This window comes from Streptomyces cacaoi, from assembly GCF_006539165.1.
GTDB lineage: Bacteria > Actinomycetota > Actinomycetes > Streptomycetales > Streptomycetaceae > Streptomyces > Streptomyces cacaoi.
The window spans coordinates 1-43,628 of record NZ_BJMM01000049.1; the positions used below are offsets into that span (position 1 = coordinate 1).

Consider the following 43,628-nt stretch of genomic DNA (forward strand, 5'->3'; position numbering starts at 1 on the left):
ACTCCACCATCCACATCCGCGACTCCAAGGCGGTCGGAGGTCCTCTGCTGAACGTCTCCCATGCCGGCTGGTCTTCGTTCGTGGCTTCACTGGTGCGGTGACTTGTGCGGGGCTTGGCGTATTTCCGTGCCCGGATGGAGGGAATGCCCGAGTCTCCGAAAGTTGCTCAGAACGGCCTGCCGATCAGATAGACACGCAGGTCAACGAGCCTGCTCCCCGCGTGTGCGGGGATGGACCCGGCCCGACGAGCTGAGCCAGCAGCGTCGCAGCCTGCTCCCCGCGCACGCGGGGATGGACCCGAGCTGAGCCACCTCGGCGTCTGGGGCACGCCCTGTTCTCCGCGCGCGGGACGGGCCGTCGCGTCGGTGCAGTGCTGGATCGATGTGCGGGCGCGTGATCGGGGACAGGTGTCGGTTCCAGGGGTCGGCGCCGGGGTGAGGGGAGTTGCCGGGGGTGTCGGTGGCGGAGCTTAGTCTTTCGCCATCGTCACAGCGGGGCGGGGCAGTTGCGCTCCGTCCACCGTGCTGTGCCGGTTCCCCGGACGGCGAACGAGGCGAGGAACGCATGGGCTGGCTCACGGCAGGCGACGGCTACGAGATCGCTCTGGTGGCGGGCCGTGTGGTGGCCCGCACCGCTGCGGACCCTGCCGGGGCCGGAGCACCGGGGGAAGGGCCGGCTGGGGTGTCGGAGGAGTTGCCGGAGGCGCTTCGCGACCGTCCCGAGGTGATCGAACTCCAGCGTCTCGCCCAGTGGTTGGAGTGGCACGCGGACGAGTGCGCGGAGCGGGTCCGCACCTGGATGGTGTCCTCGCTTCCGGTGCCCACCGCCCTGCTGGGCCGGGTGTGGCCGGACGAGGCGTGGCAGGCGGCGTTGCGCAACCTGGTGGTCGTGAGCGAGGGCGAGGGGGAGCGCGGCATCCTCCGGGACGTCGAGGAGGAGGGCGTGCTGCGGGTGGTGGACGGGGGCGGCCGGAGCCTGCGTATCGAGGCCGCTGCGGTGACGATCCCGCATCCGGTCCTGCTGCCGGATCTGGCGGAGCTGCGGGACCGCGCCGCCGAACTGGGCGCGGTCCAGGGCGTCGAGCAGCTCCACCGCGCGGTGTGGCACAGGCCGGCGGACGCCGAGGAGGCCGCCCGTGCGGTCCACGCCTTCGCCGGCGCGGAGTACCGGTCCTGGTTCGCTCTCTCCGGCCGTGCCACCGCGCTCGGTTACAAGGTCGCGGGCAGGGCCGCCACCGACCGGATACGCGAGGCCGGGCGGGTCCTCACCGCCTCGGTCGGCATCGGCGACCCGTACACCGAGGAGCGTGCCTGGACGGGCGCGCTCGGCTGGAGCGAGGGCCGTGGCAGGGCGCTCGCGCCGGCGGAAGTCGGCCCGGTGGCCTGGTCCGAGGGCATGCGGATGGCCGCGGCGCTGTACGCGGGCGGCACCCCGCCGTCCGACGGCGACGCCGATGTCCGTTAGCGATGCCCGCCGGCGGTGTCCGTCAGCGGTGTCCGTGAGCGATGCCCGCGAGTGCGTCCGTCGGCGGTGTCCACCAGCGGCGTTCGTCGGCCGTGGTGAGTCCGGTGGGGGCGGCGCCGGCCTCTGCCGAGGGGTCGCCCACACCCGCTGAGGGCCCGCACGCAGGCGTCGGCCGTCCAGGGCAGCGCCACCACCGGACGACGGCGTCGGCAGCACCCGGCACGCACGACCACGAGCACGACCACGAGCACGAGTACGACCACGACCACGACCACGACCACGACCACGAGCACGAGTACGACCACCCACACACGGCACCACGCGCGCACGGCTCCCACCCGTCGCGGCGCCGCGAACAGCACGGCCGGAAAGGCACGGAGAGATGAACGACGCGGTCAGTACACAGGACGGGGCGGCGGCCGGCGGGCCGGCGGGCACGGAGGAACTGCTGCGCGCCGGTGCGGTCCTGCCGGCCGGGACGACCGGTGCCGGTGAGCGGGCCGTGCCGATGCTCGCCCAGCGCTACCGTCACCCCGCCCTGGACGGCCGGACGGTGGTACGCCTGCTGGCCGCACAGCCGGGCGAGGATCCCGCGTCCGGCTTCCTCGGGCTGGTGCCGGACGGCGCGGCGGCGCCGGTCGGGCTGGCGCGGCCCCGGGCGCTCGGCTTCCCTGAGCGGGTGCTGGTCCACCACCCCTCGGACGGTCATCTGGCGATGTCCGTCGCCGAGGAGATGGAGACGATCGCGCGGACGGCGCGGTCCAGGCCGAAGCGGGCCCGTGCCGCGTACGAGGCGATCGGCGAGCGGCTCGCCGGTGCCGTGCCGCACTTCCTGCCGACGTTCTACGAGGAGGCCGGCCGGGTGTTCCTGGCCGCAGACGAAATCTCGTACGCGTCCTTGATGTTCACCGCCGCCCGCCGGGCCGAGACCGCGTACGCGCTGCCGTTCGAGGAGGAGCGGATGGACGCGGTCTTCCTGGAGTTCGCGCAGGCCGGTGCCGTGCCCGTGAAGATTCTCTCCAGCTACGCCAAGGGGCTCGCCGGACGGGCCCCGGCCGCCACGGCGTTCCGGCATCTGCGCGGCCTCTTCCTCCGGCTGGCCGCGCACGGCCTGCCGCCCTCAGGGCCCGGCGCCGGTGAGCTGCGCCGGCTCGCCAAGGCCGTGGCCGGCAAGGACGCGCTCGCCGTGGAGACCGCGTATCTGCGCGAGATGCTGGTGCTGCCCGGCGCGGCCGCGGCCCCGCCCGGCTGGTGGAAGGCGCACCGCCGTGCCCTGGTGGAGCTGACCCGGCAGGAGCCCGCCTTCCGCGGCACCCTGCTGGGCCTGATGCCCACCGAGTGGGAGCGGGAGGAACTGGTCGAGTGGATCGCGCTGTTGGAGAGGACGGGCGCCACCGCCGGGCTGTACGACACCGCACTGCCCGCCGAGGTCCGCTCGCCGGACGGCACCGCGGGGTGGGTGCGCAGGCTGCTGGCCCTGGTCGGCGCGGCGACGCCGGCTCCGATGTATCCGCTGCTGGAGCGGCTGGCCGGGCCCGTACGCGCCGAACTCGCCGCCGACGGCGGCGCGTTGCCGCCGGTGCACGACGTGCACCTCCTCGACCAGCTGCTGGAGTGGGGCATACCGGTGGCCGAGCCCGGCCCCCGCTTCTCGCTCGGCCTGCGCGCCTGGACGCGGCGCGCGGACCGCCGTGAGCTGTGCGCCCTGGCGGCCGACCCCCGCTTCCGCCGCGCGTTCCGCCGGAGCATGCCGTACCTGCCGAGTGAGGACGGGCGCGCGGCCCTCGCCGCACTGGCCGCGGCGCCCGGCGGCCGCTCGCTGCTCGCCGAGTGGGTCGCCGAGGTCTGCGGCCGGTACCTCACCCGGGAACTGCCGGCGTTCTCCAGCCGCGGCGGCGCTCTGGAACCCCTGGTGCACCTGCCCGGCGAGATCCTGGCCCTCGCCGAGGACGCGGTGCGTGCGGCGCTGAAGCCGGGGATGGCCCCGGCGCTCGCCCGCAGTCTGCGCTGCGGCCTCATCGACGAACTGGGCTGGCCCGCCTGGGACGAGGCCGTCGCCGCTGCCGGTGCCGGCCACCCGGCGCACGACATCCAGGTCGTCGACGCCTGGCCGCACCTCGTCGTGCTGACCCGCGCCAGGGCCCGGGTGATCGGCCCGGAGGGCACCGTCCACACCCATGAACTGCGGCTGCCGGCCGCGCCGGTGGAGGGCGCGCCGCCCCGGGAGGTGGACGACGTCAACTGCCGCTGGGTCGACGGTGAACTGCTGGTCTGGTGGTCGGCGACGGGGCACAAGCACGGCTACTGGGAGCACAGCCCCGAAGAACTCTTCCCCTGCGACGGCGGCCTCGGCCGCTCCGGCTGGATGCTGGAGTACGGCAGGACCATGGCCCCGGCCACCCTGCCGGTCCCCGGAGGCGGGCGCACCACCGGCGCCGGGGTGCTGCGCCGCGGCGACACCGTCCTCCCGGAAGCCCGCCTGGTGATCAGCGACGGGACGTCCTACTGGGTGCAGGAGATGAAGAGCACCCGGCCCCTGGAGATCGGCTGGTTCGAGTACGACCCGGTCACCGACACCCTCGGCGCTTTCCGCCCGCCGCCGTGGTTCGACGAGGGCCTGCGCGCGGCCCCGGAGGGCACCACCGAGGTGACGGGCCGGCTGCTGCCCGCCGACGGCGTCGCCCCGGGGCCGCTGTGCGCCCCGGTGGACGGGGTACTCGGCTGGCGGGTGCTGCAACTGCCCGACGGCTCACTGCGGGGCGAGGATCTGGCCGGCCGTACCGTCGCCGTGCCTCCCGCGCGGGGCACGTCCCGGGCGCTGTGGCACGCGCTGCTCTTCCCCGGCGCCGAGCGGCCCCTGGCGGTGGTGCAGGACACCGACGTCGTCCGGCTGCTGGACGAACACGGCACCGTGCGGGCCGAGTTCCTCCAGGACCGTGGGAAGCAGCGCCACGAGGGGGCGTTCACCGGGGGCAACACGCTGCTGCCGCCGCTGCGGTACTGGCATCTGCTCCAGCCGCGCGATCCGCGGGGCTCGGCGGCGCTGCGCCGGGTCGACGAGGAGACGGCCGCGGCGCTGCTGGCCGCCGCGGTGCAGGAGGCCGAACCGGCAGGACCGACGGGGCCCGCCCGCCCGGCCGGGCCGGAGCAGGCCGCGGCGGACGGGGAACGGCTGCCGGAGCTGATCCGAACCCTGCTGCCGGAGGTCACCGACGACGCCCTCCGCGCAGGCATCGCCGGAGTGGTGCGCTTCGCCGCCGCTCAACAACGCGCCCTGGACGAGACGTCGGCCCGCCTCGACGCGGCCGTGGGAAGCGGTGCCGCCCGGGACAGCTCGGGTCAGGACGCCGCGTCCGGGAGCGCCTCGGCCGGGAGCGCCGCGTCCGGGAGCGCCTCGTCCGGCAACGCCTCGTCCGGGAGCGCCGCGTCCGGGAGCGCCTCGGCCGGGAACGCTTCGTCCGGAAGCGGCACGGCGCAGGACGGCCCTGGCCGGTACGGCTCGGGCCAGGACAGCCCGGGCCGGGACAGCCCGGGTCAGGACGGAACGGACCGGGAGGGGGCAGACCGGGAGGGGGCTGAACGGGACGGATCGGGACAGGGCGGTACGGCATCCGGTGGTACGGGATCCGGCGGTACGGCGCGGGAAGGTGCCGAGGTCGAGGACACAGGCCGGAAAGGCGCCCCCGGCCAGGGGAGCGCGGCACCGCACGGCCAGGCGGAGGCGGACGCGGCCCGGCAGGGCGGGGGTTCGGGCGGCGCGGTCCCGCAGGGCGCTGCGGTGGACGGTGCCGATGCGGCGTCCGGGCAACGACGGCGCAGTGCCATGGCGTCGGGGCAACGAGAGTGCAGTGCGACGGCGTGGGGACAGGGCGGCGAGCCCGGGCAGCGGGCGGTGGGGGACGGGCCGGCGCGTCCGCCCGAACCCGGTGACGCGACGCTGGCCGACGCGCTGGACGGCCTCGGCCTGCGCACCGGCCTCAGGGGCCGCAGCATCTACTTCGACCTCGATCACCGGCTCTTCGACCTGCTGCGCCTGCTCGGCCGCGCGCGACGCGGCGAGAGCGAGCCGTCCCCGGCGGGGCAGGCGCACCTCGCGGTGGAGCAGCCGAAGCCGCTGGACCACCTGGACTGGCGGGTGCTGCCCGAACTGCCCGCGATCGCCGCGCTCCGGGCCGCGTCGGCCGTCACCGTCGAGGAGCACCGGAGCGCACTGGACGCCTACCTCGCCGAGCTGGACGCCCAGGGCCTGGCGGTGCTCGACCCGGACCACTGGCGCCGGGCCCGACTGCGCCTGGACCGCGCCCCGTTCGAGGCCCCGGGCTCCCCGCCGCTGCTCCAGTCCCGTGCGACGATGCTCGACCTCGGCCACGGCGCGTTCCTCCTCTTCCCCGGCCTCTGGTTCGACTTCGACGCGGTAGGCGGCGGGGACACCGGCAACGGCGCGGACGGCGGCGGCGTCGGGCCCGCCCCGGACGGCTTCCGCGACTACAGCGCGCTGTACCACGACCCGACGGGCCGCTTCGAGGTCCCGGCGCCCTACGCCGACCTGGTGCACACCGAGCCGTTCGTGCCCCTGCCCACGCGGCCGCCCGGCTGGGTCGCGGCCTTCCGCGCCGAGCTGGCCCAGCGCGGCCCCGCGCCCTGGAACCCGGCGGCGGCCGAGGAGTTCGCCCGGCTCACCGGCGTCACCCCGAGCATGGCCCGGCTGGTGGTCGCCGGACTCCCGCGGATCGACGCCGAGCGCGACCCCGTGCCCCCGGAGACCGTGAAGGCCCTCGGCGTCGTCTCCGCCGATGCGCAGGCCGCCAAGGACATCCTGCGGTCCGTCGACCGCCTCACCCGGCGGGCTGTGGTGGCGGCGCTGCTGCCCGCCGAGCCGTCCCGGCTGTGGACGGACGGGCCGGACGCCGCGGCGGCGGCCGCGGTGTGGAACGCGCGGGTGGGGTACCGCGAGCCGCTCCCCGAAGACGTCCTGCACGAGGCGGCCCGCAGCATGGCGCCGATATGGTGGCCGCCGTACGAGGCGATGCACGCCTTCCGCGACGCCGGTGACGCGCCGCGGCTCCAGCGCGACCTGATGTGGCGGCCGGACGGGGCGCGCCACCCCTCGGACGGGGGCCGGCCCGGCTTCGACCGTGACACGCTGCTGGGCTCGGTGGCGCTGTCCGCCTGGCTCGCCCACCGCCTCCCGGCCGGCGACCCGCTCCGCCGTGCCCTGCCCGCCGTGCTGGACGCGGTACGCGCCCGGCTGGCCGCGCCGGGGATGGCGCTCCGCATGGTCCGGTGGAACGGCCTGGACGACTTCCGCCGCACCCTCGGCGAACCCACCGGCACCGAGGAGGAGTTCGAGTTCTACGGCGCCGTCGCGCTCCGTACCCGGAACATGATCGGCTCCGCCGTCAACCCGGCCATCCGCACGGCCCTGCTGGCGGCGGACGGCACCGACCCGTATCTGTCGGCGCTGTTCCCCGAGGAGGGCCCCACGGTGGAGGAGACCGTGCTCCGGGTCGCACACGACGCGCGGTTCGCCGCGCTGCTCGCCGATCCGGGGGAGCCGGCGGCGGGCCCGCCGGGTGAGGACGGGACGTGGTGGCCGCAGGATCCGGCCCGCTCGGTGCCCGACCTGGTCGCCGAGGTGGCCGGAGCGTACGGCCTGGGCGGGGACGCCGCAGCGCTGTATCTGATGCTGCTGGCCATGCCGGACCCCACCGACCGCAACACCGCACGCTGGACCGGCTGGGCGCGGCAGCGGGGCGGCACCGCCCGGCTGCGTGCCGCCCGCGCCGAACTCACCGCCACCGGACTGGTGAGGGAGGGCCGCCGCACCCGCGCCGGGCGCTCCCTGTTCCTGCCCGGCGGCTGGGTCCGGCTCGCCACGCCCCATGTGCCGCTGGAGCGCTGGAAGGTGCCGCTGTACAGCCTGCTGCTGCACGGCGAGAACGTCCCGCTGGGCGTCGTCGTCCCCGCCGAGCCCGTCGCCGATCTCTACCGCCGGGCCTGGCAGCGCGTCCAGGACGGCGACCCGCCGCGCCCCGAGGAACTCCAGGTCCCCCCGCCCCGCAGCACCCGCCGCCGCTCCTGACCCACCCGCGCCGGGCCCCGACCCTCCGTGCCGCATCCCGACCCGACCCCTCGGTGCCGCATCCCGACCCATCCGCGCCGGGTCCTGACCATCCGCGCCGGGGCCTGCCCCATCCGTTGCTGGGTCCTGCCCCATCCGCGCTGGCATCCTGATGCACCTGTGCCGGGGCCTGGCACAGCCGCCGGGGCCCTGCACACCCCGCCGCCCCCGCCGCCCCCCTCACGCGCCCGCTCAACCCCCGCCCCGCGCGCCGTACTTCGTTGCCCCGCGGGGCCGAACCGGCGGGAGTGGTTCGGGAACCGGCGTGCCGGGGCGTCCTCTGCCGAAGGAAATGCGGGCCGCGTCGACGGCTCCGCAACGGATGCCTACGGTCGGCGCGCATGACCGCATCACACACCAGCTCACATCCGTACGGCGGAACGCTGCCGGTCCTCGCTGCGGCCTGCCTGTGGGGGACGGTGGGCCCCGTCCAGGTATGGGCGGACTCCGGGGCCGACCCCGTGTCCCTGGGCGCGGCACGGCTGCTCATCGGCGGACTCGTGCTCGCCGGGGTGGCGCTGCTGCTCCCGGGGTCCCGGGCCGGGCTGCGGTCGCTGGCCCGGCGCGAGGTGGGGCCGTGGATCGTGGCGGCGGCCCTGGCCACCGCCGTCTACCAGGCCGGGTTCCTGTGCGCGGTGAGCCGTACCGGTGCCGCTCTCGCCACCGCCGTGGCGCTCGGGGTGGCGCCGGTGGCCACGGGCGTCTGCGCCCGGGTGGTGACCGGTGAACGCCTCACCGCCGCCTGGGCCGTGGGCACCGCCGCCGCCGTGGCCGGGTGTGTGCTGCTGCTGGGGCCGGGCGGCGGGCAGTCGGCGCTCGGCGGGGTGGTCCTGGGCGTCGTCTCCGGCGTCTGCTACGGCCTGTACACCGTCGCGGCGAAGCGCCTGTCCGACCGGGGTGCGAGCATGCCGGCCGCGGTCGCCGCGACCCTGCTGGCGGGCGGCGTCGTGCTGGCACCGGCCGTGCTGCGGAACCCGTCCGGCCTCGCGACCGGCTCCGGCCCGGCTCTCCTCGTCTGGCTGGGCGTGGTCGCCACCGCCGGTGCCTACATGGCGTTCGTGGCGGGGCTGCGCCGGGTGACCGCGGGGACCGCGGGGACGCTCAGCCTGGCCGAGCCGCTGGTGGCGGCCGTCCTCGGGCTTCTCGTGCTCGGCGAACGGCTGTCCGCCGTGGCCGCGGCCGGTATGGCTCTGCTGCTGGCCGGGCTGGTCGCGGTGAGCCTTCCCGCCGGTGTCCTTCCGGGGACACGGCAGCGGGGGACGCGTGCCGCAACGGTGCCGACGTTCGCCCCGGCCGCCCCGGTTGCGCCGGACACCCCGGCCGCCCCGGACGCTCCGGCCGCCCCGGTTGCGCCGGACGCTCTGGCTGCCCCGGCCGCCCCGGTTGCGTCGGATGCTCCGGTCGCATCGGACGGTGAGCCGCGGGCCACCGACCGGCCCGTCGAACACTCCTGAGCGGCGGCCGTACCGGACGGCGGCCGTACCCGACGGCGGCCGGGCCCGGTCAGGAACGGCTCCGCCTCCGCCGCACCAGCACGGCCGCCGCCCCCGCGAGGAGCACGCACCCGCCGAGCACACCGGCGACCGTCCCCGCACCGAAACCGCTCGCGGCGGGCAGCGGTCCGAACAGCTCGAAGGTGCGCGTGTTGTTGCCGGTGTCCGGATCGGCGTGGTCCGCCTCCATGTCGCTTGCTTTCAGCGCGGCCTTCGCCTTGCCGATTCCCGCGGCGGCTGTTTCCGTGCCGTCGCGCTCGCGGACCTCGAAGTCGACGGTGTCGGTCTCACCGGGCGCCGCGGTGCTCAACGGGCAGGTGTAGGTGAGCCCCTGGTGTCGGCAGATCGGCTCGAACGCGTTGTCGTCGATCTTCTCCATCGGCTCCTTGCGCACCTCGGTCCCCTCCGGCAGCGTCAGGACGAGTGCGACGCCGTCGTCCCCGTCCCCCGGATCGCCCGGGCCGTCGTTGCGCAGGCCCACCCGCAGCCGGCGGCTGTCGTCCCCGGCAGCCGAGACCTGGGAAACGGCCGCGTAGTCGGCGTGGTTGGCGATGCGTATCTTCGTCCAGACGTCCTTGTCCTCGCTGTACTCCTCGCGCCCGCCGTGTGCCGTACGCACCCGCGGGGCGAGCGCGGCGCCGGTGCCTCTGCGGGCCGTGCCGGACGGGGTGGGCTCCGCCGTGGAGCGGGAGGAGCCGTCCAGTCCCCCGTTGTCGGCACCGGTGCCCAGGAGCCGGACGGAGGTCTGGAAGGTGCTGTACATCAGACGGCGCGAGCCGCCGAGAACGAGCCAGTCCTCGATGTGCGCCTCCTTGCCGGGTTCCACGCGCGTCCCGGGAAAGCGGCACGTCAGGGTCACCGTGCCGCCGTGGGCCCGGTAGTCGCAGGACCGCGAACGGCGGACGGGGCCCAGCCGTTCGTCGACCGACGCGGTCACGGCGAAGCCGTCGGCCGGCAGTTCCCCGGTGTTGCGGACGTCGAGCGCCACAGCGTGCTTCTTGCCCGAGGCGACCCGGAGGGTCTGCCGGCGCAGGGCCAGCACGGGGCCGCCGACCACGACGCGGGTCGTCGCCCGGCTCACCTCTCCCTTCGCGTTGCGGAAGCGGATGTGCAGTTCGCCGCTGTCGCCGGGCTCGCTCGTGGGCGCCGCGCGCGGCAGGGCACCGGCCCAGTTGGTCCAGCTGTCGTACGCCTCGCTGACCCGGCACACGATCTTCCGGTCCGTTCCGGAGCAGCCCTTGCCGTACCGCTTGAGCCGCAGGACGTCGGCGGAGCCCGTGACATCCAGGGTCAGCTTCGACGTCTTCGCCATACCCGACGCGCCCTCGTGGCGGATCAGGAGGTGCCTCTCCCGGTCGGGGCGCGCCTTTCCCCCGTGCGGGGCGACGCGGAACGAAGCGGGCGCCGTGAGCTTCGGCCCGTCCGAGCCGCCGTCGGCGAGGGCCGTACCCGGCGGGAGGAGCCCCGACCCGAGCAGCAGCGCGAGAACACCGGCGCACAGGCCCCTCAGAAACGTGGCGCCCTTCGGGCGGGGCGCACGGGAGCGCGGACCGGTACCGACAGCGTCTGCGGATGCCATCGCTCCAGTCGAACAGCCCGTGCGTACGCGGCGGACACCGTCCTGTGACGGAACAGCAACGCTTCCACGCCGCCCGGCCCCGGCGGCACCGCTGCGCGGCACCCGAGCGGCCCGTCCCCGAGGCCCCCGGCCCAACAGGAGTGCGTGCCGGGGACGTTCACCGGTACCGGCACCGGACGGAACCGGTCCGGTCCGGGCCGGGCCGCACCGGAGCGAACGGCTCCGTACCGCCGTACCGACGTACCGCCGCCCCGCTCAGGGCGTGTGGCGGCCCGGTACCCCCGCGCTCGGTGCCGCGACGACCTCGACCTCCAGCAGGTACTCCGGTGCGAAGAGGGCGGGTACGGGCACCAGGGTGCTGGCGGGGGCCCGGGTGACGCCCGCACGCAGCGGCCCGAAGATGACGGGCAGCAGCGCGGGGGTGTAGTCCACGACGTAGACCGTCTCCTTGACGATGTCGTCCCTGGTGGCGCCGACCGCCGCGAGGGCCGCCCCGATGTTGCGGACGATCTGCGCGCTCTGGGCCCCGTGGTCGCCGGGCCCGACGGGCCGTCCCGCGGTGTCCCAGGCGACCTGGCCCGACAGGTGCACCAGCCGTTCCCCCTCGGTGACGACGACCTGGCTGATCATCCCGGTCGGGCTGTGCACCGCCGGGGGATTGCTGCGCTCTACGGACACGACCGTGCCTTTCCGGTGCTCAGGAGGGCGTTCCGGCCCAGGCGTCGAGCGCCTTGTGCCGTTCGTCGCGGCGGGCGGTGGCGTCGGTGGCGCGGGTGGCCCAGGCGATGTGGCCGTCGGGGCGCACGAGGATCTCGGTCACTCCCTCCAGCTCCGGGTGGCCGTCCCGCTCGGTGACGGCGACGGCGGTGACACGGGAGCCCCGGCCCGTGACGGGCGGCCCGGACCGCGGGTCGGCCGCGAGGTCGAGATGGACGAACCGTCCCTCGTGCAGCAGCTCGTAGACCCGTGCCGCCCCGGACGCGGCGGCGGTCAGCCCGATGTCGGGCATCCGCCGCCCCACCAGCGGGTCGTCCCCGGGATCCGTCGGCGGGTAGGCGGTGCCGAGCGCGGAGACCCGGGCGGCGAGCCTGCGGTTGACCTCCTCGATGCTCAGGAGTTCGTCGAGGAGGGTGCGCAGCGCCGCACCGGGCCGCTGGTACTGCGGGACCAGCGTCAGCTCCGCGAGCAGCGTCTGCACCTCGGTGTTCTCGGTGACCGCCCGGCCCACCGGGTGGCGCTCGTCGTGGTAGCTGTCCAGCAGCCCGGGCGGTGCCCAGCCGTGGACGGCGGCGGCCAGCTTCCAGCCGAGGTTCACGGCGTCCTGGAGGCCGGTGTTCAGCCCCTGGCCCGCGGCGGGGAAGTGGATATGGGCCGCGTCGCCCGCCAGCAGGACCCGGCCGGAGCGGTAACCGTCCGCGAGGCGGGTGGCGTTGCCGAAGCGGGAGAGCCAACGGGGGTCGGCGACACCGCAGTCGGAGCCGCAGATCCGGACCAGGGAGGCACGGAACTCCTCCAGGGTCACGGGCTCGCGCGCCGGCGTCCGCATGCGTTCCGGGTCCAGACAGACCAGCCTGGTCAGACCGTTCTCCAGCGGTGCGACGAGGACGCCGTGTGCCCGGGCCGCCGCCAGGCCCGCCGGGTCGTCGTCGAGTTCGGCGAAGTCGCCGAGCATCCCGGTGAGGGTCTCGTCGACGCCGGGGAAGCCGATCCCGGCGGCCTCCCGCACCCGGCTGCGCCCGCCGTCGCACCCCACCGCGAACCGGGCGCTGTGGACCTCGACGCCCCCGGGGCCCTGCGCCCGTACCTCGACCCCGTCGCCGTCCTGGCTCAGGGCGACGACCTCGTGCCCGTACCGGATCTCCACCCCCAACTCCCGTGCCCGCTCCGCGAGCAGCGCCTCGGTGCGGGCCTGGGCGAGGAAGAGCGTGTAGCCGTGCCGGGAGTCCAGCGCGGAGAAGTCCAGCCGGGTGGGGAGCTGGGCGAAGTGCCAGCCGGGCACGGTGCGGCCGAGCGGCAGGAAGCGGTCGAGCAGCCCGCGCTGGTCCATCAGCTCCAGGCTGCGCGGATGCAGCGTGAGCGCCCGCGAGTCCCGCTGCGGTGCGGTGCGGCGCTCCAGGATCCGGGTGCGGACACCGGCGAGCGCCAGCTCGCACGCGAGCATCAGCCCGGTCGGTCCCGCCCCTGCGACGATCACGTCGACGTTCATGGGAGTCGTCCTCCTCCAATTAGTGAACCATGTTCACGTGAACGATGTTCACTATACTGAGGTCCATGAGTTCTCCGTCAAACCCGGGCCGCGGCCGGCCCCCGCGACTCGACCGTGCGCGCACCCTGCGGACAGCCCTCGACCTGCTGGACCGGTCGGGGCTCGACGCACTGACCATGAGGCGGCTCGCCGACGCCATGGAGGTGCAGGCCGGCGCGCTGTACCGCTACTTCGCGACCAAGCAGGACCTGCTGACGGCGATGGCCGAGCGCATGATGGACGGCGTCGCGGACGCCGCCGGGACGTGCGACGGCGACTGGAGCGAGCAACTGGCCGCCCTCGCCCGCGCGATGCGCACGGCCCTGCTCGCCCACCGCGACGGCGCACGGGTGTTCGCCGGTACGCACTCGACAGGTGAGAACATCCTCGGCTTCGCCGACACGGCCATGGGCGTCATGCGTGCGGCGGGGTTCCCCGGCGACGACGCGGCACGGGCGCTCTACACCGTGGCCAACTTCACCGTCGGCCACACCCTGGAGGAACAGGCCGCCCTCCAGGCGGAAGACGGCGGCCCGGCCGACCCGGACGCCCTCGCCGACACGGTGACAGCCGGCGCCTACCCCCACCTGACCGCCGGCCTGCCCGCACTCACCAGCACGGACTTCACCCGGCTCTTCGAATTCGGCCTGGACCTGCTGCTGGAAGGACTCAGATCCCGACGCTGAACGGCCCCCGGCGTATCCACCGGGGGCGTGCCGGGCGTTTCATCGGCGCGAACGCGCCGGAAGAAACCGCGGTCTGGGCCCGAAGGCCGGGACCGCGGCCCGGGAGGCTCTCAGCACTCGATGACGTTGACCGCGAGGCCGCCGCGGGCCGTCTCCTTGTACTTGACCTTCATGTCGGCACCCGTGTCCCGCATCGTCTTGATGGCCTTGTCGAGGGACACATGGTGGCGGCCGTCGCCGCGGAGGGACATGCGGGCGGCGGTGACGGCCTTGACGGCGGCCATGCCGTTGCGTTCGATGCAGGGGATCTGGACGAGGCCGCCGACCGGGTCGCAGGTGAGGCCGAGATTGTGCTCGATGCCGATCTCGGCGGCGTTCTCCACCTGTTCGGGGCTGCCGCCGAGGATCTCGGCGAGCCCGCCGGCGGCCATCGAGCAGGCCGAGCCGACCTCGCCCTGGCAGCCGACCTCGGCGCCGGAGATCGAGGCGTTCTCCTTGAACAGCATGCCGATGGCGCCGGCGGCGAGGAGGAAGCGCACGACGGCGTCGTCGTCCGTGCCGGGGACGAAGTCCCGCGCGTGGTGCAGGACGGCGGGGATGATGCCGGCCGCGCCGTTGGTGGGCGCGGTGACGACCCGGCCGCCGGCCGCGTTCTCCTCGTTCACGGCCATGGCGTACAGCGTCGTCCACTCCATGGCGTGCGCCTGCTTCTGGCCCTCGGCACGCAGCTGACGGGCCGAAGTGGCGGCGCGGCGGCGGACCTTGAGGCCGCCGGGGAGGATGCCTTCCTGGGTGAGGCCGCGCTCGACGCAGTCGCGCATGACCTGCCAGATCTCCAGCAGCCCGGCGCGGATCTCCTCCTCGGTGCGCCACGCCTTCTCGTTCTCCAGCATCAGCCGGGAGACGGACAGCCCGGTCTCCCGGGTCAGGCGCAGCAGTTCGTCGCCGGTGCGGAAGGGGTGGCGCAGGACGGTGTCGTCGAGCTTGATGCGGTCCTCGCCGACGGCGTCCTCGTCGACGACGAAGCCGCCGCCGACGGAGTAGTACGTCTTCTCCAGCAGGGGAGCGCCCTCCGCGTCGTAGGCGAACAGCGTCATGCCGTTGGCGTGGTACGGCAGCGAGCGGCGGCGGTGCAGGATGAGTTGCCGTGGTTCGTCGAACGCGATCTCGTGCGCGTCCCCTATCTCGGCGCCGAGGAGCCGCAGCCGGCCGGTCTCGCGGATGCGGGCCACGCGTGCGTCGGCGTTCTCGACGTCGACCGTGCGGGGTGACTCGCCCTCCAGGCCCAGCAGGACGGCCTTCGGGGTGCCGTGGCCGTGGCCGGTGGCGCCGAGCGAGCCGAAGAGTTCGGCGCGCACGGAGGCGGTGTGGGCGAGGACACCCTCGTTCTTCAGGCGCCGCGCGAACAGGTTGGCGGCGCGCATCGGGCCGACCGTGTGCGAGCTGGAGGGGCCGATGCCGATCGAGAAGAGGTCGAAGACGGAAATAGCCATGGTGGCGGCTCCATGCCCTTGCGGGCGTGTGCGAGGTGGTGGTTCTGCCCTGCCCGGCCGGGCCGGGGACGGGCTGCGGCCGGTTCCGGCGGGGTCCGGCGGGAGGTACCCGGTGCCGTGGCTCCCGCGGGCCGGGACCGCGGCCCCGCCGTCCCCGGTGCCCGGCGCGGACGGACCGATGGCCGGTCGCGTCGCGCGCCGGGCGGGGAGCCGGGTGGGGCCGGCCGGGCAGGGCGGGCCCGAGCTACTTGCCGAGGCCCGGGTAGAGCGGGTGCTTGTCCGCGAGCGCGGTCACCCGGGCGGCCAGCGCCTTGCCCTTGGCCTCGTCGAACCCGGGCAGCAGCGCCTCGGCGATGATGTCCGCGACCTCGGCGAAGTCCGCCTCCTGGAAGCCGCGGGTGGCCAGCGCGGGCGTGCCGATCCGCAGCCCGGAGGTCACCATCGGCGGCCGCGGGTCGTTCGGCACGGCGTTGCGGTTGACGGTGATGCCGATGTCGTGCAGCCGGTCCTCGGCCTGCCGCCCGTCGAGCTCGCTGTTGCGCAGGTCGACGAGGACGAGGTGGACATCGGTGCCGCCGGAGAGGACGGAGACCCCGGCGTCCACGGTGTCCTGGCGCAGCAGCCGCTCGGCGAGGATGCGGGCGCCGGCCAGGGTGCGCTCCTGGCGCTCCTTGAAGTCGTCGCTCGCCGCGATCTTGAAGGCGACGGCCTTCGCGGCGATGACGTGCTCCAGGGGGCCGCCCTGCTGACCGGGGAAGACCGCCGAGTTGATCTTCTTGGCGTGCTCCTTCCTGGAGAGGATCACACCGCCGCGGGGACCGCCGAGCGTCTTGTGCGTGGTGGTGGTCACGACATCGGCGTGCGGCACCGGGCTGGGGTGCAGCCCGGCGGCGACGAGGCCGGCGAAGTGCGCCATGTCGACCATGAGCAGCGCGCCGACCTCGTCCGCGATCCGGCGGAACGCGGCGAAGTCGAGGCGGCGCGGGTAGGCGGACCAGCCGGCGATGATCAGGCGGGGCCGGTGCTCCTTGGCCATCCGCTCGACCTCGTCCATGTCGACCTGGCCGGTCTCGCCGTCGACCTGGTAGGCGACGACGTTGTAGAGCTTGCCGGAGAAGTTGATCTTCATGCCGTGGGTCAGATGCCCACCGTGCGCCAGATCCAGGCCCATGATCGTGTCGCCCGGGTCGAGCAGCGCGAACATGGCGGCGGCGTTCGCCTGGGCGCCGGAGTGCGGCTGGACGTTGGCGGACTCGGCGCCGAACAGCGCCTTCACCCGGTCCCGGGCCAGGTCCTCGACGACGTCGACGTACTCGCAGCCGCCGTAGTAGCGGCGGCCCGGGTAGCCCTCGGCGTACTTGTTGGTGAGGACGGAGCCCTGCGCCTCCATGGCGGCCACGGGGGCGAAGTTCTCCGACGCGATCATCTCAAGGGTGGACTGCTGGCGGTGGAGCTCGGCGTCGACGGCGGCGGCGACGTCCGGGTCCACCTCGTGGAGGGAACTGTTCAGAAGCGACATGGAAGGACCATCCGGTGTCTAGGGAGCGGGCGGGCGGCGGTGCTCAGTTGCCGTTGGCGAAGGCGGTGTACTCGTCGGCCGTCAGCAGATCCTCGGGTTCCTCGGACAGCTTCACCTTGAACAGCCAACCGCCCTCGAACGGGGCGGAGTTCACCAGCGCGGGGTCGTCCACCACGTCCTGGTTCACCTCGGTGATCTCTCCGGAGGCGGGGGAGTAGAGATCGCTGACGGACTTGGTCGACTCCAGCTCGCCGCAGGTCTCGCCCGCGGTGACGGTGTCGCCCACCTCGGGAAGCTGGACGAAGACGACATCACCGAGTGCGTCGGCGGCGTGCGCGGTGATACCGACGGTCGCGACGCCGGCCTCGCCGTCGGCACCGACCGACAGCCACTCGTGCTCCTTGCTGTACCGGAGCTGCTGGGGGTTGCTCATGGTCTGATTCTCCCGGATGAGATAGGTGCGAAGAAAACGGTCTTGGCAGGTGGGACGAGGGTCACGCCCTTGACGCGCGGGCGCACGGCGCACTCGCCGCGCACCGGGCGGCGCCCCGGCGCCGGCCCGGAACCCTGCCGGGCCGTGGGCGCGGCCCACCGCGCCCACGGGGTGCCGCGCGCCGGGCCGGTGGACGGCCGCGCCGGGGAGGCCACGCCGCGGGAAGCGGTCAGCCGCGCTTGTAGAAGGGGAGCGCCACCACGTCGAACGGCTCGTGGGAGCCGCGGATGTCCACGGCGACGCCCTCGGTGCCGGCCTCCGCGTACCCCGGGTCGAGGTACGCCATCGCGATCGGCTTGCCCAGCGTGGGGGAGGGGGCGCCCGAGGTGACCTCGCCGATCACCGTGCCGTCGGCGACCGCCACCACCGGGTAGCCGGCGCGCGCCACCCGGCGCCCGGTGGCCACCAGGCCGACGAGCTTGCGCGGCGGCGCCGAGCGCGCCCGCTCCTTCGCCGCCTCCAGCGCCTCCCGGCCCACGAAGCGGCCCTCGTTCGTCTCCTTCTCGAACTTGACGACCCTGCCGAGCCCGGCGTCGAACGGGGTCAGCCCGGTCGACAGCTCGTGCCCGTACAGCGGCATGCCCGCCTCCAGGCGCAGGGTGTCGCGGCAGCTGAGACCGCAGGGCACCAGGCCCGCGTCCGCGCCCGCCGCGCTGACCGCCTCCCACACGGCGAGAGCGTCGTCGGGGGAGACGAACAGCTCGAAACCGTCCTCGCCGGTGTATCCGGTCCGGGCGACCAGCGCGCTCCGGCCCGCCACCATGTCCCGCTGCCCCGCGTAGTACTTGAGCCCGTCCAGGTCCATGTCCGTGAGCTTGCGCAGGATGCCGACGGCCTCCGGGCCCTGGACGGCCAGCAGCGCGTAGGCGTCCCGGTCGTCCCGGACGTCCGCGCCGAAGCGCTCGCCGGTCGCCGGGTCGTCCTGCCGCTCGCGCAGCGCGTCCAGCACCGTCTGCGCGTTGGCCGCGTTGGCGACGACCATGTACTCCTCGTCCGCCAGCCGGTAGACGATCAGGTCGTCCAGGATGCCGCCGTCCGCATCGCAGATCATCGTGTACCGGGCGCGGCCCACCGCCAGCTTGGAGAGGTTGCCGACCAGCGCGTGGTCGAGCAGGGCGCCGGCCTGCGGACCGGTCAGCGTGATCTCGCCCATGTGGGAGAGGTCGAACAGCCCGGCGCGGGAGCGGACGGCGAGGTGCTCCTCGCGCTCGCTGCCGTAGCGCAGCGGCATGTCCCAGCCCGCGAAGTCGGTCATCGTGGCGCCCAGCGCGCGGTGCTTCGCGTCGAGGGCCGTCTTGCGCGGGGCAGCGCCCCCGCCGGCCGGCGACTCAGTCATTCAGGCTCCCGGAAGAAGGGTGTGACAACGGATGTCCTCCCCATCTGTCATCGGAACCTGAGAGGTTCGCCGACAGCTCCACGCACGGGGATCCCGGACCCTGCGGTCCCGGAGACCCGGCGGGCGGAGCCCGGCTTGCACCTTGGGTGGGGCGGCGGCACGAGGCGGCGGCCCGCTTTTCAGATCTGCCTCGCCTGCGCGGTAACGGGGCCTGAGAGATTCAAGGGAGGATCTTGCTCCTTCGGCGCCCCGGATGACCGGGGACTCTCCCGCGCGGGTTCGAACGGCCGGTATGCAGTTGGCCCGCACATCATTGCACGGGCACCCGGCGGCTGACTGCCCCCCGAGCGCCCCTCGTTCCCCGGGCGTTCCCCGGCGTTTCCCCGGCGTTTCCCCGGCGTTTCCCGGGCGCTTCCCCGGTGCCTCCCCGTCCGGACCGGCCCGTTCCCGCTGTTCTTGCCGTGGATTACCTTTTCTTGACACTCTGCCTTCAGCGGCGGTCCTGCCCGTCGCCCAGGGGAGGGGTGGTCTGTGGTCGGTTCACCGGGTGGCGACGCGGCCGTGCCGCCGGCGGCGTCCTGCGCTTCCCCCGTCACGTCCGCCGTGTCCACCTCCCTGACGCCACCCCTGACACCACCTCTGCCACCGCCTCTGGCGCCGCCCCCGTGCGCGTCCGCCGCACCCGCCGCGTCGGCCGTCTCCGCCTCGGCCGTTCCCGAGCTGTCCGCCTCGGGGGTGCCCGGGAAGGGGACGGTGGTGAGCGGCGCCGTCGTCGTGCCGCCCGCGTACGAGGACGTACCTGCGCGAACGTCCGCCGCACGCCGGGGAACCGCCGGCAGCCGCACCCGCACGGACACCGGAGCTGACGACACCGAGCCCGACACCGAGCCCGACACCGAGCCCGGCGCCGAGCGCGACGCAGAACCCGACGCCGAACCCACGGGTGAGAGGGCCGCAGGGGACGGCGCAGGGGGTGCAGAGGACCTCGTCGGCTCCGGGGACCCAGGGGAGGCCGGGCACCCCGGGGACATCGGGCACTCCGGGCGGTCCGGACGCTCCGCACACCCCGGACGCCCCGGGCAGCCCGGGTACTCCGAGGGCTCCGGCCGCTCCGGGAACGCCGGGCGGTCAGCGGGCTCCGGAACCGTCGCCGGGGAGGCCGCCGGGGAAGTCGCCGGGGAGGCCGCCGGGCAGGGAGCCGCGGCGCCGCTGCCGGGCGGGCTACCGGCGGTGCGCGATCTGCGCGGTGGGCCGCCGCCCCGCGTGATCGGCTACCCGGCCGGTGACGTCCTCGTCGTCTCCGGGCTGCCCGGCGGCGGCAAGTCCACCCTCATCCGGCAGACCGTGGCGGCGCCGGCGCTGCGGATCGACTCGCAGGACAGCCGGGAGCGGTGGGAGCGCCGGCTGCCCGCCTGGCTGCCGTACGCCGTCTACCGGCCGTGGGTCCGGCTCGCGCACTACGCCGGGCTGCGCCGCGCGCTCGCCTCGGGTCGCGCCGTCGTCGTGCACGACTGCGGAACCCAGTCCTGGGTGCGCGGCTGGCTGGCCCGGGACGCCCGGAGCCGGGGCCGCGGTCTGCATCTGCTGCTGCTCGACGTCCAGCCCGCCGAGGCGCTCGCGGGGCAGGCGGCCCGGGGCAGGGGCGTGTCCGGGTTCGCCTTCCGGCGGCATCTGCGCTCCGTCGGGCGGCTGCGCGCACGGGCGGAGGACGGCCGGCTCCCACGCGGCTTCACCTCGGCCGTCCTGCTGGACCGTGCGGCGGCCCGCTCCCTGCGTGCCCTCACCTTCGGTGGGCGGCCGGGGCCGCACGCCGCACGCGGGGCCGTGGTCCCGCCGCCGATGCGGGCCGAGGCGGTGCGGCCCGTCGCGGCCGACGGTGCGGCCGACGGTCCGGGCGAGGCGGCGGCCGGGTCCCGGCCGGGCTGAGCCGCCGGGCACGGCCGAGGGCGCCGGGCGGGCCGGGGCGGTACGGGAGCCCGTCGCCGCGCCCCGGTCACCGCCCTGTCGCCGAGGGCAGTTTCGGCAGGCCCTTGAGGTCGGGTGCCGGGAGCTTTCCGCTCATCAGGGCGGCGGCCATGAGGTTGCTGCCGCCGGTGACCGCGCGGCCCGCAGCAGCGTCCCGCCCGGCGACGTCGCCCCGCACGGCGGCCCGCAGCAGTGCGTCGACCCGGTCGCGCAGATCGCGGGCGGCCTGCGCGGCCATGGTCTGCGGCGGTGTGCCGGCGGAGCCGGGCCGGGTGGCGGTCAGCGGTGCCACGGCGCGGGCCATGGCGGTGCTGTGGTGTTCGGCCCGCTGCGGGGTGAGCTTCCGGCTCTGGAGCCCGCCGACCTCGGTCAGCAGGCGGGTGAGCTGATCGACGGGCTTGACCACGCCCTTGAGGACACGGTTGTGCCGGGCGACCCGCGCGCCCGCGGAGGCGGCGTCGGCCTGTGCCACGGGCAGCGCCCGGTGGCCCGGTCCGCGGTGGGTGGCATCGCCTCGGTCGGCGGGCGCGCTCGCGCCCGCGGCGCCCGCGGCGCCGAGCCCGAGGGAGGCCGCGAGGGAGCAGGTGACGGCGGTGGCGGTGATCCTGTTCACGCGCATGTGTGGTCTTCCTCCAGTGATGCGCCGGTACGGCCAGGAGTGCGCCGTTCGGCACGAAAGGGGACGTGCACCACTTTTCGGGCGGCCCGGGTGGGTCGCAACCGGAGCGTCGCCGTACGTGTTCCCCCGGGGAGTCGGCACTTCGTGCGACGTGGATAGGCTTGCCTGTATGACAGTTCCGCCGCAGCCACAGCACTTCGGGCCGGGTCACGGGGGCGGCTGGCCGGGCAACGAGCTGGAGGAGGCGCTGTCCGCCTCGGTGCACGCCCCCCACGCCGGCGCCCGGCTGCTGGAGGTCCTCGCACGCAGCAGCGTCTGGGTTCCGCTGCCCGAGGGCGGCAGCCCGCAGAGCCGCGAACTCGACCTGCCCACCGTGGAGTTGGACGGCGCCGCCTTCGTGCCCGTCTTCAGCTCCGAGGAGCAGTTCCTCCAGGTGGCCGGCGCGCACATGTCCTTCACCGTCGCGCCCGCCCGGGAGTTCGCCCGCGGGCTGCCGCCGCAGGTGGGGCTCGCCGTCAACCCCGAGGGGACGGTGGGCATGCCGCTGCCGCCCGAGGCGGTGGCCGAGCTGTGCCGCAACACCCCGGCGGAGGCCGGGATCGCGGGGGTGGCGCGCGGTGCGCGGGTCCGCCTCTTCGAACCGGACTGGCAGGACGACCCGGTCGACTTCCTGGCCGCGGCCTCCCGGGAGTTCGCGGCTCTCGGCCGGGTCCGTACGGCGCGGCGCGCCCTGGCGAGCACGGAGGGCGACGAGCCGGCGCTCTTCGTCGGCCTCGAACTCGACCTGCTCGACCCCGAGTCGCGGCAGGCGGCACACGAGGCCCTCGCCCGCGCCCTGGACGGCGCCGAGGTGCGCTGGCCCGTCCAGATGGTGCTGCTCGACGCGGCGCAGGACGCGGTGGTCGACTGGATGCGGCAGTGCGTCCGGCCGTTCTACACGCGCGAGGGATGAGCGTGCGGGAAGGCCGCGCGTGAGGTGAGCGTGCGGGGCTGTTCGGTGTGGGGTTCCGTACGGGGGCCTCGCGTGCGGGGCCTCGCGTGCGGGAGGTGGCGTGCGGTGAGCCCCCGGGCACGGCCGGGCAAGAGACGGTCAGCGGATGGCGGGTGAGTAGGCGTACCGATGTCCCGCTCGGCTCGTAAGCTGGTTGGATGACGTGCGGGGGCGTCCAGGCGTGCCCCGGGGCGGATGAGCGGCGGGTGGGCGGCCGGCGGGCGCGGGGAGCGGCGCGGCCGGCGCGGTGCCGCCGCGGTACTGGCGGCGATGGCAAGGGAAGGGCGGCCCAGGTGAGTGCGGGTGAGAGCGTCGAGCAGCTCCTGCGGCAGGTGACGCCGGACCGGCACGGCACCTTCGAGGCGTACGACGCGTACGAGGCCCTTCTGCACGCGCTGGCGTCGAGCCGGCTGTGGATGCTGCTGTGGAACGGCCGGGCGGGGGCGCCGGACGCCCAGTACGGCAACATGGAGGTGGCCGGGTACGGCTACGCGCCGTGTGTGACCTCGGCGCAGGAGCTGGCGGCCTCCGGCTGGAACCGGGCCCACGAGGTGGTCGCCGGGCGGGACATCGCCTCGGCACTCTTCCCGGACCGCTGGGGCATCTGGCTCAATCCGCATGCGCCGGGCGGCGGTCTGGGGGTGCCGTGGCTGGATCTGCGGCGGATCGCCATCGGCCTCGACCTGCTGCCCGCCGGCCCGCTGCGGATCGGTGAACCCACCCTGGACATCCCGCAGTTCTACGCGCTGCTCGTGCAGAACGCGCACCACACGCCGGCGGTCAGGTCGCTGCGGCGGGCCTGGGTGCAGCCGGCGACGGGGGTGCCGTATCTGGCCATCGGGCTGGAGCTGTACGACAACGGCCCGGGCTCGGTGGAGGCGGCCCGGCAGATGATGGCGCAGTCGGTGGCGGCCGTGCCCGAGGGGCTGCCGGTCTCCAGCGTCGCCATGGCGGACGATCACGACCCGGTGGCCATGTGGCTGCGCCGCCAGTCCCGCCCCTTCTTCGACCGGGACGCCCACGCCGGAGTGCCCCAGGGCGTACCGGCCCCCGGATACGGCTACGGCTACCCGCGCGCGTTCTGAACGGGCGGCGCGCACCGGCCGGTTGAGCGCCCGGACGGGCGGTCGCCCATCACCCTCGTGAACTCCGCCGTCCCCTGCGGAAGCCGTCGCCGCGACCGGGTACGGGAGCGCTCCCAGAGCTGTTCCCGTCCGCTTGCGACCGGCTTCGCGCGGACGCCGGCGGAACGCGCCGCAGACAAGTCCAGAACTGGACATACCCCCTGATCAGACACCGCTCAACGTCAACTCCCGTCCGCATAACGGAACATGACGCGTCACATCACAGTTGCGCATCCTTTCCCGGGGAAGTCTGGCGGGTGATCGTGAACACATTGAAGACTCCCGGGCCATGAGGCCGCTCGGCCGCATGTACGAACTGCCTGTGTGAGAGTCGACCGCTACCGCGGTGTGCGTGGACTGGTCAACTGCCGGTCGAGAAGGGGTTCCTACCACGATGACGGCACCACTGCACGAGGAGTCGACCGCGAAATCCGCGGTCGCCGAGCCAGCCCCCAGCGGTGCTGAGAAGAAGATCGAGGGGCGCTCCCTCGGGCGCATCGCGTGGGACCGGCTCAAGCGTGACAAGGTGGCGCTGATCGGTGGTGCCGTCGTGCTGCTGCTGGTCCTGGTCGCGATCTTCGCGCCCGCGATCACCGCACTGACCGGCCAGATGCCGAACCAGCGTCACGAGGACCTGATCGACCCGCTGTTCAGCACCCCGAAGGGCGCGCTCGGCGGCATCTCCGGCGAGCACCTGCTCGGTGTCGAACCCGTCAGCGGCCGCGACATCTTCGCCCGCATCCTGTACGGGGCCCGGGTCTCGATCCTGGTCGGCTTCCTGTCCGCCATCGTCGCCGTCATCATCGGCACCATCCTGGGCACCCTCGCCGGCTACTTCGGCGGCTGGCTGGACGCGCTGATCAGCCGTGTGATGGACATGCTGCTCGCCTTCCCCCAGCTGCTGTTCATCATCTCGCTCATCTCCGTGATGCCGAACAGCCTGCTCGGCCTGACCGGTACCGGCGTCCGGCTGCTCGTGATGATCCTCGTCATCGGCTTCTTCGGCTGGCCCTACATCGGCCGCATCGTGCGCGGCCAGGTGCTCTCGCTCCGCGAACGCGAGTACATCGAGGCCGCCCGCAGCCTCGGGGCGGGCCGCCGCTACATCCTCAGCAAGGAGCTGCTGCCGAACCTGGTCGCGCCGATCACCGTCTACATGACGCTGATGATCCCGACCAACATCCTCACGGAGGCCGCGCTCAGCTTCCTCGGCGTGGGGGTGAAGCCGCCCACCGCCTCCTGGGGCGCGATGCTGTCCGACGCCGTGCAGTACTACGAGTCCGACCCGATGTACATGATCATCCCCGGTGTCGCGATCTTCATCACCGTCCTGGCGTTCAACCTCTTCGGCGACGGCGTGCGTGACGCACTCGATCCCAAGGGGACGCGGTGACCCGCCGCACGGGTGTGCCGTCCGGCTCCCTCGTCCCCGAACCCGCCCCCACCCCTCGGTTTCCCCACCATTCCCAGCCCCCCGGCCGCGCGATCGTGCGGGCCGTGACCTACACGGAGGTTGCGAGACAGTGAGTCCCCTACGCGCATCGAGGCGCCGGCTGGCAGCGGTTTCGACCGTCGCCGTCGCCACGCTGTTCGCCACGTCGGCGTGCGGTGGTGGCGGCGAGAGCGACAGCAAGGGCGCCGGCCTGAACGCGGGCGTGAAGAAGGTCGCCAACGCCTCGGACAAGAAGGGCGGCACCCTGAAGTTCGTCGGGGTGCAGGACGCCCAGTCCTGGGACACCAGCCGGATGTACTACGGCTTCGAGTTCTCCTTCGCGCGCTTCTACAGCCGTCAGCTCGTCAGCTACACCCCGGCCCCCGGCCAGAAGAGCGTCGAGCTGAAGCCGGACCTGGCCAAGGACATGGCCAAGATCAGCGACGACGGCAAGACCTACGAGTACACGCTCAAGGACGGCCTGAAGTGGGAGGACGGCAAGCCGATCACCTCCCAGGACGTCAAGTACGGCATCGAGCGGCAGTGGGCGCAGAAGACGATCTCCGGCGGCCCCGTCTACGTCCGCGACGCCATCGACCCCAAGAAGAAGTACAAGGGCCCCTACGAGGAGCCCGAGGGGATCGACGCGATCGAGACGCCGGACGACAAGACCATCATCTTCCATCTGCCCAAGCGCAACGGTGACTTCGAGCAGATGCTCGCCATGGCCACCAACTCGCCGGTGCGCAAGGACAAGGACAAGAAGTCCAAGTACGGGCTCAAGCCGTTCTCCTCCGGCCCGTACAAGTTCCAGTCGTACACGCCGAACAAGTCGCTGACGCTGGTGCGCAACAAGCACTGGAGCCGCAAGACGGACCCGCTGCGCAAGGGGCTGCCGGACAAGGTGCAGGTCACCCTGCTCACCAACGCCGACGAGCGGGACAAGCGCCTCATCAACGGCGACGCCGACCTGGACCTCAACCAGCGCGGCATGGACTCCCAGGGCCGCACCACGGCGCTCAAGCAGCACAAGGACAACGTGGACAACCCGGAGACCGGGTTCATCTCCTACGTCGTCTTCCCGCAGAACGTGAAGCCGTTCGAGAACATCCACTGCCGCAAGGCCGTCATCTACGGCACCGACCACAAGTCGGTGCAGACCGCGCGCGGCGGCCCGATGGCCGGCGGCAAGCTGGCGACGAACATGCTGCCGCCGTCGATCCCGGGCTACGACGAGAAGGACGACCAGTACGGCATCGCCAAGAACGGCGGCAAGGCCGATGTGGCCAAGGCCAAGGAAGAGCTGAAGAAGTGCGGTAAGCCGAACGGCTTCAAGACCCGGCTGGCCGTGCGCAACACGGACAAGGCCGATGTGAAGTCCTCCGAGGCGGTCCAGGCGTCGCTGAAGAAGATCGGCATCGACGTCGAGATCGACCAGTTCGACGGCTCGCAGGGCACCTCCATCGTCGGCAACCCCGACGTCGTGAAGAAGAAGCAGTACGGGCTCATCCTCTACGGCTGGGGCCCCGACTTCCCCAGCGGCCAGGGCTACGGCCGTGCCCTGTGGCACAGCGACGCCATCTTGGACAACGGCAACAACAACATGGGCATGATCGACGACGAGAAGATCGACAAGGGGCTCGACGAGGCCGTCGCCGAACTGGACCCGAAGAAGGCCGCGGACAAGTACGCGCAGGTCAACCACGATGTCATGGAGGGTGCGTACTACCTTCCGCTGACCTACATGAAGGTCGTCCAGTGGCGCTCCAGCCGGCTGACGAACGTCTACGCCGCCGACGCCTACAGCGGCTGGTACGACTTCGTCAACATCGGTGTCAAGTAACGCCGGGACCCGGCATGACCCAGTCCGCCATCGACATCACCACCTGACGGCGTCACCCGCCGCTGGCACGAAGGGCAGGTGAAGGCCGCGACGGCGGCCCGGCCACACAGCTTCCGGCACAGGGAGCGGCCGGGCCGCCGGCGGGCGGCCGTAAGCAGTGCTCACATATCTCATCAGGCGGCTGCTGGCCGTCGCAGTGATGCTGGTCGTCATCGTTCTGGCGGTCTTCTGCATCTTCTTCCTGATCCCCAAGTGGACCGGAACCGACCCGGCCACCATGTACGTCGGCAAGCAGGCCGACAAGGAGGCCCTGGAGGGCGTCCGCGAGAAGCTCCAGCTGGACGAGCCGATCCTGCTCCAGCTCTTCGAGTTCTTCAAAGGCATCTTCGTCGGCCGTGACTACGTCGGCGGCGGTACCGTCACGCACTGCCCGGCCCCCTGCTTCGGCTACTCCTTCCGCAACGAGCAGGCCATCTGGCCCGTTCTGACCGACCGGCTGCCGGTGACCCTGTACCTGGCGCTCGGCGCCGCCCTGCTGTGGCTGGTCATCGGACTGGCCGTGGGCGTCGTCTCGGCGCTCAAGCGCGGCAGCATCTGGGACCGGCTCGGCATGACGGGTGCGCTGGCCGGTGTCTCCCTGCCGGTCTACTTCACCGGTCTGATCCTGCTGACCGTCTTCGCCTACCAACTGGGCCTGGTGAGCAACTCGTTCACGCCGTTCGGCGAGAACGTGGGCAAATGGTTCAGCGGCATGATCCTCCCGTGGATCAGCCTCGCCTTCCTCTTCGGCGCGATGTACGCCCGGATCACCCGGGCCACCATGCTGGAGGTGATGGGCGAGGACTACATCCGCACGGCCCGCGCCAAGGGGCTGAAGGAACAGACCGTCATCGGCAAGCACGCCATGCGCTCGACGATGACGCCCATCCTCACGCTCCTCGGCATCGACATCGGCGCCCTGATGGGCGGTGCGATCCTCACCGAGACCACCTTCAGCATCCCCGGACTCGGCCAGGCCGTGCTGAAGGCGATCAACGAGCGCGACCTGCCCCTGATCCTGGGCGTCACCCTGATCACCGCAACCGCCGTCGTCATCGCGAATCTCATCGTGGACCTGCTGTACGGCGTGATCGACCCACGAGTGAGGCTGGGATGACAGACGACCCCACCGACAAGAGCGGCCGTCGCGACACGGGCCGCAAGAACGCCGGAAAGGCCGACGCCGAGGGCGGGGCCGCACCCGGGAAGCCCGCGAAGGCCGACAAGACCGCGAAGGCCGCGAAGGCTGCGAAGGCCGGGGAAGCGGACAAGCCCGCGAAGGCCGAGACGCCCGCGAAGGCCGAGACGCCCGCGAAGGCGGAGACGCCTTCGAAGACCGCGAAGGGCGACAAGACCGCGAAGGCCGGGCTCACCAAGGGCGGGGACGCGCGGGGCGGGCCCGCCGAGCCCGCGAAGGGCGAGGACGGCGGGGAGCGTTCGGCGCCCCGGGCGTTCCTCGAAGTCCGCGATCTGCATGTGCACTTCCCCACCCAGGACGGGCTGGTCAAGTCCGTCGACGGGCTCTCCTTCAAGCTGGAGAAGGGCAAGACCCTCGGTATCGTCGGCGAGTCCGGCTCCGGCAAGTCGGTCACCTCGCTGGGGATCATGGGGCTGCACACCGTCGGCCAGTACGGCAGGCAGCGGCCCCAGCTCTCCGGCGAGATCTGGCTGGACGGCGAGGAGCTGCTCGGCGCCCCGGCGGACAAGGTGCGCAAGCTGCGCGGCCGGACGATCTCGATGATCTTCCAGGATCCGCTGTCGGCCCTGCACCCCTTCTTCACCGTCGGGCACCAGATCGTCGAGGCGTACCGCGTCCACCACGAGGTCGACAAGCGGACGGCGCGCAAGCGGGCCGTCGAACTGCTGGACCGCGTCGGCATCCCCGAGCCCGCGAAGCGCGTCGACAGCTTCCCGCACGAGTTCTCCGGCGGTATGCGCCAGCGCGCCATGATCGCCATGGCGCTGGTCAACAACCCGGAGCTGCTCATCGCGGACGAGCCGACGACCGCGCTGGACGTCACCGTCCAGGCACAGATCCTCGACCTGATCCGGGATCTCCAGAAGGAGTTCGGCTCCGCCGTCGTCATCATCACCCACGACCTGGGCGTCGTCGCCGAACTCTCGGACGACATCCTCGTGATGTACGGCGGCCGCTGTGTCGAGTACGGCGCGGCCGACAAGGTGTTCTACGAGCCGCAGCACCCCTACACCTGGGGCCTGCTCGGCTCCATGCCGCGGATCGACCGCGACCGCACGGACCGGCTCGTCCCGGTCAAGGGCTCCCCGCCCAGCCTCATCAACGTCCCGCAGGGCTGCGCGTTCAACCCCCGCTGCCCCTACGCGGACGTCCCCGAGGGCGGCATCACCCGCACCGAGCGCCCCGAACTGCGCGAGGTGGAGCCCGGGCACTTCTCCGCCTGCCACATGGCGCAGGAGGACCGGGAACGGATCTGGAACGACGAGATTGCGCCGCGGCTGTGACGGGACGAGCCCAGAAGCGATCGGAGAGTGCTGTGAGCGATAAGGACGAGGCGATGACCACCTCCGAGACCGCCGCCGGCGCCACGGACACGCTCGCCGCACGCCCCGAGGGCGAGACCCTGCTGCGGGTCAGCGGTCTGAAGAAGCATTTCCCCGTCACCAAGGGGCTGTTCAAGCGGCAGGTCGGCGCGGTACTGGCGGTGGACGGGCTCGACTTCGACGTACGCGCCGGCGAGACGCTCGGCGTGGTCGGCGAGTCGGGCTGCGGCAAGTCGACGATGGGCCGGCTGATCACGCGGCTGCTGGAGCCGACGGCCGGGACCATCGAGTTCCAGGGCAAGGACATCACGCACCTGGGCACGGGCGACATGCGTCCGCTGCGCCGCGATGTGCAGATGATCTTCCAGGACCCGTACTCCTCGCTGAACCCCCGGCACACGGTCGGCGCCATCGTCGGCGCACCGTTCCGGCTCCAGGGGGTGCGGCCGGAGGGCGGCGTCAAGCAGGAGGTGCAGCGGCTGCTGAGCGTGGTCGGGCTCAGCCCCGAGCACTACAACCGCTATCCGCACGAGTTCAGCGGGGGCCAGCGGCAGCGCATCGGGATCGCCCGGGCGCTGGCGCTCAACCCGAAGCTCGTCGTGGCCGACGAACCGGTCTCGGCCCTGGACGTCTCCATCCAGGCACAGGTCGTCAACCTGCTCGACGACCTCCAGGCCGAGCTGGGCCTCACCTACGTGATCATCGCGCACGACCTGTCGGTCATCCGGCACGTCTCCGACCGGATCGCGGTGATGTACCTCGGCAAGGTCGTCGAACTCACCGACAGGCAGTCCCTGTACAACAAGCCGATGCACCCGTACACCCGGGCGCTGCTGTCGGCCGTGCCGGTCCCGGACCCGCGCCGCAAGGCCGCACAGGGCCGCGACCGGATCCTGCTCCAGGGCGATGTGCCCTCGCCGATGAACCCGCCGTCGGGCTGCCGCTTCCACACCCGCTGCTGGAAGGCCACCGAGGTGTGCGCCAAGAAGGAGCCGCCGCTGGTGGCCCTGGAGACCGGCCACCAGGTCGCCTGCCACCACCCGGAGAACGCCGCCGATCAGGAACCCGGCGACACCAAGCTCCTCACGGACCTCCCACCCCAGGCCACAGCGGAGGAACCGACCCCCACCACGACCAAGAACTGACCCGCCCCCGGCCGGACTTCTCCGGCCGGGGCCTCCGCTTTCAGAGACATCCGCGGCACCCCGAGCCCGTCCGGCGCTTGAGAACGACCGCTGTGGCATCCCAAGCCCGTCCGGCGTTTGAGGACGAGCGCCTTGGCGCGATTCGCCGGTGCAGGCGACCGCGCTCCGGGCAGAACGGGCGATCAAAGCCTGTCCGGCGTTTGAGGACGAGCGCTCTGGCGCGAGCAGGAACACCGACCACGACGCACGGAAACCCGAAAACCCCGGGCCGCCGGGGCGCACCCCTCAGAACGGAAACACACTCCGCCCGAACTGCACGGAAACCCACCGCACGGTGGTGAACGCATCGAGCCCCCGCGGCCGAGCGACCGGCTCGTCCGGCACCCCGGACCCGTTGAGCTGCGCCGTCCCACCGGGCAGCCGCCGGGCCAGCGCGATCCCCCGCCGCTCGTTCCCGGTGTGCACGGCGGCCCCCCGCTCGGCGGGCGCGCCGTCGGCGAGCCGGACGGCCGCGTCCTCGTCCTTGAACGGCAGGACGACGGCGAGCGGTCCGTGCACCTCGTGGGTGAGCAGCGCGGACCCGGCGAGCCGCTCGGGACCGTCCGCGGGTGCGCCCAGCACGGTGGGCCGCAGCACGGGGCCCTCGGCGCCGCCGGGCAGCAGCGGCACGGCACCGTCGGCGGCGGCCTGTTCGGCGAGCGTGGCGGTGGCGGTGGCCTGTGCGGGGGTGATGAGCGGGCCGATCCGGGTGGCCGGGTCGCGGGGGTCGCCGACGGGCAGCGCGCGGGCGCGTGCGACGAGTTCGGCGGTGAACTCCCGTTCCACGGCCCGGTCGACGAGCACCCTGCTGGCGGGCGCCCCGCCGGCTTGCCCCTGGTGGACGAACCGGCTGAAGCAGACCGCCTCGGCGGCGCGCGCCAGATCGGCGTCGTCGAGGACGACGAAGGCGCCGCCGCCGCTGAGGTCGAGCACGGCACGCTTGAAGTGTGCGGCGGCGACGGCGGCGATCTCCCGCCCGGTGCGCCGTGAGCCGGAGTAGGCGATGACGCCGGGCACCGGGTGGGCGAGCAGCGCATTGTCGATCTCGGCGATGTCGGTGACGACGACGTTCAGCACACCGCCGGGCAGACCGGCCTCCTCCAGAAGGTGTGCCAGCAGTGTGCCGCCGGTGACGGGCGTGCTCTGGTGCGGCTTGAGCACGACGGTGTTGCCGAGCGCCAACGCCGGTGCCACGGTGGCCAGTCCGCGCAGGAACGGGTGGTGGAACGGGCTGATCGCGCCCACCGTGCCGACGGGTTCGCGCAGGACGTGGTTCTCCTTGGTGTCGGCCGCCGCGGGGCGCAGGCTCTCGCTGGGCCCGACGGCGAGGGTGCCGGCGTCCCGCAGGCACTCGCGGGCCAGGCGCAGTTCGTGCACGGCCCGTGCCCGTGGCGCGCCCGTCTCGGCGGTGAGCGCGGCGGCGAGCGCGTCCTGCCGCTCCTCGACGAGGCGCACGGCGCGCTCCAGCACTTCCCGCCGGGCGAAGCCGCCGGCGGCGATCCAGCCGGGCGCGGCGCGTTCGGCGGCGGCGTAGGCGGCGTCGATCTCGGCGACCGTGGCGACGGTGACGGAGGCGAGCTTCTCGCCGGTGTACGGATCGAAGTCGACGATGTCCCAGGACCCCGAACCGCGTCGCCACGCGCCGTCGACGTACTGGAGCGCGAATTCGGCGAAGTACGACATCCCGTTGGCTCCCTCTCACTGTGTGGGTCCCAAGTTAAATACGGGGGAGGGGACTTGGTGAAGGGGGTCCCGGTCACGACCGTCGCGGGATCGTCCGGGGGCGTCCCCGCCGCCTGTCGGCGAGGGGAGGGGCGGGGGTACGGTGCCGCCATGTCCGAGTCCCCGGCCGGCGCCCCCGGCACGCGCGCCGGCACCGAGCCCGCGGGCCCGGTACCCGCCCTTGGCCGCGAGGTCTTCGAGTTCGACCGCGACACCGCGGCCCGGCGCCGCGCGCCCGGCGTCCACGACATCGACCTCTCGCCCGGCTGGGGCATGGGCAGGACCCTCAACGGCGGCTATCTGCTGGCCGTCGTGGGCCGCGCCCTGGCCCGGGACCTGGCGCACCCGGATCCGTTCACCGTCACCGCCCACTATCTGACGGCCACCGTGCCGGGCCCCGCTGTCGTCCGTACCGACACCGCACGCGCGGGCCGCTCTCTCTCCTCGGCCTCGGCGGGGCTGTTCCAGCCGGTGCCCGGCGCGGCGGGGGAGCGGGGCGCCGAGACCGAACGCCTCCGTGTCCTGGGGACCTACGGCGACCTCGACGCGCTCGGCGACGACGTCCGTACCGCCGCCGAGCCGCCCGCCCTGCCGCCGCCCGAGGAGTGCTTCAGCGCCACCGACCATCCGGCGGGCCCGGACGCCGTCCCGGAGCTGAGCCGCCGGCTCGATCTGCGGCTGGACCCGGCGACCAGCGGCTGGGCGGTCGGTGCGCCGAGCCTGCGGGGCGAGATGCGGGCGTGGGTGTCGCTGGCCGACGGCCGTGCGCCGGACCCGTTCGCCCTGCTGCTGGCCGTGGACGCGCTGCCGCCCACCGGCTTCGATCTCGGCCTCACCGGCTGGCTGCCGACCGTCGAACTGACCGTCCACGTCCGGGCCCGCCCCGCGCCGGGCCCGCTGCGCGTCGGCGTCACCACCCGCAATCTGGCCGGCGGCTTCCTGGAGGAGGACGCCGAGGTGTGGGACACGGCCGACCGGCTGGTCGCCCAGTCCCGGCAGCTCGCCCGCGCCTGACCGGCGGCGGGAGGCTCCCCGCCGCCCTCGCCGTGCCCGTTTTCACCACATGTGTATACGTTGGTGAGTGGAAGGCCGCAGGAGCATCCGAGAGAAAGCGACGCCAAGGTGACGAGCTACGCAGTGAAGAGCACGCTTCCGGAAGCCGATCTCAAGACGGTCGCCGACGCCTTGCAGGGCACGCTGATGGATCTGATCGACCTCTCGCTGGTCGCCAAGCAGATCCACTGGAACGTGGTCGGGCCGCGGTTCCGGTCCATCCATCTCCAGCTCGACGAGGTGGTCACCACTGCCCGCGACTACTCCGACACCGTGGCGGAACGGGCCTCGGCGCTCGGCATCTCGCCCGACGGCCGCTCGGGCACCGTCGCGAACGGCAGCGCCATCCCCTCCGTCTCCGAGGGCTGGCAGCCCGACACCGACGCCGTCCGCACGATGGTCACCGCGCTGGAGGCCGTCGTCGGCAAGGCCCGGGAGCGGATGAAGGCCGTCGGCCCCGTCGACCCGGTGACCGAGGACGTCTTCATCCAGCTCGTCGGCGATCTGGAGAAGGAGCACTGGATGTTCCAGGCGGAGAACCAGGGCTGAGCCCGCCGCCCTCGGGCCGCCCGCTCAGGGGCCGTCCGCCAGCGCCCGGTCCGGGCGGCACACGTCGCAGACGCGGGCCGCCCGCGTGGCGGCCAGCAGCTCCCGTGCCTCGTCCGCGGTGATGCGGCGCCGGGACCAGCCGCCGCGGGCCTGCCAGCAGTCGCGCCGGTGCACGCACCACCAGGGCCCCTCCTCGCGCAGCCCGCGCACCCGTACGGCCAGCCACTGGCGGCCGGCCACGGCGCCCTCGGTCGGGACGGCCGTGTAGTCCTCACCGGGCAGCGGGGTGATGTGTTCCGCTGCGACGCTCACCCGGGTCGGCGCGGCCTTCGGCTCGGTGCGGCCGTCGGGGTGCTCGTGCCGTACGGGCATGACGGCCTCGCACTCGTACCACCAGCGCCCGTCGCGGGTGCGGGTACGCGCCGTCACCAGGACGTCCAGCTCCTGCCCGTCGGGCATGCGGGCCCGCGCCCAGGGCCCCGCACGGTCGCGCCACGCACTCACCGTTCGATGTTAATCGAACGCATGAGCGAGTACGGTGCCGCCCCGGACCGGCCGCCCTCCCGCCCGCTTCCACGCGCCGGTCGTGCGCCCCGGGCCGGGCCGTAGAATCGGGTAACCATGGCCGCCCACACCGCCCGTCCTGACCACACCGCCTATCTCGACCACGCCGCCACCACGCCCATGTGGCCGGAAGCGGTACGGACGATGACCGAGCAACTCCCCCTCGTCGGCAACGCCTCCTCCCTGCACGCCGCGGGCCGCCGCGCCCGGCGCACGGTCGAGGAGTCCCGGGAAGCGCTCGCCGCGGCGCTCGGCGCACGGCCCAGCGAGGTCGTCCTCACCGGCGGCGGAACGGAGGCGGACAATCTGGCGGTCAAGGGCCTGTACTGGGCGCGCCGGGACCAGGACCCCTCCCGCAGCCGGGTGTTGGTCTCGCCCGTCGAGCACCACGCGGTGCTGGACGCCGTCGAGTGGCTGGAGGAGCACGAGGGCGCCCGCGTCGAATGGCTGCCGGTGGACGCGCACGGGCGGGTGCACCCGGAGGCCCTGCGCGAGGCCCTCCGGCGCGATCCGTCCGAGGTCGCGCTGGCCACCGTGATGTGGGCCAACAACGAGATCGGCACGGTCAACGACGTGCCCGGACTGGCCGCCGTCGCCCGGGAGTTCGGGGTCCCGCTGCACTCCGACGCGGTGCAGGCTTTCGGCCAGCTCCCCCTCGACTTCGACGCCTCCGGGCTCACCGCGATGACCGTCACCGGCCACAAGAGCGGCGGCCCGTACGGCGTCGGAGCCCTCCTGCTGGGCCGCGACTGCGCCCCGGTGCCGCTGCTGCACGGCGGCGGCCAGGAGCGGCAGGTGCGCTCCGGCACCCTCGACACCCCGGCCGTCGCCGCCTTCGCCACCGCCGGCCGGCTGGCCGTCGAACGGCGCGAGGAGGTGGCACGCGAGACGGGCCGGCTGCGCGACGCACTGGTGGAGGCGGTACGCACCGCCGTGCCGGACGCGGTCCTCAACGGCGACCCCGACCCGGCGGGCCGGCTGCCCGGCAACGCGCACTTCTCCTTCCCCGGCTGCGAGGGCGATTCGCTCCTGCTGCTGCTGGACGCCCAGGGCATCGCCTGCTCGACGGGCTCGGCCTGCACCGCGGGCGTGGCCCAGCCCAGCCATGTGCTGCTGGCCACCGGCACGGACCCCGATCTGGCGCGCGGCACCCTGCGCTTCTCGCTCGGGCACACCTCGACCGAGGCGGACGTCAAGGCGCTCGCCGAGGCGATCGGACCGGTCGTCGAGCGGGCGCGCAGTGCGGGCCTGAGCTGACCGCGGCGCGGGCCGCGGTCCACCGGGCCGGGCCGCGCTCCCACCGGGCCGGGCCGGCTACCGGGAGCGCCCGTCGGTGTCCTGCTGCCGGGTGCCGGTGGCCATCCGCTTCAACTGGCCGCGCACCAGGCTCATGTAGTGGTCCCAGTCCCAGTTCGGGCCCGGATCGTGGTGGGTGGCCCGGGGCACCTCCACGTGCCCGATGATGTGCTCACGGTCGGCGGGGAAGCCGTAGCGGGCGCAGATGCCGGCGGTGAGCTTGGCCGAGGTGCGGTACATCGACTCCGTGAAGTCGGACGGCCGGTTTATCCAGCCCTCGTGCTCGATGCCGACGCTGCGCTCGTTGTACTCGCGGTTCCCCGCGTGGAAGGCGATGTCCAACTCCCGGATCATCTGCGTGAGCCGGCCGTCCTGCCGGACGATGTAGTGCGCGGCGGCCCGGTGCTGCGGATCGCGGAAGACCTTCACGGCGGACGCGTAGGAGCCCTGGGTGACGTGCACGATGACCCGGTCGATGGTGTAGTCGTCGGGCCGGTTCGCCAGCCGCCAGTTGCCCTGCGCCGCGGGTATCCACTCCGCGCGCGGATCGTCGACGTCGCCCTCCTCGCGCGGCTGGGTGTTGCCCGGCATGCGCCACCACCAGCGCGACAGATCCTGGTGCAGGCCGGCGCCCACCGCCGCGAGCCCCACCGCCGTGCCGCCCGCGATCAGCAGCGTCCGCCGGCTCGGCCCGCGCCGACCGCCCGAACCGCCCTGCCGTCCCCCGCCCGCTCCGGACTCCGGCTCCGTCCCCTGCCCGGTGTCCCGCCCGTCTCCGGCGTCCTGCCCCACTCCACCCTCCCGGCCGTCCCCGGCATCGTGCTCCACTCGCCCCTCGGGGCCCTCCCGGCGGTCCTCCCGGCCGTCCCGGTCCTCCCGGCCGTCCCGGCCGTGGTGTTCCCGGCCGTTCGCGCCGCCGGGCTCGTCGCCCCGCCCGTCGTCCGCCGGGTCCGCCGGTCCCTGTCCCGTCACGTGTCCCATGACTCCCTCACGCGTTCGGGCCCGAAGAGGTTCCGTCTACCCTGGAGGGCGCTATGACTACTGCATCCTCGCCGGACGCACCGTCCGGGCAGCCCGCGCAGCCCTCGCAGTCCGCACGGCCCGCCGAGTCGGCGCGTTCCCCGCGGCCCGTGCCGTCCGAGCAGCCCCGGCGCCCGCTGCGTGTGCTGGCCGCCATGTCCGGCGGAGTCGACTCGGCCGTGGCGGCGGCCCGGGCAGCGGAGGCCGGGCACGACGTCACGGGTGTGCATCTGGCCCTGTCGGCCAACCCTAAGTCGTTCCGCACGGGCGCGCGCGGCTGCTGCACCGTCGAGGACTCGCACGACGCGCGCCGCGCCGCCGACGTGATCGGCATCCCCTTCTACGTCTGGGACCTGGCCGAACGCTTCCGCGAGGACGTCGTGGAGGACTTCGTCGCCGAGTACGAGGCCGGGCGCACCCCCAACCCGTGCCTGCGCTGCAACGAGAAGATCAAGTTCGCGGCGCTGCTGGACAAGGCGCTCGCGCTCGGCTTCGACGCCGTGTGCACCGGCCACTACGCCACCGTGGTGACCCGCGAGGACGGCGGCCGGGAACTGCACCGGGCGAGTGACGCGGCCAAGGACCAGAGCTATGTCCTCGGCGTCCTCGACGAGCGGCAGCTCGCGCACGCCATGTTCCCGCTCGGCGACACCCTCACCACCAAGGACGAGATCCGCGAGGAGGCCGCCCGCCGGGGCCTGTCCGTGGCGAGCAAGCCCGACAGCCACGACATCTGCTTCATCGCCGACGGCGACACCCGGGGCTTCCTCGCCGACCGGCTCGGCAGGGCCGAGGGCGACATCGTCGACGAGTCCGGCACCCGGCTCGGCACCCACGAGGGCGCCTACGGCTTCACCATCGGCCAGCGCAAGGGCCTGCGCATCGGCCACCCCGCGCCCGACGGCAAGCCCCGCTACGTGCTGGACATCTCGCCCGTCGACAACACCGTCACCGTCGGACCCGCCGCCTCGCTGGACGTGTCCGCGCTCACCGCCGTCCGCCCCCGCTGGTGCGGCACCCCGCCCGCCGGGGGCCCGCGCACCTACACCGCCCAGCTGCGGGCCCACGGCGCCGAGCGGGAGGTGAGCGCCGAACTCACCGCGGACGGCGAACTCCACGTCCGCTTCACCACCCCGGAGCGCGGCGTCGCCCCCGGCCAGGCCGTCGTCCTGTACGACGGCACCCGCGTCGTCGGCTCCGCGACGATCGCCCGCACCGAGCGCGCGGTCGCGGCGGCGGGCTGAACTCCCGCACCCCGTACGGGTGAGGGTGGCGGGCCCGCCACCCTCACCGCGGGTCACGCCCCCAGCAGTTCCAGGGCCTCGGTGCCGTCGTCCGCGAAGGACACCAGCTTGTCCAGGGGGACCGGCAGGAAGCCCTCGGCCTCCATGCGCCGCATCTGTTCGCGCAGGCCGTCGTAGAAGCCGGCGGTGTTGAGTATCACCACCGGCTTGGTGTGCATGCCGTGCTTGCGCAGTTCCAGGATCTCGGTGGCCTCGTCGAGGGTGCCGGTGCCGCCGACCATCACGACGATGGCGTCGGACCGGGCGAGCATCGCGGCCTTGCGTTCGGCCAGATCGGCGGTGACGATCATCTCGTCGGCGTTCGCGCGGGCGACGTTCTTCAGGAACTCCACCGAGATCCCGATCAGCCGCCCGCCGGCCTCCTGCACCCCGTCCGCGACCACCTTCATCAGCCCGGAGTCGGAGCCGCCCCACACCAGGCTGTGGCCCCGCTCCCCGAGGAGCCGGGCGAAGGTCCGGGCGGCATCGGTGTAGACGGCGTCGAGTTCGGCCGCGGAGCAGAAGACGCAGATGTTCAGGGGCGCGCGCAGGGAGGGTTCGAGGGCCATGGCCGACAGCCTAAGCGGCGGCGCACGGGCGGGAAACGGCGGGACCGGCGCGGGGACCGGCGGCGGCCACATGGTGGTGTGCGGGGACAACGCGCTGGCCCAGCGGGTGATCAAGGAGCTGGCCGGGGTCTACGGGCAGCGGGTCACCGTCGTGCTGCCCTCGCTGCGCGGCGGGGACCACGGGCCGCGGATCGCCGGCCTGGTGGGCAGCAGACGGATGCACGTCGAGGCGGTGGAGGCGCAGGTTCCGGACGACGAGGCGCTGTTGCGCGCCGGCGTCGAGCGGGCCAGCGCGCTCGCCCTGACCTCCGGCGACGATCAGCTGAACATCCATGTCGCGCTGCGCGCCCGCCGGCTCAACCCGCAACTGCGCCTGGTGATCCGGATGTTCAACCGCACCCTCGGCGGCTATCTGGAGAGCCTGCTGGACCGCGCGGTACAGGTGCGCAACCCCGAGCTGGACCGGGCGGCGCTGGACGCCTCGACGACCGTTCTGTCCGACTCGGACACGGCCGCGCCCTCACTGGTGGCCGCGGCCGTCGTCGGCAGCGACAAGATCGTCTACGCGGACGGGCTGATGCTCCGCGCCAAGGAGCGCACCCTGGGCGCCGCGGCGCGCACCGACGCGCTGTGCACGCTCGCCGTGATGCCCGGCTCGGAGGACTCCGACGAGGGCGACAGCGACGAGGACATCGACCACTCCGGCGGTCCGGGCGGCCCGGCCGCCTCCGACGGTCCGGCCGGGCAGCGGCCCGAGCCGCCCGCGCCACGCACCGGGGACGACGGCGAGGACGGCCGGGCCGCCGGGGAGCCCCGCGATCCGTCCGGCGGCAGCGGGTTCGCCGGGCTGCGCAGGTTCGTCGCCGGGCTCGGCGGCCGGGACGGGCGCGGCGGGAGCGATCCGCCGGGGCAACGCGGCGCGGCCGCCCGGGACACCCCCGTCCTGCTGCCGGACGACGCGGCGCTGGAGGGGCTGCCGGCGCAGCGCCAGGCGGTGGTGCTGGAGGCGGTGGCCCGCCGGCCGGGGGCGCAGCCGCCGCCGAAGCCCCGGCGGATGCCGTGGACGCAGGCGTTCAAGGAGCTGTTCTCGCGCCGGCTGCGCTACTCGCTGCTGGGGCTCACCGCCGTCGTCATCGCGCTGGGCGCCTTCAACTGGGTGGTCAGCGGCGACTCCCCGGCGCACGCCGGCTATGTGACCCTCCTCGACGTCTTCGGCATCAACGACCCGAAGACCGACGAGCCGCCGGACGAACAGCTCCTCCAACTGCTCGCCGGGCTGGCCGGGATGCTGATGCTGCCGCTGTTCCTCGCGGTCGTCCTGGAGAGCTACGGGGCGTTCCGCAAGGCCGCTTCGCTGCCCGACCCGCCGCGCGGCCTGTCCGGGCACGTGGTGCTGCTGGGGCTCGGCAAGGTGGGCTCGCGGGTGCTGGGAGAGCTGCTGGAGCACGAGATCCCGGTGGTGTGCATCGAGCGGGACCACGAGGCGCGCGGGATGGCGCTGGCCCGCCGCAAGCGGGTGCCGACGGTGATAGCCGATGTGACCGAGAGCGATGTGCTGGAGGCCGCACGTATCCACCGGGCGAGCGCCCTGCTGGCGCTGACCAGCAGCGACGGCACCAATCTGGAGGCGTCCCTGTACGCCCGCCAGCTCAAGCCCGAACTGCGCGTGGTGATGCGGCTGTTCGACGACGAGTTCGCGACGACCGTCTACCGCACCTTGCGCGACACCTACCCGACGGCGCAGACCCGCAGCCGCTCCGTCTCCGCGCTGGCCGCGCCCGCCTTCGCGGGGGCGATGATGGGCCGCCAGGTGCTCGGGGCCATCCCGGTCGGCCGGCGGGTACTGGTCTTCGCCACCGTGGAGGTGACCGGCAACGAGCTGCTGGAGGGCCGCACCGTGGCGGACGCCTTCCACGCGGGCGCCTGGCGGGTGCTCGCGCTCGACCTCGCCGACCAGGCCGACCGGCGCGACGACCTGTCCATCTCGGCGCTCTCCGAGGAGGGCCCCGAGCCGGGCGGCGAGCTGACCTGGCGGCTGCGCCCCGACCATGTGCTCCAGGCCGGCGACCGGGTCGTGGTGGCCGCCACCCGGCGCGGCCTCGGCCGGCTGCTGGCCTCGTCCCCGGCGCCCGGCCCGCCGCCCATGCGCGGCTCCGGGGAGTTCGACGTCACGCGGGCGCTGCGCCGCTGGGACTGAGCGGGGCGCGCGGGGCCGGGATCGCGCGGGGCGCACGAGGCGCCGGACGCCGGGCCGTCGGGGCACGGCCCGGCGCCCCGTCGGCCTACGCCAGGGTGAAGCGGAAGATGCCCCACGTCAGGCGGCGTGCACGGCCGCCCTCGACCCAGTGGGTGAGGCCCTTCTTCATCTGCGTCAGATAGTCCGAGCTGACCTTCTGGCCGAGCCCCTCGGCCTCCTGCCGCTCGGTCTCCTGGAGGACCCGGCCGTAGTGCGTCACCAGCTGCTCACGCAGGTCCTCGAAGCCGCCCTCGGCGCCCTTGTGCTGCTGCGCGACGAAGCCGAGGCGGGTCAGCTCGCGGGTGTAGAAGCCGGGCGAGCCCATGTCGTCGAGGTGGATGCGGTCCAGGATCGGCTGGATGTCGGCGAGCGAGGTCCCGTCGGCGGCCATGGGGTCGGTGAACACCAGCCGCCCGCCGGGCTTGAGCACCCGCCGGATCTCCTCCAGCACCCGCAGCCGGTCACCGCTGTGCAGGAAGGCGTCCTGCGACCAGACGACGTCGACGCTGTTGGCCGGGAAGGGGATGTCCTCGAACGAGCCGTCGACGACCTCGATCCGGTCGGTCAGCCCGCGTACCGAGTTCAGCTCGCGGTGCCGCTGGTTCTCGACCTCGCTGAGGTTGAGGGCCCGGACACGGCAGCCGTAGGTGTCGGCCAGATAGCGGGCCGAGCCGCCGAAGCCGGAGCCGAGGTCGAGCACGACGGAGTCCTCGGTCAGCCCGAGCCCCTCGGCCATCTGCTCGACGGTGCGGCGGCTGGCGTCGGCGATGGGTTCCTCGTCGCCGGTGTAGACGCCGACGTGGATGTCCTCGCCGCCCCACACGGAGGAGTAGAAGGCGTCCGCGTCGGGGGAGTTGTAATAACTCCGTGCCGTGTTGACGGCCCCGCCGTACCCGCCTTCCTCCTGGTCCTCCATGCGGTATTCCTTCTCCGCGATGTGCACGAAGAAGTCCGGTTGTTCGTCCCGGTAGGTGTGCTGGAAGTCCCCGTAGGTCTCCACGCGCTGGAAACCCACTTCGGACATGAGGCGCCGCGTGTAGTCCTTCCGCAGCGGGAACATGTTGAGGTGGTACACGGAATCCGGGAACCGGTACCGCATACGGCACAGGCCCTCGTCGACGTATTCCGGTTCCACCGCGACGTCTTCGCCGCAGTAGTAGTAGGTGTGCTTGCTCGAATACCCCCGGTCGAGGATCGCGTCGTAGTTGCGCTGATCCAGGATGAGGATTCCGTCGTGCTTCAGCATGGCGTAGAACTCGGCGAGCGCCTTGCGCCGGTCGCGTTCCGAGAAGAGGTGCGTGAACGAGTTGCCGAGGCAGACGATGGCGTCGTACTCGCCGTGCACGTCACGGTTGAGCCAGCGCCAGTCGGCCTGGACGACGCGCAGGATGTGGTCGCCGTGCTTCATGCCGTTCTCGAAGGCCATGGCGAGCATGTCGGCACTGCCGTCGGCGCTCACGGTCTCGAATCCGGCCTCCAGCAGTCGCACCGAATGGAATCCGGTTCCCGTCGCGACGTCGAGTACGCTCCGAACGCCCCGCTTCCTGAGCAGATCGATGAAGAAATTGCCCTCGCTCTCCGCTCGCTTTTCCCAGTCTATGAGGGCGTCCCACTTCTCTACGAAGCTCGGGACGTACTCCTCCGTGTAGTGCCCGGTTTCCCGGACCTCGACGGGGTTGTCTCCGAATTCCTGAGCCGGTCGCGCGGAAATGACGAAACCTCCAGTTGAAGAGACGGTGGCCCTGGGCGCGGTCTCCGAGGACAGCACCAGGCTTCGGCTCGGAACCGCGCGTGGTCTCCGGTGCATAGCTATCCATCGGGGGCAGATCTATGCCACCAAGTCGCCCCGCCGTGCGTTAGGTTGATGTGAAAACCAGCCCCGACCAGCGGGTTTGCTCCCCCAGATTTCTGTCGCCCGGGCACCGGTGCCTGCCGCAGCAAACAGGGCAGTTGGGTATGCTGCGGACGTCAGCACGACAATTCCGTACGACTCGTGCACTCCACACCGAACTTGGCGAGACAACACATGGCTAAGCGCACCTCGTTCAGCAGCCGTGACATCGGCATAGATCTCGGCACGGCCAACACCCTGGTGTATGCGCGGGGCAAGGGCGTGGTCCTGGACGAACCGTCGGTCGTCGCGATCGACACCCGCACCGGCAAGGTACTGGCCGTCGGCGCGGAGGCCCGTCAGGCCGTCGGCCGCACGCCCGGCACCATCACCGCCACCCGGCCGCTCAAGGGCGGAGTCATCACCGACTTCGAGGCGACAGAGGGCATGTTGCGGCATTTCATCCGTGCCGCACGCGGTGGCAGAGGGCGCGGCCGGTCACCCCGCGTCGTGGTGTGTGTACCCAGCGGCGTGACGGGTGTCGAGCGGCGTGCGGTGCTCCAGACCGCGGCCCGGGCCGGCGCCCGGGACGTGCGGCTGATCGAGGAGCCGATGGCGGCGGCGATCGGCGCCGGGCTCCCGGTGCACGAGGCGCGCGGTTCGATGGTCGTCGACGTGGGCGGCGGCAGCACGGAGATCGCCATCATCTCCCTCGGCGGCATCGTCGCCTCGCGCTCGGCCCGGGTCGCGGGCGACGCGCTGGACACCGCCATCGCCTCCTATGTGGAGCGGGAGTTCGCCATGGCGGTGGGTGAACGCACCGCCGAGGAGATCAAGATGGCGCTCGGCGCCGACGGCCTCGTCCAGGTGCGCGGGCGGGACAAGAACACCGGGATGCCCAAGGTCGTCGATCTCACCCAGGACGAGATCCGGGAGGCCATAGAGCCGCCGCTGCGGGCGATGGTCAACGCGGTGCGGGACACCTTCGACGACTGCCCGCCCGAGCTGTACGGCGACGTGATGGAGCGCGGCATCGTCCTGACCGGCGGCGGGGCGCTGCTGCACGGCCTGGACGAGCGGCTCGTGAAGGAGACGGGCATGCCCGTCGTCGTCGCCGACGAGCCGCTCGGCTGCGTCGCCCTCGGCACCGGCCGCTGCCTGGAGGAGTTCGACAAACTGGACGCGGTCTTCGCCGCCTGACCCGCCCCGCGCCGCCGTCCGGGCCCCTCCGGGCCCACCCGCGCCTCTCCGGGCCCACCCGCGCCTCTCCGGGCCCACCCGCGCCCACCGGGGCCCGCCCCGCCCCAACAGCTGCCTCTCCCAGGGCGCCGACCCCCGCCGCCCCCCCCCGCCCTCCCG

At 73.4% G+C, this 43,628-nt stretch carries 33 protein-coding genes and 1 riboswitch; of the genes, 20 read left to right on the forward strand and 13 right to left on the reverse strand.

Annotated elements, in window-relative coordinates; all coding sequences use genetic code 11:
• Positions 1-14 precede the first annotated feature (14 nt).
• The 5 genes from SCA03_RS37365 to SCA03_RS29240 all read left to right on the forward strand — a co-directional run bounded on the left by SCA03_RS37365 (position 15) and on the right by SCA03_RS29240 (position 9,039).
• On the forward strand, positions 15-101 hold the full coding sequence (locus tag SCA03_RS37365; protein ID WP_371864010.1) for a DUF397 domain-containing protein: 87 nt from the start codon (positions 15-17) through the stop codon (positions 99-101).
• Positions 102-564: 463 nt separating this feature from the next.
• A complete protein-coding gene (locus tag SCA03_RS29220; protein ID WP_030888811.1) occupies positions 565-1,464 on the forward strand; it encodes a DUF4132 domain-containing protein in 900 nt (299 codons plus the stop codon).
• Between the two features lie 41 nt (positions 1,465-1,505).
• Entirely contained in the window at positions 1,506-1,850 is a 345-nt protein-coding gene (locus SCA03_RS35325; protein WP_158102258.1) for a hypothetical protein, read from the forward strand.
• Positions 1,847-7,546 carry a hypothetical protein gene (locus tag SCA03_RS35330; RefSeq protein ID WP_170223860.1) on the forward strand — a complete coding sequence of 1,900 codons (5,700 nt, stop codon included), beginning with the start codon at positions 1,847-1,849 and terminating at the stop codon, positions 7,544-7,546. Before SCA03_RS35325 ends, SCA03_RS35330 begins: the two co-directional genes overlap by 4 nt.
• 380 nt (positions 7,547-7,926) lie before the next feature.
• Complete coding sequence (locus SCA03_RS29240) at positions 7,927-9,039, forward strand: DMT family transporter (protein WP_230988991.1); 1,113 nt, start codon at positions 7,927-7,929, stop codon at positions 9,037-9,039.
• A gap of 49 nt (positions 9,040-9,088) precedes the next feature.
• On the opposite strand, the gene SCA03_RS29245 is transcribed toward SCA03_RS29240, so the two are convergent.
• From SCA03_RS29245 to SCA03_RS29255, 3 genes are all read right to left on the reverse strand, one after another.
• The gene (locus SCA03_RS29245; protein WP_086817268.1) at positions 9,089-10,657 is read right to left on the reverse strand and encodes a hypothetical protein; all 1,569 of its coding nucleotides are present in this window, start codon (positions 10,655-10,657) and stop codon (positions 9,089-9,091) included.
• A 255-nt stretch (positions 10,658-10,912) separates the two neighbouring features.
• A complete protein-coding gene (locus SCA03_RS29250) occupies positions 10,913-11,335 on the reverse strand; it encodes a RidA family protein (protein ID WP_371864006.1) in 423 nt (140 codons plus the stop codon).
• Between the two features lie 19 nt (positions 11,336-11,354).
• Positions 11,355-12,863, reverse strand: a complete 1,509-nt coding sequence (locus SCA03_RS29255; RefSeq protein ID WP_086817266.1) for a monooxygenase — start codon at positions 12,861-12,863, stop codon at positions 11,355-11,357.
• 65 nt (positions 12,864-12,928) lie between these two features.
• Here SCA03_RS29255 and SCA03_RS29260 point away from each other — a divergent pair, with 65 nt between their 5' ends.
• Positions 12,929-13,588, forward strand: a complete 660-nt coding sequence (locus SCA03_RS29260; RefSeq protein ID WP_030893608.1) for a TetR/AcrR family transcriptional regulator — start codon at positions 12,929-12,931, stop codon at positions 13,586-13,588.
• 110 nt (positions 13,589-13,698) lie between these two features.
• On the opposite strand, the gene SCA03_RS29265 is transcribed toward SCA03_RS29260, so the two are convergent.
• The 4 genes from SCA03_RS29265 to gcvT form a co-directional block, all read right to left on the reverse strand.
• The gene (locus SCA03_RS29265) at positions 13,699-15,081 is read right to left on the reverse strand and encodes an L-serine ammonia-lyase (RefSeq protein WP_030888823.1); all 1,383 of its coding nucleotides are present in this window, start codon (positions 15,079-15,081) and stop codon (positions 13,699-13,701) included.
• Between the two features lie 244 nt (positions 15,082-15,325).
• On the reverse strand, positions 15,326-16,600 hold the full coding sequence (glyA, locus tag SCA03_RS29270; protein WP_030893610.1) for a serine hydroxymethyltransferase: 1,275 nt from the start codon (positions 16,598-16,600) through the stop codon (positions 15,326-15,328).
• A 43-nt stretch (positions 16,601-16,643) separates the two neighbouring features.
• Entirely contained in the window at positions 16,644-17,033 is a 390-nt protein-coding gene (gcvH, locus tag SCA03_RS29275) for a glycine cleavage system protein GcvH (RefSeq protein ID WP_030888826.1), read from the reverse strand.
• 229 nt (positions 17,034-17,262) lie between these two features.
• Entirely contained in the window at positions 17,263-18,429 is a 1,167-nt protein-coding gene (gcvT, locus tag SCA03_RS29280) for a glycine cleavage system aminomethyltransferase GcvT (RefSeq protein WP_030888828.1), read from the reverse strand.
• Between the two features lie 189 nt (positions 18,430-18,618).
• Positions 18,619-18,711, reverse strand: a riboswitch (glycine riboswitch).
• 474 nt (positions 18,712-19,185) lie between these two features.
• Here gcvT and SCA03_RS37370 point away from each other — a divergent pair.
• A complete protein-coding gene (locus tag SCA03_RS37370; protein ID WP_371864008.1) occupies positions 19,186-20,355 on the forward strand; it encodes an AAA family ATPase in 1,170 nt (389 codons plus the stop codon).
• Between the two features lie 67 nt (positions 20,356-20,422).
• Here SCA03_RS37370 and SCA03_RS29290 read toward each other — a convergent pair whose 3' ends face one another.
• Positions 20,423-21,013: a hypothetical protein gene (locus SCA03_RS29290; RefSeq protein WP_086814904.1), complete on the reverse strand. Its 591-nt coding sequence runs from the start codon at positions 21,011-21,013 to the stop codon at positions 20,423-20,425.
• A gap of 169 nt (positions 21,014-21,182) precedes the next feature.
• Between SCA03_RS29290 and SCA03_RS29295 the strand changes: the two genes are divergently transcribed.
• From SCA03_RS29295 to SCA03_RS29325, 7 genes are all read left to right on the forward strand, one after another.
• Positions 21,183-21,965, forward strand: coding sequence for an enhanced serine sensitivity protein SseB (locus SCA03_RS29295; RefSeq protein ID WP_030888836.1), 783 nt, complete (start codon positions 21,183-21,185; stop codon positions 21,963-21,965).
• Positions 21,966-22,297: 332 nt separating this feature from the next.
• Positions 22,298-23,089 (forward strand): enhanced serine sensitivity protein SseB C-terminal domain-containing protein, encoded by a 792-nt coding sequence (locus tag SCA03_RS29300; RefSeq protein ID WP_030888839.1) that lies wholly within the window; start codon positions 22,298-22,300, stop codon positions 23,087-23,089.
• 433 nt (positions 23,090-23,522) lie between these two features.
• Positions 23,523-24,521, forward strand: coding sequence for an ABC transporter permease (locus SCA03_RS29305; protein ID WP_030893616.1), 999 nt, complete (start codon positions 23,523-23,525; stop codon positions 24,519-24,521).
• Between the two features lie 130 nt (positions 24,522-24,651).
• The gene (locus SCA03_RS29310; RefSeq protein WP_086814725.1) at positions 24,652-26,403 is read left to right on the forward strand and encodes an ABC transporter substrate-binding protein; all 1,752 of its coding nucleotides are present in this window, start codon (positions 24,652-24,654) and stop codon (positions 26,401-26,403) included.
• Positions 26,404-26,560: 157 nt separating this feature from the next.
• Positions 26,561-27,559: an ABC transporter permease gene (locus tag SCA03_RS29315; protein WP_030888845.1), complete on the forward strand. Its 999-nt coding sequence runs from the start codon at positions 26,561-26,563 to the stop codon at positions 27,557-27,559.
• Complete coding sequence (locus SCA03_RS29320) at positions 27,556-28,923, forward strand: ABC transporter ATP-binding protein (protein WP_086814726.1); 1,368 nt, start codon at positions 27,556-27,558, stop codon at positions 28,921-28,923. The genes SCA03_RS29315 and SCA03_RS29320 overlap by 4 nt, the downstream gene beginning before the upstream one ends.
• Positions 28,924-28,976: 53 nt before the next feature.
• Complete coding sequence (locus SCA03_RS29325; protein WP_037852109.1) at positions 28,977-30,107, forward strand: ABC transporter ATP-binding protein; 1,131 nt, start codon at positions 28,977-28,979, stop codon at positions 30,105-30,107.
• Between the two features lie 285 nt (positions 30,108-30,392).
• Here the strand turns inward: SCA03_RS29325 and SCA03_RS29330 are convergent, their stop codons facing one another.
• A complete protein-coding gene (locus SCA03_RS29330) occupies positions 30,393-31,829 on the reverse strand; it encodes an aldehyde dehydrogenase family protein (RefSeq protein ID WP_030893620.1) in 1,437 nt (478 codons plus the stop codon).
• 150 nt (positions 31,830-31,979) lie between these two features.
• On the opposite strand from SCA03_RS29330, the gene SCA03_RS29335 reads away from it, so the two are divergent.
• Positions 31,980-32,882, forward strand: coding sequence for a thioesterase family protein (locus SCA03_RS29335; RefSeq protein WP_086814727.1), 903 nt, complete (start codon positions 31,980-31,982; stop codon positions 32,880-32,882).
• A 123-nt stretch (positions 32,883-33,005) separates the two neighbouring features.
• Entirely contained in the window at positions 33,006-33,470 is a 465-nt protein-coding gene (locus SCA03_RS29340) for a Dps family protein (RefSeq protein ID WP_230988992.1), read from the forward strand.
• A gap of 24 nt (positions 33,471-33,494) precedes the next feature.
• Here the strand turns inward: SCA03_RS29340 and SCA03_RS29345 are convergent, their stop codons facing one another.
• On the reverse strand, positions 33,495-33,974 hold the full coding sequence (locus tag SCA03_RS29345) for a DUF6233 domain-containing protein (protein ID WP_030893622.1): 480 nt from the start codon (positions 33,972-33,974) through the stop codon (positions 33,495-33,497).
• Between the two features lie 117 nt (positions 33,975-34,091).
• Between SCA03_RS29345 and SCA03_RS29350 the strand changes: the two genes are divergently transcribed.
• Entirely contained in the window at positions 34,092-35,291 is a 1,200-nt protein-coding gene (locus SCA03_RS29350) for a cysteine desulfurase family protein (protein WP_030888864.1), read from the forward strand.
• Between the two features lie 57 nt (positions 35,292-35,348).
• On the opposite strand, the gene SCA03_RS29355 is transcribed toward SCA03_RS29350, so the two are convergent.
• A complete protein-coding gene (locus SCA03_RS29355) occupies positions 35,349-36,311 on the reverse strand; it encodes an N-acetylmuramoyl-L-alanine amidase (protein ID WP_086814728.1) in 963 nt (320 codons plus the stop codon).
• A 53-nt stretch (positions 36,312-36,364) separates the two neighbouring features.
• Between SCA03_RS29355 and mnmA the strand changes: the two genes are divergently transcribed.
• A complete protein-coding gene (gene mnmA / locus SCA03_RS29360; RefSeq protein ID WP_283249712.1) occupies positions 36,365-37,594 on the forward strand; it encodes a tRNA 2-thiouridine(34) synthase MnmA in 1,230 nt (409 codons plus the stop codon).
• Positions 37,595-37,647: 53 nt separating this feature from the next.
• Here the strand turns inward: mnmA and SCA03_RS29365 are convergent, their stop codons facing one another.
• Positions 37,648-38,172 carry an LOG family protein gene (locus SCA03_RS29365; RefSeq protein ID WP_030888873.1) on the reverse strand — a complete coding sequence of 175 codons (525 nt, stop codon included), beginning with the start codon at positions 38,170-38,172 and terminating at the stop codon, positions 37,648-37,650.
• 28 nt (positions 38,173-38,200) lie between these two features.
• On the opposite strand from SCA03_RS29365, the gene SCA03_RS35840 reads away from it, so the two are divergent.
• Positions 38,201-40,399, forward strand: coding sequence for an NAD(P)-binding protein (locus SCA03_RS35840; protein WP_371864009.1), 2,199 nt, complete (start codon positions 38,201-38,203; stop codon positions 40,397-40,399).
• Between the two features lie 85 nt (positions 40,400-40,484).
• Here the strand turns inward: SCA03_RS35840 and SCA03_RS29375 are convergent, their stop codons facing one another.
• Positions 40,485-42,206: a glycine/sarcosine N-methyltransferase gene (locus SCA03_RS29375; protein ID WP_434095947.1), complete on the reverse strand. Its 1,722-nt coding sequence runs from the start codon at positions 42,204-42,206 to the stop codon at positions 40,485-40,487.
• A gap of 258 nt (positions 42,207-42,464) precedes the next feature.
• Here SCA03_RS29375 and SCA03_RS29380 point away from each other — a divergent pair, with 258 nt between their 5' ends.
• Positions 42,465-43,469 (forward strand): rod shape-determining protein, encoded by a 1,005-nt coding sequence (locus tag SCA03_RS29380; RefSeq protein ID WP_030888882.1) that lies wholly within the window; start codon positions 42,465-42,467, stop codon positions 43,467-43,469.
• Positions 43,470-43,628: the final 159 nt, after the last annotated feature.

Bases quoted from the DNA above. Each gene is read 5' to 3' on its own strand.
- SCA03_RS29380 (WP_030888882.1), top strand. From the start codon at position 42,465: ATGGCTAAGCGCACCTCGTTCAGCAGCCGTGACATCGGCATAGATCTC.
- SCA03_RS29240 (WP_230988991.1), top strand. From the start codon at position 7,927: ATGACCGCATCACACACCAGCTCACATCCGTACGGCGGAACGCTGCCG.
- SCA03_RS29335 (WP_086814727.1), top strand. From the start codon at position 31,980: ATGTCCGAGTCCCCGGCCGGCGCCCCCGGCACGCGCGCCGGCACCGAG.
- mnmA (WP_283249712.1), top strand. From the start codon at position 36,365: ATGACTACTGCATCCTCGCCGGACGCACCGTCCGGGCAGCCCGCGCAG.
- SCA03_RS29355 (WP_086814728.1), bottom strand. From the start codon at position 36,311: ATGGGACACGTGACGGGACAGGGACCGGCGGACCCGGCGGACGACGGG.
- SCA03_RS29265 (WP_030888823.1), bottom strand. From the start codon at position 15,081: ATGGCTATTTCCGTCTTCGACCTCTTCTCGATCGGCATCGGCCCCTCC.
- SCA03_RS29330 (WP_030893620.1), bottom strand. From the start codon at position 31,829: ATGTCGTACTTCGCCGAATTCGCGCTCCAGTACGTCGACGGCGCGTGG.
- SCA03_RS29325 (WP_037852109.1), top strand. From the start codon at position 28,977: ATGACCACCTCCGAGACCGCCGCCGGCGCCACGGACACGCTCGCCGCA.
- gcvH (WP_030888826.1), bottom strand. From the start codon at position 17,033: ATGAGCAACCCCCAGCAGCTCCGGTACAGCAAGGAGCACGAGTGGCTG.
- SCA03_RS29295 (WP_030888836.1), top strand. From the start codon at position 21,183: ATGACAGTTCCGCCGCAGCCACAGCACTTCGGGCCGGGTCACGGGGGC.
- SCA03_RS29245 (WP_086817268.1), bottom strand. From the start codon at position 10,657: ATGGCATCCGCAGACGCTGTCGGTACCGGTCCGCGCTCCCGTGCGCCC.
- SCA03_RS35325 (WP_158102258.1), top strand. From the start codon at position 1,506: ATGCCCGCGAGTGCGTCCGTCGGCGGTGTCCACCAGCGGCGTTCGTCG.
- SCA03_RS29220 (WP_030888811.1), top strand. From the start codon at position 565: ATGGGCTGGCTCACGGCAGGCGACGGCTACGAGATCGCTCTGGTGGCG.
- SCA03_RS29350 (WP_030888864.1), top strand. From the start codon at position 34,092: ATGGCCGCCCACACCGCCCGTCCTGACCACACCGCCTATCTCGACCAC.
- SCA03_RS29290 (WP_086814904.1), bottom strand. From the start codon at position 21,013: ATGCGCGTGAACAGGATCACCGCCACCGCCGTCACCTGCTCCCTCGCG.
- SCA03_RS35840 (WP_371864009.1), top strand. From the start codon at position 38,201: ATGGCCGACAGCCTAAGCGGCGGCGCACGGGCGGGAAACGGCGGGACC.
- gcvT (WP_030888828.1), bottom strand. From the start codon at position 18,429: ATGACTGAGTCGCCGGCCGGCGGGGGCGCTGCCCCGCGCAAGACGGCC.
- SCA03_RS29320 (WP_086814726.1), top strand. From the start codon at position 27,556: ATGACAGACGACCCCACCGACAAGAGCGGCCGTCGCGACACGGGCCGC.
- SCA03_RS29305 (WP_030893616.1), top strand. From the start codon at position 23,523: ATGACGGCACCACTGCACGAGGAGTCGACCGCGAAATCCGCGGTCGCC.
- SCA03_RS35330 (WP_170223860.1), top strand. From the start codon at position 1,847: ATGAACGACGCGGTCAGTACACAGGACGGGGCGGCGGCCGGCGGGCCG.
- SCA03_RS29255 (WP_086817266.1), bottom strand. From the start codon at position 12,863: ATGAACGTCGACGTGATCGTCGCAGGGGCGGGACCGACCGGGCTGATG.
- SCA03_RS29260 (WP_030893608.1), top strand. From the start codon at position 12,929: ATGAGTTCTCCGTCAAACCCGGGCCGCGGCCGGCCCCCGCGACTCGAC.
- glyA (WP_030893610.1), bottom strand. From the start codon at position 16,600: ATGTCGCTTCTGAACAGTTCCCTCCACGAGGTGGACCCGGACGTCGCC.